Source organism: Zoogloea sp. (assembly GCF_023150065.1).
GTDB lineage: Bacteria > Pseudomonadota > Gammaproteobacteria > Burkholderiales > Rhodocyclaceae > Zoogloea.
In genome coordinates this window covers 1-57,671 of sequence record NZ_JAKLLN010000017.1, presented here as the reverse complement: position 1 = coordinate 57,671, position 57,671 = coordinate 1, and the positions used below count along the sequence as shown (strand labels likewise).

The window sequence follows — 57,671 nt, the reverse complement described above, 5'->3', positions numbered from 1 at the left end:
CCTGGGCCAGCTCCTGATCCTGCTCGGGGGCGTCGATGGTGGCGAGAAGTTCGCCCTTCTTCACCCGGTCACCGATGGTCTTGTGCCAGGCCTTCAGGTAGCCGGCGCTGCGGGCGTGGATGATGGTCTCGCTGCGTCCGCGCAGGGTGGCAGGCAGGGTGACGGTGCGCTGGGCATTGCCCTGGCGGACCTTCACGGTGGAGACGTGGCGAACCGTGGCGCTGGCGGTGCGGGCCTCCAGGGCCCGGGCCTCCTGGTGCTCGAAGGCCAGGCGCAGGCCGCCGCCGGCCAGCAGCAGGCCAAGTACGCCCAGGCCGAAGAAGCGGGTGCGACGCATGCTCGGGCTGCCAGGGCTGTGTCCCGGCGTGACGGCAGGAGGGTCCGGGGGGTAGGGAGTGTGGGGGTCGGACATGGTCGGGTTTCCGGTGGTCGATCAGGCGGGCGCCGGGTGCCGCGGCAGGCTCCGCCGCGCCAGCCGCTGGTGCACGCCGGCAAAGATCAGGGGGACGAAGAGCAGAGTCGAGGCGGTGGCGGCGATCAGGCCGCCGATCACGGCCCGGCCCAGGGGGGCGTTCTGTTCGGCGCCTTCACCCAGGCCAAGGGCCATGGGCAGCATGCCGGCGATCATCGCGAAGGCGGTCATCAGCACCGGGCGCAGGCGGGTGGTGGCGGCTTCCAGGGCGGCGCCGGGCGGCGGTACGCCTTCGGCCAGACGCGTCCGTGCAAAGGACACCAGCAGGATGGAGTTGGCGGTGGCCACGCCCATGCTCATGATGGTGCCGGTGAGGGCAGGTACCGACAGGGGTGTGCCCCACAGGAAGAGGATCCAGGCAATGCCAGCCAGGGCGGCGGGCAGGGCGCTGATGATGACCAGCGGATCCAGCCATGACTGGAAATTGACCACCAGCAGCAGGTACACCAGCGCGATGGCCACGGCGAGGCCCAGGGCCAGGCCGGTGAAGGAGGCATGCAGGGTCTCCACCTGACCGCGCAGGACCAGATCGACCCCGCGGGGCAGCTTCGGCCGGATCTCGTCAAGCAGGCGTTCGATGTCGCGGCTGACGCTGCCCAGGTCACGGCCCTCCACGTTGGCGAAGACGTTGAACAGGGTCTGGGTGTTGTAGCTGGTCAGCGCCGGGGCCTGGGCCACCCGGGACAGGGACACTACGCTGCCCAGCTGCCGGGGTGCCTCGACCCCACTGCCCACCGGGGTGCGCATCAGCGCGTCCAGGCTGTCGAGAGCGGTCTCCGGGCTGCGCACGCCGATGGTGTAGGTGTTGCCATTGGCCGGGTTGAGCCAGTAGGCCGGGGCCGCCTGCATGCTGCCGGACAGGGAGATCATCACGTTCTGGGCCACATCGCGGGCCGACAGGCCGAGCTGCTGCAGGCGCGTGCGGTCCATGTCGATGGCCAGGGTGGGCTTGCTCCAGCGCTGGAAGACGTGGGCGTCGACGATGCCCGGAATCTGGCGCAGGCGGTTGTTGGTCTCCACCGCCAGGGGAATCAGCTCGGCGGGCTTGCCGCCGATGAACTGGATGTCGATGGGGGCTGGGGTGCCGAAGTTGAGGGTCTGGCTGACCTGGTCGGCGGGCTGGAAATAGAACTCGACGCCCGGGAAACGTGCCGGAAGCACCTCCCGCAGCCGGGTCATGTAGGCCTGGCTGGGCGCGTGGCCGGGGCGCAGGGACACCATGATCTCCGTGTCGGCGGTTTCCGCGGTGCCGGAGTTGCCGAACACGGTGTTGCGGGTGCTGTAGGGGCCGCCGATGATGTCCAGGATGTCGCCGAGCTCTTGTGCCGGAATGAGCTCACGGAGGGTGCTTTCCACCTGGTCCACCAGTTTCGGCATCTCCTCCAGGCGGGTGCCCGAGGCGGCGCGCAGGTGCAGGCGGAGCTGGCCCGCATCCACCGCCGGGAAGAGGTCCTGCCCGAGCAGCGGCACCAACCCGAGGGACAGCAGACAGGCTGCCGCGAAGGCGGTGGCGACGCGGCGGCGCTGCGTGAGAAGGGCCGCCAGCAGCACGCTGTAATGGGCCTGCAGGGACGAAAAGGCGGCTTCGAAGCGCAGATGGACCCGCCGGAACACGTTGCCGCCCCCACTGCGTGCCGGGTGGGCGCCATGGGTCGAGGCCATCATGTACATCACCAGGGTCGGCACCAGGGTACGTGACAGGATGTAGGAGGCGAGCATCGCAAATACCACCGCCTCCGCCAGGGGGACGAACAGGGAGCGGGCCACCCCGGTGAGGAAGAACATGGGCACGAAGACGATGCAGATGCACAGGGTGGACACGAAGGCCGGCGCCGCAATCTCCCGGGCGCCGTCGAGGATGGCCTGGCGGGGGCCCTTGCCCAGGGCCATCTGGCGCTCGATGTTCTCGATCTCGACGGTGGCGTCATCCACCAGGATGCCCACCGCCAGGGCCAGACCCCCGAGGGTCATCAGGTTGAGGGTTTCGCCGAGCAGGTAGAGCACGATCAGCGAACACATGATCGACAGGGGAATGGATACGGCGATGATGCAGGTGCTGCGCCAGTTGCCCAGGAAGAGCAGGATCATCGCGGCGGTGAGGGCTGCGGCGATCAGGGCTTCGTGGAGCACGTTGCCGATGGCTGCCCGCACGAACAGGGACTGGTCGAACATCAGCTGCACGTCGATGTCCTCGGGCAGCTTCTGGAGGATGCCGGGGATGGCCGAGCGCACGTTGTCCACCACTTCGAGGGTGGACGCCCCGCCGACCTTGAAGATGGAGGTGAGGATGCCCCGGTCGCCGTTCTGACGGACGATGGTGGTGAGGGGGCCGGCGCCGTCGCGCACGCTGGCCACGTCGCGCACCTGGATGGTCTGGCCGTCGGAAGTACGGATAGGGATCTCGCCGATCTGCGCCAGGCTGGCCACCGAGCCGTTGAGCGCCACGTCGTATTCGGTCTCGCCGATCCTGATGCTGCCGGTGGGCAGGGTCAAGGTCTGGGCGCCAATCGCGTTGGTGACGTCAGCGGGGGTCAGGCCCCGGGCGTGCAGGGCGGCGGCGTCGATGTCCACCGAGATCTGCCGGTTGCGCGCCCCGTAGGGGGCCGTCATCTCGATGCCCTTCTTCATCCGCAGGGTGCTGCGGATCACGTCATTGGTCAGCTCCGCCACCTCGGTTTCGGGCAGCGTGGCGCTGGACACCCCCAGCTGCAGCAGGGGCAGGTCGGTGGCCGAGTATTCCACCACCTGGGGCGGGGCCACCCCCACTGGCATGGAGCGGTAGGCCGAGTTGGCGGCGGCCTGGACCTGGGCCAGGGCGGTGCCGATGTGGGTGCCGGGCTGGAAGAAGACCTTGATCACTGCCACGCCATTTACCGAGAAGGACTCGGTGTGCTCCACGTTGTCTACGGACTGGGTCATGGCGCGCTCGGCCGAGCGTGTGATGCGGCTGTAGATCTCGGGCGCGGACAGCCCACCGTAGCCATACATCATCGCCACGACCGGGATGTCGATGGCCGGCAGGATGTCGGTGGACATCTTGCGCAGCACATAGGGCATGGACAGCAGGATGAGGAGCGCCATCACCAGAAAGGTGTAGGGGCGCCGCAAGGCGATATTGACGATCCACATGGGGCGGGAAGCGAAGGGCCGGGGGCACGCAAACCCCGGTTACCCGCAAATTCCGTTCCATGCCCGCCAGCCCAATGCCGGCGTGGCATCCGCCTTTTTTTCTGCCAGGGGGTTGTTGCCCTGGCAGCAGATCTGTTGGGGCGGAGTTGTGCCGGTAGCAGGCCGGCAGGGGCTGTTGACTGCTCCGCAGTGGAGTTGGGAAATCAGCAGAGCAGGTGGGCGGTTGCGTCCAGGGCAACAGCTGAGTCGCCTACCCGGGCCGAAAGGCCATGGGCGCAACAGGGTCGGAGTCTGCCCGCAAGCACTGAATAGGCCTGATAAATCAAATGAATGCCGGCTGCTTCAGGGGGGCCGGCGGATGCTGTCACGGTTTCTGGCACGGTGAATGCGATGGAAAGGCCTGGCGGTACGCATCCCGCGTACCGGACATGGCCTCGCTTCCGCGGGCCTTCATCTGCGAACCCGATCCCCGCCATGAATCCCAATGTTTCTGTGAAAACCTCTGCCAAGACCGTTCTCGCCGCCGCGCTCACCTTGACCACGCTGAGTGCCCTCGCCCAGGAAGCCGTGACCCCCGCCATCCCCGGCGTCGTCAATGCCGGTACCCGGATCGAGCTGATCAAGGACGGCTTCAAGGGCACCGAAGGCCCCATCGCCGCGCCGGATGGCAGCGTGCTGTTCACCGAGAACCAGAACGCCCGGGTCATCCGCATCGCGCCGGATGGCAGCACCTCGGTCTTCCTCGACAACACCAACGGCGTGAACGCCCTGGCCTACGCCCCCAACGGCGACCTGGTGGCGGTGCAGACCCTCGACCCCAAGGTCGGCGTGATCCTGCCCCTCGGCAGCGCCCGCACCCTGGCCGCCAAGGTGGACGGCGGGCTGGGCTTTGGCCGGCCCAACGACCTGGTGGTGGACCGCAAGGGCTTTGTGTATTTCACCGACTCGGGTGTGAATGCCAACGCCAACCCCAAGCCCGACACCAGCAAGATCGCCAAGCCGGCGGTGTACCGGATCTCGCCCGAGTTCGCCATCGAGCGTCTGGCCGGCGACATCGAGCGCCCCAACGGCATCCAGCTGAGCCCCGACGAGAAGACCCTCTACGTGGCCAACACCGCCGGCGAGCATGTGCTGGCCTATGACATCGCTGCCAACGGCAAGCTCGGCGCCAAGCGCGAGTTTGCAAAGCTGGAGGGCTTCCGTCAGACCGATAACGGCCCCACCAGCGGTGCCGACGGCCTGGCCGTGGATGCCGAAGGGCGCCTCTACGTGGCCTCCAATGCCGGCGTCCAGGTCTTCAGCCCCAAGGGTGAGGCCCTGGGTGTGATCGCCCTGCCCAAGCGCCCGCAGAACCTGGCCTTTGCCGGTCCGGGCAAGAAGACCCTCTACGTCGTGGGCAGCGGTTCAGCCTGGCGCATTCCGGTGCTGACCGCCGGCTACGCCGGTCGCGTCAAGTAATTTTCCCGTTTTTCCGGAGCCCACCATGAGCCTCAAGACCGCCGCCGATTTCAAACCCGAAGTGCTCCAGCTCTTCGACAAGTACGTCCACGGCCTCATCCCGCGCCGGGAGTTCCTGACCCGGGCCGGCCAGTACGCCGTGGCCGGCGTCACCGCCGAAGGCCTGCTCAACGCCCTCAGCCCGCGCTTTGCCGAGGCCCAGGAGGTGCAGCACAGCGACCCGCGCATCCAGGCACGCTACGTGGAATACCCCTCGCCCAAGGGCTACGGCACCCTGCGCGGCTACCTGGTGCAGCCGGCCGGCGCCAAGGGCAAGCTGCCCACCGTACTGGTGGTGCACGAGAACCGCGGGCTCAACCCGCACATCGAGGACATCGCCCGCCGCCTGGCCCTCGACGGCTTCATCGCCTTTGCGCCGGACGCCCTGTTTCCCCTGGGCGGCTACCCGGGCGACGAGGACAAGGCCCGGGAGCTCTTCCCCAAGCTCGATCAGACCAAGAGCAGGGAGGATTTCATCGCCGCCGTGGGCATCCTCAAGGGCCTGCCCCAGGGCAACGGCAAGGTGGGCGTCACCGGCTTCTGCTACGGCGGGGGCATCTCCAACTTCCTGGCCACCCGCATCCCCGATCTGGCCGCGGCCGTGCCCTTCTATGGCGGTCAGCCGCCGGTGGAGGACGTGGCGAAGATCAAGGCGCCGCTGCTGGTCCACTACGCCTCCGACGACGAACGCATCAACGCCGGCTGGCCGAAGTTTGAGGCCGCCCTCACAGCCGCCGGGGTGAAGCATCAGATCTACTTCTATCCCGACACCCTGCACGGCTTCAACAACAACACCACCCCGCGCTATCAGCCCGCCGCCGCCAAGCTGGCCTGGCAGCGCACAGTGGAGTTCTTCAGGACGCACCTCAAGGCCTGAGTGCCGCTCACGGGGCAATTTCTTCATCCCACCTTCAACCCAAACCTCATCCATCCGGAGCTTCAATGAAACAACTCGTCAAACCCCTGCTCGCCGTCCTCGCCCTCACCGCCGCCTCGGCCACCTTCGCCCAGCAGGCTCCCAAGCCCGAGCAGATCATCAAGTGGCGTCAGTCGGTGTATCAGGTGCTGGCCTGGAACAACGGCCGCATCAAGGCCAGCGTCGATGGCACCTACAACAAGGATGAAGTGATCCGCGCCGCCAACGCCATCGCCGCGATTGCCAACTCCGGCCTCGGCGCCCTCTACCCGGCCGGCACCGAAACCGGCAAGGGCTGGCGTGAAACCACGGTCAAGCCCGAGCTGTTCACCGACACCGCCAAGGCCGGCGAAGCCGCCCGCAAGTTCGTGACCGAATCCAACGAACTCGCCAAGGTCGCCGCCACCGGCGACGCCGCCGCCGTCAAGGTGGCCTTCGGCAAGCTCGGCGCCACCTGCAAGGGCTGCCACGACGACTTCCGCAAGAAGGACTGAAGGCGGATCCGTCTGCCTGAGTATCGGCGGGGTGTCGGAGCGCCCCGCCAGCTGACCCATCCACTCCGGGGAGGCGCATTTCCTCGCGGCTCCACTCCCCTCATTTCTCCCTCACCGGCTGCATTCTCCGCCCGCCGTTCTTCCGATGCCGGCCCCGCTCTCATCCCGATTGCAGTCTGTATCACCTGCCCGTACCGCCCGCTGATGAATGCCACGCAGCTGAAAAGGCAGCGTGCCTTGCCTGCAGCAGCTTCCACGGCCCCGAGCCTCCGGACCATTACGGATCGTGGGCCTGGATGCCCTCGAAAAACTCATTCAAGTGATTGATTACAAATGAATAGTTGTTTCGCCTGAGCTGGCGGGGAAGCGGCTGTTCCGATTGGCACGTTTGATGCCCTGAGTAGTGCTTACATCATAGTCATAAGAGGTATCTGCTCATGGGAAGAAAGCCGAGAAGTGCTGGGCAACAGCAGGCCAGTAAGGGGCAAGGGCGGGCCGCGGCACGCCGATTCGATCAGGGGCTGGCGGTGGCGCTGGGGACTGTCGCGCTGATATCGGGAAGCGGCACGGTCCTCGCCGCCGACGATGCCGAGGTGTCGGCGCTGCGTCGGGAGATCGAGGCGCTCCGCAAGGAGAACGCGACGCTGAAGGGCCTTGGGACCAGCGCCGCCGCACCGGTGCCGCTGCAGGCGGCCCCTGCCGAACCGGCTACGGCCGCCCGAGCGCCCGAGAAGGACGCTGGGACCGACAGCCTCGCCCTGGAGCGCGTGGTGGTGAGTGGCAAACGCGGCCTGCAGGCGGTGAAGGACATTCCCCTGTCCATCTCCGTAATCAGCGGCGAGGAGCTGAAGCGCGAGGATGCGGTGAGCCTCGACGCCATCACCAAGCGTCTTGCCAACGTGAAGTGGAACTACGGCAACAGCCAGACCAGCAACTACTCGATCCGTGGTATCGGCAAGATCGCCAACAACCAGGCCGCCGACCCGAGCGTGGGCATCTACGCCGACGGGGTGCCCTTTGCCTACAATCCGCTGGCCAGCTTCAATTTTTATGATGTGGATAGCGTGGAGGTGGCGCGCGGGCCCCAGGGCACGCTGTTCGGCAAGAACACCACCATCGGCTCCATCGGAATCAAGTACAAGCGGCCGTCCTTCACCCCGTCCTCGGAGGTGACGCTGGGCTTCTCCAAGTACGACGCCCAGGACTACGGCCACGCCAACGGCAGCCTCAAGGCGACGGCGGTGAGTACCGGTCCGATCGTCGATGATGTGCTGGCCTATCGCCTGTCCGTCAATGCCGACCGGGGCGGTGGCTGGATCATCAACAAGTACAACCCGGACAACCAGTACATCAATGCGGATCGGGTCTCGGGCCGGGTACAGTTCCTCCTCACGCCCACGGCGGATTTCAACGCCCGCCTGAGTCTGGAAGTGACACCACGGATGAACGAGAACGCCAACATTGGCTCCACCAACTTCTTCTTCCGGCCCACTCCGGCCTTCTACACCAACGGCGACGCCAACCTGGCCCTCACGACCGAGGGCCGCCTGTCCCGTGGATGGTTCACCCGCAACGCCAGCTACACCGTGGGGCGTGACTACCTGAGCCAGCGTGCCATCAACAGTGACAGCCAGCAGGGTCTCGTCACCGGCACCAACACCGCGCTGCTGGAGCTCAACTGGAACCCCTCCGACAAATACCAGCTGTCGTCCATCACCGCTTTCAAGGACTACTACTTCAATGCTTTCCGGGATGACGAGGGCACCGTGTTCGACGTGCAGACTGCGGCGGGCAACCACATCAAGTACCAGCAGATCAGCCAGGAGTTCCGGCTCGGTTCGCGGGTCGAGGGTGTGGTGGATTACCAGTTCGGCCTGCTGCTCCTGAAGAACGCCAACAGTACCGGCAGCAACGCCGTGTATGGCAGCGACGGCGGCGCGTGGTTTGCCACCAATTCCCAGTACGGACGGCTGGACGTAAATTCGGCCGGGCGGTCGCTGCTCACCGATTCCATCACCGACCTGTGGAAGCGTACCCCCAGCGACTCCCGCGGCCAGAGCACGGCCATCTATGCCAATGCGGACTGGAAGGTGTCGGAGCCCCTGACGGTGAATACCGGCCTGCGTGTGAGCAGGGAGGAGCGCCGGCTCACGTCGGCGGCCTACCTGGTGGAGCAGGGCTACGGGAGCGACCTCGGCGGGGCCAACAACGGCGGTTTCGACTCGGATGCGTCGGGCAACCTGGCGGCAACGAACACCGCCGCCCAGCTGCTGATTGCCAACCGGGTGTCTCAGCGCTACTTCGGCAAGACTTATGGCAGCCTTTCCGCTGCCGAACGGCGTCAGGTCGCCGACGCCAAGTCGATCCGCCAAGGTCGGGTGGGCACTTTGTATGACAGCTTCGAGGCCGGTGTGGTGAACAGCACGCTGTACACCTGGGCCTTGTCGCCCAAGTACAAGTTCAACGAGAACGTTACCGGATACGTGTCCTATCGCCATGGCGAAAAGGCCGGCCTGCCGGGCGTGCTGTCCACCACGGGTACCCCGGTGTCCTATGAAATCAAACCCGAGAAGAACGATGCCTTCGAGATCGGGGCCAAGGCCAATCTGCTGGGCGGTGATCTGGTGGTGAATTCAGCCATCTATCTGAACAACATCCGGGATTACCAGCAGACGGTCTTCTTTGTGGACGAGACTGCCACGGCGCTGCTGCGGCAGACCGATCCCAATGCCACCATCCAATACACTTCGGGCGCGGGGAACGTGCCCAAGGTGCGGGCGCAGGGGGTGGAGCTGGACGCTGTCTATACCGGCTTCCGGAATATCCAGTTGCGGCTGGCAGGTGCATACAATGATGCGCACTACGTACGCTTCGAGAGGGCGGCCAACCCCGTGGAGCGGGCAAATGAGGGGGCGTTCCGGGATATCTCGGGCCACACCCTGCCCGGTGCGTCCTTGTGGAGTTTCGACCTGGGGGCCAACTACAATCGCCCGGTGTTGGGCGACAAGGTCTTCCACGCATCAATCAACACGGCTTACCTGAGTCGTTACAACTCCGACAACTCATTGTCGAACTATGCGTGGATCCCGGACCATTCGATAACCGATGTCTCGTTTGGCATAGGCCATGGGCGCGGCAAGTGGGATCTGAACGTCTTCATCAAGAACGTGCTTGACGACGATACCGTGCGCAATCGAACCTGGAATGCCTATGCGCCTGGCTTCCCGCGTTTGTTCGGCATCACCTTCAGCAGCCGGCTCTAGCCCCGCCCCCGGGCAGCCTGGCCTGCGGGGCTGCCCGAAACTCAACAACGGGTGTTGATTGGTCAGCAACCGGACAGCGTGGCGGCCCGGCTGCCGTTTCATCGGTCCGGCCAAGTCCTTGATGTGATGGACTTAGGCTGCCGTCAGCGGGTACGGAACGGAAATTGCCTTCGCTTTGTACTCTTCCCGGGCAGTCGTCCCGGAAATCATTCGAGACAAGGATGACATCGTGAAACCCGTCCACGCTCTTGCCGCATTCGTTCTGGCGAGCACCTTCGCCTCCGTCCGTGGCGAAACCATCCGGATTCCCGAGGGAATCGTCCTGGAGACCCCTGCCACCCTTGAACTGACTTACCAGAATGTGCCGGCCTACGATGCATACAAGAAGGTGATCGTAGGCTGGGACAATGGCAAGCTGCTCTATGTGATCGACGTAACGCGCCTGCCCGCTGGCGCAAACGACCCCGAGCATTACCTTGATCGGCTGCTCCTGGATATCGGTGGCAATAGCGTTGGCCGCGCAGTGAACGTGCGTAGCAAGGGCCAGTACCCGGCCATGGGCGGGCTCGCTGCCCACTACGTCGATTACCGCTTCGTTCCCGTCGGCAGTGAGCGCGCCCAGCATCAGGTCGTGCATTTCCTCACCGATTCACGGATCTCTTTCACGGTCTTCGTCTCTGTGGTGGATACCGCTGCCACGGGGCGTGCTCTGAAGGACTCCATGACGCTGCTGAAGACAGCCACGCTGACCGTACCGTCGTCACCGAGGCCGGTTTCTGCCATCAGTGAGGTGAACCCGCTCGTCGGGAGGTGGGTCGCGAGCCGCCGCAACGCCGCCGGGCTCAACGTGGAGATGGTTACCGAGATCAACGCGGATCGCAGCTTTAAGGGCCAGGGCTCACTCAACGGCGAGGTGGTGGTGGAGTATTCCGGTACATGGAGATCGGACGGCAAGACCATCGACTGGAACTACCAGCACAGCTCGCCGCCCTTGCAGGAGCGCTTCCGCCAGGACAGCGACACGATCCTGTCTCTGGATGGAAAGAGTCTCGTCGTGCGGTCCCGGGAGAGCGGTGTGACACGCAGCCTGGCGCGGGTGGAGTGAGCGGTGTTGTGACGTCCGCCGGATACCCGCTCCCGGCAAACCTCTCCTGGCCTTGCTCCCGATCAACGGCTTCGCACCTGATTGCCGGGGCCGGGCCCGGCAATCAGGTGCGAAGGGCTCAGTTGGCGGCGGCGCGGGGGGCTGGAGCGGTGATGCGGGCCACCTTGCCGCCCTGGTCCTCGTAGTCGAGGGAGCCGGCGGCGCCAGCCACCTTGTAGCCGAGGCCGGTCAGCTTGTCGCCGACGGCGCCAGCCCGGTGGGCGTGGTTCGACACCGTGACGATGACCCGGTCGCGGGGGATGTAGTCGAGATTCTTCTCCACGTCGGCCGCCTGGATGCTCAGGAAGGCCGGGAAGCTTCCCTTGCTGATGAGCTCGTCGGGGCGGCGCACGTCGAGTACCACCACCTTGCCCGGCTTGGCCAGCAGGGCGTCGATCTCGGCGCGGCTGAGCTGCTTGGTCTTGTAGGTCCAGGGCGGGGCAACGTAGGGCTTGGCGGCGGCACCCGGCTGGGCCGGCGCGGTCTGCTGGGCGAAGACGCTGGTGGTGCCGGCGGCAAGCAGGGCGGCGAGGAGGAGAGCGGTTTTCATGATGTCTTTCTTGGCTGGATATTTTTGAAGTGTCGGGAGGCGCCTGACGGCGTGTCCTCCAGTTGTTAATTGCAACATTCGCGCCGGCCTTGGGGTGGTGGGGAAGACGGGCAAGGCATTGATCTGTCGTGGGTTTTGTTTTTCAGCGCGGGGGTGGGTCGGGGCCGGCTGCTGCGTGCCCATCAGGCCTGCCCTGCGGGCTGCTGCGCTCCGTGCATCCGCGGGAGATGCGCTTGCGCTGACGATGAGGCCGGCTTGCGTCGCCCGCGGTGCGGTCGGCTGGGCAGCAGCGCTTCCATTAATGACTGCCAGAAGGCGGACCAGGGTGGCGTGCGGTGTGCGTCGGTGGGTTTCATGTTTCGTGGACTCCTCGCTTGACCGCCTCTCTTTTGCAAGTCCGGGGCCAGCTTGCCCCTGGCATCGGGAAAGGCGTGCCCGGGCCCGGGATGGCAGCGGTTTGCGTGGCTTGGCCAGGTGCCTGAACGGGGGGGCGAGAGGGTTGGGCTGTTGCGCGCCGAACAGCCGGGCAGCGGAATGTCTGCGATTGCAGCAGCCGGGTCGGCGGTTGGGGGCGGCAAGGCTCCATCCGGCAGGCTTGCGGAGATCGGCCCGATCCTTCCAGGCGGTCCGGCCTTTCCCCACTCCTTCAGGTAATCGTCCGATTCGCCGAACACTGGGATGCCGCGACTCTGCCCTGAGTAGCGTTCGCCCTCGTGGGGTCGAATGGCCTGGCCATTCGACCCCACGTAAAGGCCCGGCTGGATCTACCGGCGGGCCTGCTTTGCGGCCAGCAGACCCGCCGCGTCCCCGACGATGTTGACCGCTTCGTCGAGAGGGGTGTCCTTGCGGCCCTTCAGCGCCTTCTCGGAGTCGAGTTCGGCGCTGAGGCTGCGTTCGCCGGACTGCAGACCGTCGTCGCGGAGGGCGGCGGCGTCCTGGGTGTTGCGGGCGCGCAGACGGGCTTCGCGGGCGTCCTTCTCCTTGCGGCGCTCGGCCTCGACCAGGGACAGGCTGCGGGCGGCCTTGAGGCGGAGTGCCTCGGCGACGTCGTCCTGCAGTTCCTTGAAGGCCTTGTCGCTCTGGATGCGGGTGTCGTGGCGGCGCTGGAGTTCGGGCAGCACGCTGCCCAGGGTGCCGGCCGGGGTGTAGCGGGCGGCGGGGATCTCGCGCCAGGGCAGGGCGTTGTCGAAGGCGGTCTCGCCAAACTCCGCGTCGTCGAAGGCCGAGGGGAAGCGGATGTCGGGGGTCACGCCCTTGAGCTGGGTGGTACCGCCATTGACCCGGAAGAACTGGGCGATGGTCATCTTCAGCTCGCCGTAGCGGGGGGTGTCGCTGCGGGCGATCTGGTCGAGGTTGATGAGGGACTGGACGGTGCCCTTGCCGAAGCTGGTCTCGCCGATGATGACGGCGCGCCCGTAGTCCTGCAGGGCGGCGGCGAGGATCTCGGAGGCCGAGGCGGAGCCCCGGTTGATCATCACGGCCATGGGGCCGTCCCAGGCGGTGCCGGCTTTCTCGTCGCTTTCCACCTCGATCTTGCCGTCGGCCCGGCGCTGCTGCACGACGGGGCCCTGGTCGATGAACAGGCCGGTCAGCTCCACGGCTTCGCGCAGGGAGCCGCCGCCGTTGTTGCGCAGGTCGAGGATCAGGCCATCCACCTTGTCCCCTTTCAGCTCCTCGATCAGGCGGGCCACGTCGCGGCTGGCGCTGCGGTAGTCCTTGTCGCCGCTGCGGCGGCCCTGGAAGTCTTCGTAGAAGCCGGGCAGGGTGATCACGCCGATGCGCGGGCCGCTGTCACCGGGGCCGGCGTTGAGCACCTTCTTCTTTGCCGCCTGCTCTTCGAGGCGGATGGTGTCGCGGACCAGGGTGATCTGCCGGTGGGCGCCGTCGGGGCCGGCGTCGGCGGGCAGGATGTCGAGCACCACCGGGGTGTCCTTGGTGCCGCGGATCAGCTTGACCACTTCGTCCACCCGGTTGCCGACCACGTCGGTGAGGGGCGTGTCGGGCCCCTGGCCGACGCCGACGATGCGGTCGCCCACGGCCAGCTTGCCGGAGCGCGCCGCCGGGCCGCCGGGGGACAGCTCGCGAACGGTGATGTACTCGTCCCGCTCCTGCAGTACGGCACCGATGCCCACCAGGGACAGGCGCATGGTGATGTCGAAGGAGTCCGCCGAGCCCCGGCCCAGGTAGCTGGTGTGGGGCTCGATGGTGCCGGTGTAGGCGTTCATGAAGATCTGGAAGACGTCGTCGCCACGCACCCGGCGGCTGCGGGCGAGGGCATTGTCGTAGCGTTTGCCCAGGGTCTCGCGGATGGCCTTGTCGTCCTGGCCGGCGAGCTTGAGGCGCAGCCAGTCGTTCTTGACGCGCTTGCGCCACAGGTCACGGGCCTCGGCGTCGTCGGCCGGCCAGGGGGCCTTGCTGCGGTCGAGGGCGATGCTCTCCGGCGTGGTGAAGTCGAAGCTGGCTTCGAGGAGGCTGCGGGCGTAGGCGAGGCGCTCGGCGTTGCGGGCGGCGAGGCGCTCGTGGATGGCGAAGGGGGCCTCCAGGCGCCCCAGCAGGATGGCGTCGTCGAGGCTGCTGCGCCAGGGCTCGAAGGACGCGATGTCGGCCTGGGTGAAGTAGAGGTGCTCCGGGTCGAGGTTCTTGAGGTAGCGCTCGAAGATGCGCGCCGACAGCGCGTCATCGAGGGGCTGGATGGCGTAGTGGTAGCGGCTCAGGAACATCGACCCCAGGTAGGCGGCCTGGGCCTGCTCCGGGGTGGGCAGGAGGCGCGGGGGGGCGTCGTCGGCATGGAGCGGGGCGGCGAAGGCGAGGGCCAGCAGGGTGCCGAGCACGAGGCGTTTCATGGGGCGGATGTCCTGGACGGGGGGCGGAGGAGGGGCAGCTTACTACCAGGCGGGCGCGGCCGGGGCGGCCTGGGCCGGCGCCGGAGCGGGGGCGGGCAGCAGGGCACCGGCGGCGGACAGGCCCGCGGCACCGGCGATGACGGCTGCCACCAGGAAGGCCACCAGCCCGCCGCCCCGCCGCGTGGCGGCGGGGGCGCCGTGGCGCGGGGTCAGGTCGCTGGCGGTCCAGCCGGTGAGCATGGGTTTCACGAGGTTCTCTTTCTTGACGTGCAGGTAGAACACGATGGCCCCCACGTGCAGCGCGATCAGGGCCAGGAGGCCATTCTGCAGCCACGCGTGCCAGGTGTGGAAGCGGTCGGAGAGGTCCTTGCCCACCCAGTCGGCAAAGGGGCCCTGGTAGGCGATGTCGTCATTGGTGAACAGGCCGGTGGCGGCCTGGGCGGCGATCAGGCCGAGCAGGGCCAGCACCGACAGGGCGCCGACGGGGTTGTGGCCGATGCCGCGCCACTCGCCCCGCAGGTAGGCGCGGATGGCGCCGGGGCCGCGCACGAAGCTGGCAAAGCGGGCGGTGGCGGTGCCGATGAAACCCCACACGATGCGGAACACCACCAGCCCGACGATGAAGAAGCCGGCCCGGCCGTGCCAGTCGATGAGGTTGCCGCCGAGGGTGCCGGAGACGTAGGCAAAGGCGATGCTGGCGACGAGCAGCCAGTGGAAGAGGCGGATGGGCAGATCCCAGACACGTTGGCGATGCATGTGATGACTCCGGAAAGGGAAGGAGGGAAGGGTTCAGGGCTGGTCGCCGCCGGTGGCCTTGAACAGGGCCACGCTGCCGGTGAGGCGGCGCACCAGGATGTCCAGGCGGGCCCGCTCGGCGTTGAGGGCGACGGTCTGGGCGTTGGTGACGTTGAGGTAGCTCACGGTGCCGGCCAGATACTGGTTGTTGACCAGCGCCAGGGATTCGGTGGCAGCGGCCAGGGCTTCGGCCTGGGCCTGGGCTTCGGCTTCCAGGATGCGCAGGGCGGCGAGGTTGTCCTCGACCTCCTGGAAGGCGGTGAGCACGGTCTGGCGGTAGCTGGCCACGGTTTCGTCCCAGCTGGCGATGGCCTGGGCCTTGCGCGCCGAGCGGGCGCCGGCGTCGAAGACGCTGAGAGCCAGGTTGGGGCCGAGGGACCAGAACTGGTTGGGCAGGGACAGCACCCGGGCCAGGGCGCCGCTCTGGGTGCCGGCGGTGGCGCCCAGGGTGAGGGTCGGGAAGAAGGCGGCCTGGGCCACGCCGATCTGGGCGTTGGCGGCGGCCACCCGGCGTTCGGCGGCGGCGATGTCGGGGCGGCGCTCCAGCAGGGTGGAGGGCAGCAGGCCCGGCACCGCCGGCAGGGCGGGCAGGGTGCTGGCCGGGGCCAGGGCCAGGTCGGCGGGGGGCCGGCCGGTGAGTACGGCGATGGCGTGCTCCAGCTGGCGGCGCTGGATGCCCAGGTCGATGAGCTGGGCCTGGGCCGTCTTGAGCTGGGCCTGGGCCTGGGTGACGTCGGCCCGGGCGGCGACGCCGGCGTCGAAGCGGTTGCGGGTGATCTCGGCGGAGCGGGTGTAGGCGGCCACCGTGCGTTCGAGCAGGGCGTGCTGGGCGTCGTTGATGCGCAGCTGCAGGTAGGCCTGAGTGACGGCGGCCTGGGTGCTCAGGCGGGCGGCCTGCAGATCGGCGGCGCTGGCGGCGGCGCTGGCCTGGGCGGCCTCGCCGCTGCGGGCGATGCGGCCCCACAGGTCGGGCTCCCAGCTGGCGGCGAGGCTCAGGCGGCTGGTGTTGCGGATGGGGGCGCCGGCATTGGCCGTGGTGCCGCCGGTGGTGGTGGTGCTCACGCCCTGGCTGCGGGTCACCCCGGCGGTGGCGTTGAGGGTGGGAAACTGCGCCGCCTGGGCCGCGTCGAGCAGGGCGCTGGCCTGGCGGTAGCGGGCCTCGGCCACCCGGATGTTCTGGTTCGAGAGGTCGGCCTGTTCCACCAGCTGGTCGAGCTGGGGGTCGCCAAAGTGCTTCCACCAGGCGCCGGCGGCGGGGGCCTGGGCCTGGGGGGCGGTGGCGGCGGCGAGCTTCCAGCCGTCGGCTTCGCGGAACTGGGCGGACACGGGGGCGTCCGGGCGGCGGTAGTCGGGGCCGACGGCGCAGCCGGCCAGGAGCAGGGCGGCGGAGAGCAGGGCGAGGCGGGGTTTCATGCGGACAGGGGCGTGGTGGTTCATGGCTGCAGGGGAGGTGTCGCGGGCAGGCCCGGGGTGCGGCGGCGGCCCAGGGCCAGGCGCAGGCGGTCGAGCTGGAGGTAGACCACGGGCGTGGTGTAGAGGGTGAGGATCTGGCTGAGGACGAGGCCGCCGACGATGGTGATGCCCAGGGGCTGGCGCAGCTCGGCACCGTCGCCCACGCCGAGGGCCAGGGGCAGGGCGCCGAACAGGGCCGCCACGGTGGTCATCATGATCGGCCGGAAGCGCAGCTGGCAGGCCTCGAAGATGGCGTCCCGGGGCGACAGGTCGCGGGTCCGTTCGGCTTCGATGGCGAAGTCGATCATCATGATGGCGTTCTTCATGACGATGCCGATGAGCAGGATCACCCCGATCAGGGAGATCACGCCGAACTCGGTGTTCGACAGGATGAGGGCGAGGATGGCGCCGACGCCGGCCGAGGGCAGGGTGGACAGGATGGTGACCGGGTGCATCAGGTTCTCGTAGAGCATGCCGAGGATCAGATACACCGCCACGATGGCGGCGAGGATGAGCAGGGGCTGGCTCTTGAGGGAGGCCTGGAAGGCCTTGGCGTTGCCCTCGAAGCTGCCATGCACCGAGCTGGGTACGCCGATGCGGGCCATCTCCAGGCGCACCGCGTCGGTGGCTTCGGACAGGGACACGCCCAGGGGCAGGTTGAAGGAGATGGTGGTGGCCACGCTGCCGCCCTGGTGATGCACGGCCAGGGGCATGGTGCCGGCCTCCCAGCGGGCGAAGGCGGCCAGGGGCACGCGGTTGCCGGCGGGGCTCACCACGAACAGGTCGTTGAGGGCCTCGGGGCTCTGCAGGTGGCGCTGCTCGGCCTCCAGCACCACCCGGTACTGGTTGAGGGGGCCGTAGATGGTGGATACCAGGCGCTGGCCGAAGAGGTCGTTGAGGGTGGCGTTGACCAGGCGCTGGTTGAGGCCGAGGCGGGCCATGGCGTCCCGGTCCACGTGCAGGTAGGTCTGCTCGCCCTTGTCCTGGCGGTCGGAGCTTACGTCTTCCAACTGGGGCAGTTTGCGCATGGCCTCGCGGATGCGTGGCTCCCAGGTCTTGAGGGTCTGCAGGGAGTCGGACTGCAGGGTGAATTCGTACTGGGCGCCGGACATCCGCCCGCCGATGCGGATGTCCTGGGCGGCGACCAGGAACAGGCTGGCGCCGGGCTCGCGGGTGAGCCGGCCACGCAGGCGGGCGATCACCTGGTCGGCATTCACGTCGCGCTCCGCCAGGGGCTTGAGGGTCACGAACATCATGCCGCTGCCGCCCCGGGGGCCACCGCCTCCGCCCCCGCCGGCGTAGCCCACCACGTTGTCCACCGCCGGGTCACTCTGCACGATGGAGACGAAGCGGGCCAGCTTGCCCTGCATGGACTGGAAGGAAGTGCGCTGGTCGGCATCGATGAAGCCCATGATTCGGCCGGTGTCCTGCTGGGGAAAGAAGCCCTTGGGCACGACGCCGTACAGGTGGATGTTGAAGGCCACCGTGGCCAGCAGCACCGCCAGGGTCACCCAGGGGTGGCGCAGCACCAGGGCCAGGCTGCGGCCGTAGCCGGCGATCAGCGCGTCGAGGGCGCGGGTGGCGAGGGACGGGCGGCGGCGGGCGGCATCGGGCGGCGGGGTGCGCAGCAGGTGGGCGCACATCATCGGGGTGAGGGTCAGGGACACCACCAGGGACACCAGGATGGCCGCCGACAGGGTGATGGCGAACTCCCGGAACAGGCGCCCGACGATGCCGCCCATGAGGAGGATGGGGATGAACACGGCGACCAGGGACAGGCTCATGGCCAGCACCGTGAAGCCCACCTCCCGCGCCCCCTTGATGGCCGCGTCGAAGGGGCGCATGCCGGCCTCGAGGTGGCGGGAGATGTTCTCCAGCACCACCACGGCGTCATCCACCACGAAGCCGGTGACGATCACCAGGGCCATCAGGGAGAAGTTGTTGAGGGAGAAGCCGCACAGGTACATCACCGCGAAGGTGCCGAGCAGGGACACCGGCACGGCCACGCTGGGGATGAGGGCGGCCCGCGCGTTACGCAGGAACAGGAAGACCACCATGATCACCAGGGCTACCGACAGCAGCAGGGTGTGCTGCACCTCGCGCAGGGACGAGCGGATGGTGAGGGTGCGGTCGGCCACCACGTCGAGCTGGATCTCGGGGGGCAGCTCGGCGTGCAGCAGGGGCAGGATGGCCAGGGCCCGCTCGACGGTCTCGATCACGTTGGCGTCGGGCTGGCGGTTGACCAGCAGGATCACCGCCGGCTTGTCGTTGGCGAGGCCGATGTTGCGGGTGTCCTGCTCGCCGTCGAAGACCCGGGCCACGTCGCCCAGGCGCACGGCGGCGTTGTTCTTCCACGACACGATGGTGGGGACGTAGTCGGCGGCCCGGGTGGCCTGGTCGCTGGCGCCCAGCTGCCAGTGCTTCTCGCCGTTCTCGAGGCTGCCCTTGGGGCGGGTCACGTTGGCGGCGTCGATGGCCTGGCGCACGCTCTCCACGCCGATGCCGGCGGAGGCCAGGGTGGCCGGGTCGACTTCCACCCGCACCGCCGGCAGGGAGCCGCCCCCCAGGTTGACCTGGCCGACGCCCTTCACCTGGGCCAGGCGCTGGGCCAGCACGGTGGAGGCCAGGTCGTACATACGGGCCCGGGAGATGCTGTCGGAGGTCATGGACAGGATCAGTACCGGCGCGTCGGAGGGGTTGATCTTGCGGTAGCTGGGGTTGCCCGCCATGCCGCTGGGGAGCTGGGCGCGGGTGGCGTTGAGGGCGGCCTGCACGCTCTTGGCGGCGCTCTCGATGTTCTGGTCGAGGTCGAGCTGCAGGGTGATGCGGGTGTTGCCCAGGGAGCTGGTGGAGGTCAGCTCGGTGACCCCGGCGATGGTGCCAAGGGCGCGCTCCAGGGGCGTGGCGACGGTGGCCGCCATGGTCTCGGGGCTGGCGCCGGGCAGGCTGGCGGACACCGTGAGGGTGGGGAAGTCCACCTGGGGCAGGGCCGCCACCGGCAGCAGCCGGTAGGCCACCAGCCCCACCAGGGCGATCGCCAGGGCCAGCAGGGAGGTGGCCACCGGGCGGCGGATGAAGAGGGCCGACAGGCTCATGGCTGGCGCCCTTTCGACGGGGGGAGGGCGACTGAAGTCGCCCCTGCGGGGGAGGTGGGGTTGTGTAGGGGCGACTTCAGTCGCCCGCGGAGCGGGAGCAGCGGCGCGCGGATCATGCGAAGGCGGCCTTCCAGCGGCGGGCGGCCCGGTCGAAGGCCAGGTAGATCACCGGGGTGGTGAAGATGGTGAGCACCTGGCTGAGCAGCAGGCCGCCGACCATGGTGATGCCCAGGGGCTGGCGCAGCTCGGAGCCGACGCCGCTGCCCAGCATCAGGGGCAGGGCGCCCAGCAGGGCGGCCAGGGTGGTCATCAGGATGGGCCGGAAGCGCAGCAGGCAGGCTTCGCGGATGGCCTCGACGGGCGACTTGCCCTGCTCGCGTTCGGCCTCCAGGGCGAAGTCGATCATCATGATGGCGTTCTTCTTGACGATGCCGATGAGCAGGATGATCCCGATGATGCCGATCATGCCCAGCTCATGGCCCGACACCAGCAGCGCCAGCAGCGCGCCCACCCCGGCCGAGGGCAGGGTGGACAGGATGGTGACCGGGTGGACGGTGCTCTCGTAGAGCACGCCGAGCACGATATACATGGTCACCACGGCGGCCAGGATGAGCAGCAGGGTGTTGTCCAGGGAGGCCTGGAAGGCCAGGGCGGCGCCCTGGAAGCTGCTGCGCACGCCCCGAGGCAGGCCCAGCCCGGCCTCGGCGTCGCGGATGGCCTGGACCGCATCGCCCAGGGCCACGCCCGGGGCGAGGTTGAAGGACAGGGTCACCGCGGGAAACTGGCCCAGATGGTGGATGGCCAGCAGGGTGTGGCGTTCGCTGATGCGGGCCACCGACGACAGGGGCACGCTGCGGCCGCCGGCGGCGGGCACGTGGATGTGCTCCAGCGAGGCCGGGCTGGTCTGGAACTCGGGCGCCACCTCCAGCACCACCCGGTACAGGGCCGACTGGGTGAAGATGTTGGACACCTGGCGCTGGCCGAAGGCGCTGTAGAGGGCGTTGTCGATGGCGGCCGGGGTGACGCCCAGGCGGCCGGCGCTGTCCCGGTCGATGTCGATGTAGGCCAGGGCGCCCCGGTCCTGCAGGTCGGAGGCCACGTCGGCCAGCTCGGGCAGGGCCTGCAGGCGCGCCAGCAGGCGGTGTGTCCATTCGGCCAGCTGGGCCTCGTTGGCGCTCTCAAGGCTGAGCTGGTACTGGGTGCGGCTGGCCCGGTCCTCGATGGACAGGTCCTGCACCGGCTGCATGTACAGGCGGGTGTCCAGGCGCTTTTCGGCCAGGCTGGCCTGCAGGCGGCGGATCACCTCGGTGGCGCTGGCGTCCCGCTCGTCGTGGGGCTTGAGGCGGATGAGCATGCGCCCGCTGTTGAGGGTGGTGTTGGTGCCGTCCACGCCGATGAAGGACGACAGGTTGTCCACCGCCGGGTCGGCCAGCACCACGTCGGCCAAGGCGCGCTGGCGCTCGGCCATGGCGTTGAAGGAGGTGTCCTGGGGGGCGTCGGAGATGGCCTGGATGAGGCCGGTGTCCTGTACCGGGAAGAAGCCCTTGGGAATCAGCACATACAGCAGCGCGGTGAGGACCAGGGTGCCCACCGACACGAGCAGGGTCAGGCGCTGGCGGGCCAGCACCCAGTCGAGCATGCGCGCGTAGCGGTCGACGATGGCCTGGAAGAAGGCGCCGTTGTGTTCGTGGTGCCGGCCGGTGGGTTTGAGCAGGCGGGCCGACATCATGGGCGTGAGGGTCAGGGACACCAGCGCCGAGATCAGGATGGACACCGCCAGGGTGATGGCGAACTCCCGGAACAGCCGGCCCACCACGTCACCCATGAAAATCAGGGGGATCAGCACGGCGATCAGGGAGACGGTGAGGGAGATGATGGTGAAGCCGATCTGCTTCGCCCCCTTGAGGGCCGCCTCCAGGGGCGTTTCGCCGTCTTCCACGTGGCGGCTGATGTTCTCGATCATCACGATGGCGTCGTCCACCACGAAGCCGGTGGCGATGGTGAGGGCCATCAGGGTGAGGTTGTTGATGGAGAAGCCGGCGGCGTACATCACCGCGAAGGTGCCCACCAGGGACAGGGGCACGGCCACCGCCGGGATCAGGGTGGCGGTGAAGCTGCGCAGGAACAGGAAGATCACGCCCACCACCAGGGCCACGGCCAGCACCAGCTCGAACTGCACGTCGCGCACCGAGGCGCGGATGGAGGTGGTGCGGTCGGTGAGGAGGCGCAGATCCACCGAGGTGGGCAGGTCGTCGGCCAGGGCCGGCAGCAGGGCCTGCACCCGTTCTGCGGTCTCGATGACGTTGGCGCCGGGCTGGCGATGGATGTTGATGATGACCGCCGGGCTCTTGTCGGCCCAGGCGGCGAGGCGGGTGTTCTCCACGCCCTCCATCGTCTCGGCCACATCGCCCAGGCGGATGGGGGCACCGTTGCGCCAGGCCAGGGTGAGGCGGCGGTAATCCTCGGCGGACTGGAGCTGGTCGTTGGAATCCAGGGTGGTGGCCTTCACCGGGCCGTCGAAGCTGCCCTTGGCCATGTTCACGTTGGCGTTGGCGATGGCCGTGCGCACGTCCTCCAGGCTGAGCCCGGCGGAGGCCAGGGCCTGGGGGTTGACCTGCACCCGCACGGCCGGGCGCAGCCCGCCGCCGATGGTGACGAGGCCGATGCCCGGCAGCTGGGAGATCTTCATGGCGATGCGCGTATCCACCAGGTCGGCCAGGCGGGCCATGGGCAGGCTGCCGGAGCTGACGGCGAGGGTCAGGATGGGCGCGTCGGCCGGGTTGATCTTGCTGTACACCGGCGGCATGGGCAGGTCCTGGGGCAGGAAGCTGCCGGCGGTGCTGATGGCCGCCTGTACCTGCTGCTCGGCCACGTCCATGCGCAGGGCCAGGTCGAACTGCAGGGTGATGACGGAGATGCCCTCGCCGCTGGTGGACGACATGCGCTTGAGGCCGGGCATCTGGCCAAACTGGCGCTCCAGGGGCGCGGTGATGGCCGAGGTGGTGACTTCCGGGCTGGCGCCGGGGTAGCGGGTGGCGATTTGGATGGTGGGGTATTCGACCTCCGGCAGGGCCGACACGGGCAGGAGGCGCAGGGCGATCAGACCGACGAGGAGGATCGCCAGCATCAGCAGCGAGGTTGCCACCGGCCGGAGGATGAAGGGGCGCGAGGGGTTCATGCCGGTTTCTTGCGCTCGCGACGCTCACCGCCGGGGCCGCCGTTGCCGCGCTGGCGCGACTCTGGCGAGGCGAGCTCGACCTGGGCGCCGTCGCGCAGGCGGTCCACGCCTTCGATAACGATCTTCTCGCCGGCGGCCAGGCCGGATTCGATGCTCACCGTGTCGGCGGTGGCCGGGCCGAGGACCACCGGGCGCACGCTGGCGGTCTTGTCCTGCTCATTGACCACGTACACGAAGCTGCCCTGGGCGCCCTTGAGGATGGCGGCCGAGGGCACCAGCACCGCGTCGTGGCGGGTGTCCACGCGCAGCCGGGCGCTGACGAACTGGTTGGGAAAGAGCACGCCGTCGGTGTTGTCGAACTGGGCCTTGAGGCGCACGGTGCCGGTGCTGGTGTCGATGAGGTTGTCGGTGCTCACCAGGCGTCCGGTGGCCAGCTTGCGCCGACCGTCCCGGTCCCAGGCTTCGACGCTGAGGGCCTTGCCGGCGCGGCCCTGGATGGCCGGCAGGTGGGCGGCGGGCACGGAGAACAGCACGGAGATGGGGCGGGTCTGGGTGAGGATCACCAGGCCGGTGGCGTCGCTGGCACGCACCATGTTGCCGGCGTCCACCTGGCGCAGGCCCAGGGTGCCCTCGACCGGGGCGGTGACCCGGGTGAAGCTGAGGTTGAGGCGGGCGGTGTCCACCAGGGCCTTGCCGGTCTGCACCGTGCCTTCGAGCTGGCGCACCTGGGCTTCCTGGGCGTCCACCTGCTGGCGGGCGATGGAGTCCTTGGCCAGCAGGCCCCTGTAGCGTTCCAGGTCGAGCCGGGCATTGGCCAGCAGGGCCTCGTCGCGCTTGAGCTGGCCGCTGGCCTGCTCCAGGGCGGCGGCGTAGGGGCGCGGGTCGATCTCGGCCAGCAGCTCGCCGGCCTTCACGGTCTGCCCCTCGCGGAAGGCGATGCGCTGGATTTGTCCGTCCACCCGGGGCTTGAGGGTCACGGTGTTGAAGGCGGTGACGGTGCCGATGGCGTTGACGCTGATGTCCATGTCGCCGCTGCGGGTGGTGGCGGCCAGCACCGGCACCGGCCGGTTGCCGGCCTCCCGGTTGCGCCCGCCCTTGCCCCTGGGCGGGCCATCGGGGCGGCCGCCGGGTGCGGCTTCGGCGCTGGCGGCCTGGGCGGGGGCGGCGCCGCGGTAATAGAAGGCACCGGCGGCCGTCGTGGCGGCGACCAGGGCGAGGGTGCTCCAGAGGTACTTCTTTTTCATGACGAGGAATCTGCTTGGCAATAGGGCGCCTGCCGGAATGGGGTGCTCGGGCGCCAGTCCGCGGAATAGAGGCAGGTTTCGTGCCGGGGCTTTAGCCGAATCGAGGCGAAGCTATTTCCGGAGGGGAATAAGCGCTCAAATCCTTGAATTGAATTGATTCAGCCCCACGTCCGAGGAATTGAATCGGAAATAAGGATGAATTGGCCGGGCAATTACGTGGCGGATTTCTCCGCCGTCGGGTTGCCACCGCAGCATTGCTGCTGCCCGGCTGTTGCGCGATCAACAGCGGCGCATCAGGCGTCGGGGCGGAAGCTCCATTTGGGGCTCAGCAGCAGGGCCAGCAGCGACGCGGCGCTGCAGCCCAGCGCCAGCCACAGGATGAAGGGATTGGCGTCGAAGCGCTCCGGATAGATGCGCCAGCCTGCGGCCAGGCCGATGCCATTGCCCCCCGCCACCAGCACGGCGGCGGCAAAGTCGTGAAAGCGCCGCGCCTTGTTGGCGCCCGCCGCCCAGCCGGGGTCGGTGTTGTAGCTGGGCAGGCCGTGGCTGTCCCGCTCCAGGCGCTCGAGGGTGGACAGGAAGCGGCGCAGGTTGGTGATGGCCCGCTCGGCCTTGAAATTGAGGAAAGCCAGGCAGGTGGAGGCCACCGGAAAGCCCAGGATCAACCATTCCACGGGCATGGTGCCCTGGGTGGCCCCCGGTTTGAGGGCCACCAGGGCGGCCAGGATGCTCACCACCAGGGTGACGTAAAGGGCCAGGGCCTGCTGGCGCTGGGCGATTCGGGCGTTGACCTCCTGGTAGGCGGCAATGAAGCGGTAGTTGGCATCAACCCATGATTTGCCGGCCATGGTTCACTCGATCAGCTGCATGCGCTTGAGGTGGGTGCGCAGCACGTTGCGGGAGATGCCGAGGAGCCGGGCGGTGCGCACCTGGTTGAGGTGTTCCCACTGGTAGGCGGTGTGGATGGCGTGATCGACGATGTGGTCGAAGATGCCCTCGTGACCTTCCTCGAACAGGCCCTTGAGGTAGCGGGTGAAGCAATCCTCCAGCTCGGCCGGGGTTTCGGGGGTGTCCCGGGGGCTGCGCTCGATCTGCGGGCCCAGCAGGTGCAGGTCGTCCACCTCGATCTGCTTGCCGTGGAAGACCAGCAGGGCGCGGTGCAGCACGTTTTCCAGCTCGCGGATGTTGCCCGGCCACAGGTAGTCCAGCAGAGCCCGCTCGGCCTGGGGCGACAGGGTGGGTTCGACGATGTCGAGGCGGTGGGCGTATTTGTGGATGAAATGGCGGGCGAGGGGAATGATGTCCCGGGGGCGCTCGCGCAGGATGGGTAGTTCCAGGGACACCACCTTCAGGCGGTAATAGAGATCTTCCCGGAAGCGCCCCTCGGCCACGGCTTTTTCCAGATCAACGTTGGTGGCGGCAATCAGGCGCACGTCCACCCTGACCGGCTTGCGGGCGCCGATGCGCACCACCTCGCCCTCCTGCAGCACGCGCAGCAGCTTGACCTGCATGGGCAGGGGCAGGTCGCCGATCTCGTCGAGGAACAGGGTGCCGCCATTGGCCGCCTCGAACCAGCCGGCCTTGGAATTGATGGCGCCGGTGAAGGCGCCCTTCTCGAAGCCGAACAGTTCGCTCTCGAACAGGGTTTCGGAGAAGGCGCCGCAGTTGATGGCCAGGAAGGGCTGCGTCGCCCGCAGGCTAGAGAGGTGCACCTGGCGGGCCACCAGCTCCTTGCCGGTGCCGGTCTCGCCGATGATCAGGATGTTGGCGTTGCTGGGGGCCACCCGGTCGATAAGGGAGAGCAGCTGCAGGGATTTGGGGTCGGCGAAGACCACCGCACTGGCCCGGATGGATAGCGACACCGAGCGCGGGTCGGGGAAGGTGATGATGTGCGGGGAGTGGTTCATTTTCTGGATGCCGGGTTGTTATTGGTTCAAATTGTAAGTACGGGGTTCCCCGCTCAAGAACAAAGAATTTCTGATTTGTATATCTGCTGACTCACCATCACAACTGTTGAATTCCAAGCAGGAAAGGTGTGCGGTATTCACCATGTTTCAATTCCGGATTCTCGAAAAATAGCCCAGGCTCATGAATGAAAAGGGAAAGTTGAATCTGGCATGGGCCGTGCAATGGGGATTGCATTGGCGTCCGGTCCTCCCGTGGGGAGCGTCTTATTTCCGGCTGTGGCCCCCGCGGCGGCCCGGAAGGCGGGTTGAAAGCGGTTTTTTCAATTCGTCCGTCAGCAATTTTTATTCTTTCTTATCATTCCGGAGAATTAGCATGTTCAATAAAGAGATAACGGCGGGCCGTTCCCGCATTTCGGCACTGCTGGCATCGGCGCTGATCGCCACCGCAGGCCTCACCGCCACCGGCAGCGTCATGGCCCAGTCCAACCCGCCGGCGGTGACGGCGGCTGCCGAGGCGTCGGCCGCGGCGCCCGCTTCTGCCGCCGCAGCGCCGGTGAGCAAGGCCGGCGCCACCGAGTCCGTCGAGAACCCCTACGGCATCGAAGCCCTGTGGAAGGGCAGCGACGCGGTGGCCAAGACCGTGCTGCTGCTGCTGCTCATCATGAGCGTGGGCAGCTGGTACGTGATCATCGTGAAGCTGCTGGAGCAGACCAAGATCGGCCGTCAGGCCAAGAAGACCACCAGCGAGTTCTGGAACGCCGGTTCGGTGCAGCAGGGCGCCGAGAACCTGGAAAGCTCCAGCCCCTTCCGCTTCATCGCCGAGGCCGGCATCGAGGCCACCAAGAAGCATGATGGCCTGCTCCAGCACGTGGGCTTCAACGACTGGGTGACCCTGTCCATCCAGCGCGCCATCGAGCGCATCCAGAGCCGCCTGCAGGGTGGCCTGGCCTTCCTGGCCACGGTGGGTTCCACCGCCCCCTTCGTCGGGCTGTTCGGCACCGTGTGGGGCATCTACCACGCCCTCACCGCCATCGGCGTGGCGGGGCAGGCCTCCATCGACAAGGTGGCCGGCCCGGTGGGCGAGGCGCTGATCATGACCGCCATCGGCCTGGCCGTGGCCGTGCCGGCGGTGCTGGGCTACAACTGGCTGGTGCGCCGCAACAAGGGCGTGCTGGACGAAGTCCGCGCCTTCGGCAGCGACCTGCACTCGGTCATCCTGGCCTCGGCCACCAAGGCCTGAGCCCCGGAGCCGCACGTCATGGCCATCACTGCAGCGCCCGCGGAGGGCGACGATGAGGTGATCGCGGCCATCAACACCACGCCCCTGGTGGACGTGATGCTGGTGCTGCTGATCATCTTCCTGATCACCATCCCGGTGGTGAATACCTCGGTGCAGGTGGAACTGCCCAAGGAGACCATCGAGGTGCGGGAGTCCAAGCCCGAGAACCTGGTGATCTCGGTGGACAAGTCCAACGCCATCTATCTCCAGGACGCCAGGGTGTCGAGCACCCGGGCGCTGGTGGATCAGCTCAAGAAGGTGTCGGTGCAGCAGCCCCAGCCGGAAGTGCAGATCCGCGGTGACCTGACCGCCCAGTACGAAGGCGTGGGCAAGGTGCTGTATGCCTGCCAGCTGGCCGGCATCGCCAAGGTGGCCTTCATTACCGAGCCCCCGGCCCGGGGCAGCTGAAGGAGTCGAACATGGGAATGAATGTGGGAAGCAGCGGGGCAGGCAGCGAGCCCGAGGTGATGATGGACATCAACACCACCCCGCTCATCGACGTGATGCTGGTGCTGCTGGTGATGCTGATCATCACCATCCCCATCCAGCTGCACGCGGTGAACCTCAACCTGCCCGTCGGTACGCCGCCCCCCAGCGACGTGAAGCCGGAGGTGGTGAAGATCGATGTGGACGCGAAGAGCGTGGTCCATTGGCAGGGTGTGCCGGTGGCCAGCGGGGCGGATCTGGAGCAGAAGATGAACGAGGTCTCGGCCCTGGCGGTGCAGCCGGAGGTGCATCTGCGCCCTGACCGGCAGGCGCGTTACGAAGTGGTGGCGAGCATCCTGGCGGCAACCAAGCGCTCGGGGCTCACCAAGATTGGCGTCATTGGCAGCGAGCAATTCATAGAATGAGCACGATTACCGCAAACTACCATTTCCAGCCCAAGGACCCGTCCCGGAGCGCTACCGGTCTGGTCGTCGTCGTCGGGCTGCACATCGTCATCGGCTATGCGCTGGTCTCCGGCCTGGCCCGGGACATCGTCAAGGTCATCAAGAAGCCGCTGGAGGCGGCGGTGATCCAGGAGGTGAAGCTGCCTCCGCCGCCCCCGCCCCCCAAGGTGGTGAAGGTGGAGCAGGCGCCCAAGCTGAAGACCCCGCCACCCCCGGCCTACGTGCCGCCCCCCGAGGTGGCGCCGCCGGCTGCGGCCCCGGTGATCGCGGCCTCCACGCCGACGCCGCCGCCCGAGCCCGCCGTCATCGCCCCGCCGGCGCCCCCCGCACCGGCACCGGTGGCTCCGCCCAAGCCCCAGCGCATGGACATCGCCGCCAGCTGCCCGACCCAGGTGCGGCCCGAAGTGCCCCGGGGCGCCGAAGGGGTGAGCGGGGTGATCCGCGCCCAGGCCACCATCCGCGATGGCGTGGTCAAGGAAGTGGCGATCCTGTCCGGCCCCAAGGTGTTTCATTCGGCAGTGCGTTCGGCCATGCTGCAGTACAAATGCGTGTCCGGCGAAGCCGACATCGTGGCGGTCCAGCAGTTCGTGTTCGAGGCCGGCTGAGGCTCCTGGTGGGGGCGACTGAAGTTGCCCCCCTACAAGTCGCCCCGTTGTGTGCTGTCGGACGACGCGTCAAACGGATGAGATCAGGTTCAATTCAACCCCCACCGGGAGAGTCACCGCTCTCCCGGTTCCTTTGCAGGATTTCTGCGTTGCATATCATCAGCCGGTTGCAAGGCTTCTGAATTCTTCTTGGTTCGTGTGGCACGAGCCCCTCGCTATCGTTCTCCCATCGGCTGCGCACACAGGGGTGCCGGCCACACAATTTCGGGAGAACCCAAATGCTCGATTCCAGTCTTGCCGCCGTCTCTGGCAGCACCCCCGTTCCGCCGGCTTCCGGCAGCGCCGACATCGCCGAAACCGTTCTTGAGCAGGCCCGTGAGCACGCCCGCGCCGAAGGTCTGCCCTATGCCGGCGGTGTTTCTCCGGCCGATGCCTGGACCCTGATCAGCGACGGCCGGGCCGTGCTGGTGGATGTGCGCACCGCCGAAGAGCGCAAGTTCGTCGGTCAGGTGCCCGCCGGGCTGCATGTGGCCTGGGCCACCGGCACCGCCATGAATCGCAACCCGCGTTTCGTGAAGGAGCTGGAGGCCAAGGTCGGCAAGGATGAGCTGGTGGTCTTCCTCTGTCGCAGCGGCAAGCGCTCGGCGCTGGCGGCCGAGGCGGCGGCAAAGGCCGGCTTCACCCGGGCCTTCAACATCCTTGAGGGTTTCGAGGGTGAGATCGACGCCGGGCAGCGCCGCGGCGGCCTGGGCGGATGGCGTTTCCACGGCCTGCCGTGGATCCAGGACTGAGCCGCGGTGCCTCCCCCCATGACCGACATTTCCCCCTCCGCCGTGCCGGGCCCCCTGGCGCTCCGCTTCGGTGCCGTGGTGCGCCACCTGCGCGAGGAGCAGGGCTGGTCCCAGGAAGAGTTTGCCGAATATGCCGATCTCAACCGTGGCTATATCGGCGAGATCGAACGGGGCGGCTCGATGCCGTCCCTGGGCACCGTGGGCAAGCTCGCCCTGGCCCTCGGCCTGCGCCCCTCGCTTCTCATCTCCCGTTTCGAACATCTCTCGGTGGAGTGAGCTGCCGCTTTTCCGCCCCGTGATGGCTATAGCCGGTTGAACGGAGGCGGGGCAGGCACGACACTCGGTTATTCGATTTATTCATAACGTTTCCCGTTTTTTTGATAAGGAGTTTCCATGGCCGACCATCACGACGCCCCGACAGCCCTTGGCGATAACGCCGCCCGGCAGTTGGCGAATGCCACCAAGACCGTCCCCCAGCTGTCGACCATCTCCCCCCGCTGGCTGGTGCATCTGCTCCAGTGGCTGCCCGTCGAGGCCGGTATCTACCGCCTCAACAAGGTCAAGAACCCCCGCGATGTGCGCGTGGCCTGCTCCCAGCGCGACGAGTCCGAGCTGCCCCAGACCTTCGTTGACTACGACGAGGCGCCCCGCGAGTACTTCCTCAACGCGGTCACCACCATCCTCGACGTGCACACCCGCGTCTCCGACCTCTACAGCAGCCCCCATGACCAGATCAAGGAACAGCTGCGCCTGACCGTCGAGACCATCAAGGAGCGTCAGGAAAGCGAACTGATCAACAACCCCGACTACGGCCTGCTGGCCAACGTCCAGGACGATCAGCGCCTGTCCACCCTCACCGGCGCCCCGACCCCGGACGATCTGGACGACCTGCTGACCAAGGTGTGGAAGGAGCCCGGCTTCTTCCTGACCCACCCGCTGGCCATCGCCGCCTTCGGCCGCGAGTGCACCCGCCGCGGCGTGCCGCCCCCCACCGTGAGCCTCTTTGGCGCCCAGTTCCTGACCTGGCGCGGCATTCCGCTGATTCCGTCGGACAAGGTGCCGGTCGAGGACGGCAAGACCAAGATCATCCTGCTGCGCACCGGCGAGAAGCGCCAGGGCGTGGTTGGCCTGTTCCAGCCCGGCCTGGCCGGCGAACAGACCCCGGGCCTGTCGGTGCGCTTCATGGGCATCAACCGCAACGCCATCTCGTCCTACCTGATTTCCCTGTATTGCTCGCTGGCCGTGCTGACCGACGATGCCCTGGCTGTCCTCGAAGATGTGGAGATCGGCAAGTACCATGACTATCCCGACACCTACAAGTGAGGGGCTCGCCGGCCTGGCCGGCGCGGTGCCTGCCGGTGTGCCGGATGAGCTGAGCCTGGCGCGGCTGGCCGGCGAGTTCTTCGCCGCGCTGCCTACGGGCCTCGCCGGCCCGCTGGCATCCCGCCTGCCGGGTGGCGCCAGCGCCCCGGCGCCGGAGATCGTTCCCCCCGGCAATGTCGGCCCGACCCTGACCGCCGCGGCGCCGGTGGCGCCCGTGCGGGCCGAGTCGGTGCCCATCGACCACGGCGCCGCGGCCGGCCGGCCCGGTGCGCCGGCGCTCGGCGTGCCCGAGGCCTACGCTGCGGCCCTGCCCACCTTCAGCCCGCCGGCTTCAGCGCCGCCGCTGGCCCCGTCCACGCCCTATTACTTCCTGGGTGAGGCCGGCGCCGTGCAGTCGGCACCGCAGGCCGTGGGTGCGGCACCCACCGCCGAGAACCGCGTCGTGCCCCAGTCCTTCGGGCTGCCGGGCGAGGCCGAACTGCACCAGATCCTCGCCGAACTCGGCGGTGATCGTCGCAGCGCCGCCGCGGCCCAGCCGGGCAACGTGCCGGGGCAGTTCTACTTCCTCGATACGGCCGGGGTGTCCAACCGGGACGCGGCTGTGCCGGTCGTGCCGGCATCGGCCCATCCGGCCTTCGACGTGCACGCCGTGCGGCGGGATTTCCCGATCCTGCAGGAGCGCGTCAATGGCCGGCAGCTGATCTGGCTGGACAACGCCGCCACCACCCACAAGCCGCAATCGGTGATCGACCGGCTGGCGTATTTCTACCAGCACGAGAACTCCAACATCCACCGGGCCGCCCATGAACTCGCCGCCCGGGCGACGGATGCCTATGAGGGGGCGCGCAGCAAGGTGGCGCGCTTCATCGGGGCGGCGTCCACGGAGGAGATCATCTTCGTGCGCGGGGCCACCGAGGGCATCAACCTGGTCGCCAAGACCTGGGGCTGGCAGAACGTGGGCGAGGGCGACGAGATCATCGTCTCCAACCTCGAACACCACGCCAACATCGTGCCCTGGCAGCAGCTCGCCGCCGCCAAGGGGGCCAAGCTCAAGGTGATCCCGGTGGATGACACCGGCCAGGTGTTGCTCGACGAGTATCGCAAGCTGCTCACCAGCCGCACCAAGATCGTGTCGGTGACCCAGGTCTCCAACGCCCTCGGCACCGTGGTGCCGGTGAAGGAAATCGTCGCCATGGCCCACCAGGCCGGTGCGCTGGCGGTGGTGGACGGGGCCCAGTCGGTGTCGCACATGCGGGTCAATGTGCAGGACATCGACGCGGATTTCTTCATCTTCTCCGGCCACAAGGTGTTTGCTCCCACCGGCATCGGCGCGGTGTATGGCAAGCGGGCGATCCTGGAGGACATGCCGCCCTGGCAGGGCGGTGGCAACATGATTGCCGACGTGACCTTCGAGAAGACCATCTACCACGGCCCCCCGACCCGTTTCGAGGCCGGCACCGGCAACATCGCGGACGCGGTGGGCCTGGGCGCGGCGATCGACTACGTGGAACGGATCGGCATGGAGAACATCGCCCGCTACGAGCATGACCTGCTGGTGTACACCACCCGTGCGCTGCTCACCGTGCCCGGCCTCAAGCTGATCGGTACCGCGAAGGACAAGGCCAGCGTCAGCTCCTTCGTGCTCGATGGCTACCGTCCGGACGAGGTGGGCAAGGCCCTCAACGAGGAAGGCATCGCGGTGCGCTCCGGCCACCACTGCGCCCAGCCCATCCTGCGCCGTTTCGGGCAGGAAGCCACGGTGCGGCCGTCCCTGGCCTTCTACAACACCTGCGAGGAGATCGATACCCTCGTCGCGGTGCTGCACCGGCTGGCCCGGGGCAAGGGGCGGGTCGGGCGCTGATCCGGGTCTCGGGTGGCAAAAAAAGAGCTGGCGGCGCGGGAAGGCCGCCAGCTCCAACAGTGCGAGTTGAGGAAGCTCGCAGGCAGAGACAACAGGGCCGGCACGCGGGCGCGTGTCCGGAATTTCAATCTATTTGATGCACCGTCCCGGATCAGCGCAGGCGCCGGGCGACCGGGCGTTCATCGCAGGGCGGCTCTCCGGGCTGCATGTCGGCCCGGGCCAGGCGCTGCACCAGCACGACGAACTGGGGGCGCCATTCGGGCCGGCTTTCGGCAAAGCGCTCCAGCTGCATCAGGGGCTGGTGGGCGTGGTTGAGGCAATGAACCCGCCAGTGCCAGGGCAGCTGGCGGTCGAGGGCGGTGGCGAGCAGGGTCTGGAAGCTCTGTTCGCTCATCCGCCAGGGGTGCAGCCGATCGGCCAGGCAGGCTTGCCGGCCGATCTCCAGGTAGGCCGCGATCAGGCGTGGTTCGTCGGGCGTGAGGCCCAGCCGGATCCGCGTGCCCAGCCAGCGCCAGTGTTCGGGCAGACGCCGGATGCTGCTGTGTTCCAGAGTGTGCATTGGAGGCTCCTGTGGCAAGCGCCCGTGCTTCAGGGGCGCCCGACCATCTGCCGTGGATCGATCCAGCGATCGAAGTCTTCGGCGCTCACGTGGCCCAGGGCCAGGGCGGCGTCGCGCAGGCTGCTGCCGTCCTTGTGGGCCTTCTTGGCAATGGCCGCGGCCTTGTCGTAGCCGATGTGGGGGTTGAGGGCGGTGACCAGCATCAGCGAGTTGCTGACCAGGTGGGCGATGCGCTCACGGTTCGGTTCGATGCCCACGGCGCAGTGATCGTTGAAGCTGCGGGCACCATCGGCGAGCAGGCGCACACTCTGCAGGAAGTTGTGGGCCACCATGGGGCGGAACACGTTGAGCTCGAAGTTGCCCGAGGCGCCGCCAAAGTTGATGGCCACGTCATTGCCGAAGACCTGGGCGGCGAGCATGGTCAGTGCCTCGCTCTGGGTCGGGTTGACCTTGCCCGGCATGATGGACGAGCCCGGCTCGTTCTCGGGGATGCTCAGTTCGCCGATGCCGCTGCGGGGGCCGCTGGCCAGCCAGCGCACGTCGTTGGCGATCTTCATCAGGCTGGCGGCGAGGGTCTTGAGGGCGCCGTGGGCGTGCACCAGGGCGTCGCAGCTGGCCAGGCTCTCGAATTTGTTGGGCGAGGTGACGAAAGGCAGGCCGGTGAGGGCGGCCAGCTCATTCGCCACGGCCTCGGCGTAACCGGCGGGGGCGTTGAGCCCGGTGCCTACGGCGGTGCCGCCCAGGGCCAGTTCGCTCAGGTGGGGCAGGGCCGCGCGCAGGTGGCGCTCGCCGTGCTGGAGCTGGGCCACCCAGCCGGAGATCTCTTGCCCCAGGGTGAGGGGCGTGGCGTCCTGCAGGTGGGTGCGGCCGATCTTGACGATGTCGTCGAAGGCCCGGGATTTTTCCTCCAGGGTGGTCTGCAGCAGGCGCAGGGACGGCAGCAGGCGGTGCTCAATGGCTTCCACCGCGGCCAGGTGCATGGCGGTGGGGAACACGTCGTTGCTCGACTGGCTGCGGTTTACGTCGTCGTTGGGGTGGACCTTGCGCCCTTCACCGCGGCTGCCGCCCATGAGCTCGCTGGCCCTGTTGGCGATGACCTCGTTGAGGTTCATGTTGGTCTGGGTGCCGGAGCCGGTCTGCCACACCACCAGCGGAAACTCCTGGGGGTGGTGGCCGGCGATGACTTCGTCGGCCGCCTGGATGATGGCGGCGGCGCGGGAGTCGTCGAGCAGCCCCAGGCGCTGGTTGACCCGGGCCGAGGCGCGCTTGATGCGGGCCAGGGCGCGGATGATCTCCACCGGCTGGCGCTCGCCGGAGATGTCGAAATTCTGCAGGGAGCGCTGGGTCTGGGCGCCCCACAGGCGGTCGGACGGGACGGCGACGGGGCCGAAGGTGTCGTGTTCGATGCGGGTGTTCATGGCGCTCTCCGTGGTGGGTGTTCTTCTTTATAGGGCGCCCGGGGGCGTCTCCTGTGTGCCACGGAGATAGAATATCAAATAATAATCATTCTCGTTTAAGTTTTTGTCACGGCTTCGTCGCACCCCTGTCGACCGTCCGGGCGGGGCAATGCCAGCACCGGGAAGGAGCGGGCCAGGTAGAGGCCCCAGGCCAGCAGCCACAGGCTCCCGGCGATCAGGATGAGCCGCGGGTAATGTGCGCTGCCGGCCGGGAGCCCGGCGAGGCTGCGTGCCAGGGCGGCCAGCAGGATCAGCAGCCCGGCGGCAGGCACCCAGGGGCGCGGGTCGAGGCCCCAGCCGCTGTGCATCCGCCCGGCCGCCACCATCACGATCTGGATGGCCAGGCCGAGTGCGCCGACGAGCAGCAGATGCCGTCCGGCGCTGCCCCAGGGCTGCCCGGCGAGCAGGCCGATGCCGATGAGGGCGTAGCCCAGCCCCATGCACCAGTACACCAGGTAGGCAATGAAGACCCAGCGCTGGAACAGGGCACGGCCCACGTGCCAGTCGTTGAGCAGGTTGAACACGGCCGCCGCGGTGGCGAGGGCCAGCCAGCCGGTGGTGCTGCCCGGCGGCAGCACGAACTCGGCGGCGCTGAACAGGGCGATGGTGAAGATCGCCAGGCTGCGCCGGGGTGGGCGGGCCAGGTAGGGGGCGGCGATGCCACCCTGATCCGTGAGCACGTCATTGACCAGGCGCATGGAGATGCGACTCAGGGCCACCACGATCAGGATCATCAGCAGCCCGGTGGCCAGGTGCAGCCAGGGCAGCGCGTCTGCGCCCCGCAGCAGGGTGAGGTGAAAGCCCGCGTGGCACAGGCCGAGGGCCAGCAGGGTATGGAAGAAGGCCAGGTGCCGGCGCTGGGGTGAGCGCCACAGGGGGCCGGCCACGTGGAACAGCAGCAGCCCCATGAAACCCAGGTCGGCCACGGCCGCGGGCAGAGGGCCCAGCACGCCCGACAGGGCCCAGCCCAGCCGGCCGGCCAGCCATAGCAGGGTCAGGCGGACGAGGGCGCCCCGGCCAATGGGCGCGCAGCCGGTGAACTCGACCACCGCGGTGAGCAGGAAGCCGGCAATGGAGGCGGTGGCGAAGCCGAAGATCATCTCGTGGGCGTGCAGCACGATCGGCCCGCCGGGGGTGTCGGGTGCCGGCAGCCACCCCGACAGCACGGCCAGCCACAGGGCCATGCCCAGGAAGGCGGAGACGGCGGTGGCCAGGAAGAAGGGCCGGAAGGGGCAGATCCACAGATCCGGCAGGAGGCGGAGCGGGCGCCGGGGGTGGTTCAGCATGGGGGCAGGCCGAAGGCGGCGCGGATGCCGGGTTCGCGGATGAAGCGGGCGGTGTGGGCAAACACCCAGTCCTCGCTGCGCCGGGCGGCGGGCTCGTCGATGGCGTGGCTGGCGACGATGCGTCCCGGGCTGCCGGCCATCACCAGGATGCGGTCGGCCAGGCGCAGGGCTTCCATCAGGTCGTGGGTGATCATCAGCACGGCACAGCCGTGGGCTGCCCGCTGGCGGGCGAGCAGGCCGTAGAGCTCGCTCTTGAGGCCGATGTCCAGGGCGGCGAAGGCTTCATCGAGGAGCAGCAGGTCGGGCTCCACCGCAAACACCCGGGCCAGGGCCGCCCGGCTCTGCATGCCGCCGGAGAGGGCGCTGGGGTATTTGTCCAGGTCCTCGTCGGCAAGCCCCATCTCCAGTGCCAGGCGCCGGGCCGTGGCGTGGCGCCGGGGGGCGTTCTCGCCCCGCGCCTTGAGCCCCAGCGCGATGTTGTCGAGGGTGCGCTTCCAGGGCAGCAGGCGCGGCTGCTGGAACATCATGGTGCTGCGCGTGAAACTGTTGTGGACCTTGCCCTCCCAGGGGTCGAGCAGGCCGGCGGCCAGGTTGAGCAGGGTGCTCTTGCCGCAGCCCGAGGGGCCGACCAGGGCCACGGCCTCGCCGGGGGCCACGCTCAGGTGGATGTCCTCGAGCACCCGCTGGTAGCCGAAGCGGTGGCTGAGGGCGTCGATTCTCAGCTGCTTGATGATGCGAACTCCCGCCAGGACTCCACCCGCCGCTTGACCGGTTCGAGGAGCAGGTATTCGATGGCCAGCAGGCTGCCCACCAGGGCGACGATCCAGGCCATCGAGGCGGCGGTATCCAGGTGGCTGCGGGACACGGCCAGGGCGGCGCCGATGCCGTCCTCGGTGGACAGCAACTCGGCCATGACGACGATCTTCCAGGACATGCCGAGGGCCGAGATCCAGGCCGGAAACAGGTAGGACACCACGTGGGGCAGGATCACGTCGGTGAGGCGCATCCAGGGGGGCAGGCGAAAGGCGCGGGCGAGTTCCCGAAGCTGGCCGTCCAGGCTGCGGGTGCCCTGCATGGCGCCCACGAAGATGATCGGAAAGCAGGCGATGAAGACGGTGAACACCGGGGTGCCGTCCCCCGCGCCGAACCACAGCAGGGCCAGGATCAGCCACGCGATGGGGGGCATGCCGACGAGCAGCGTGACCAGGGGCCGGGCGGTCATGGAGGCGGTGACGGACAGCCCGGCGAGCAGCCCGAGCAGGCTGCCGATGCCCACCGACAGGGCAAAGCCGGCCAGGGCCCGGCGTGCGGTGACGGCGATCTCGGGCCAGGCCTGGCCATCGGCGAGCAGCTGTTGCAGGCGGGCCAGCGCCTCCAGGGGGCGGGGGAGGATCAGTTCCCCCAGGTGCCCGGCGGTCATGTCCCACGCGGCGAGGAAGAGGCCGATGCTGGCGATGGAGCCCCAGCCGCTCCACAGGTAGTTCCCCGTGGCGCCGAGGGCCCCGGTGGCGTGGCGAAGCAGGCGTTGGGCCGGGCGCGCCGGCCTCATTGGCCGCTGCCGTAGAAGCTGTCGTCGGGGAGCTTGCCGCCGACCAGGGCCGGATTGCGGGCGTGCAGCTGGCCGAGGAAGAACACCAGCTCGGGCCGGGCCGCGGCGGCGGACACGGCGCGCATCTGCCCGGCGGCGATGCCGTCGGCCACCGCTTCGGGGCTGAGCAGGTCGATGCGCCGTGCCACCATCTCGCCGCACTTCAGGGCGTTCTGGGTGCACCAGGCCAGGGAGGCCGCGTAGGCCGCGGTGATGCGTGCCTGCAGGGCATCGTCGGTGGCGGCCCGGCCCACGGCGGCCACCCCGGCCTGGGGGATGCGTGCCTCGCGCTTGAGCAGCCGGCCCCATTCCTGTTGCAGGTCTACGCTGCGGTGCAGCTCCGGCGCCACCATGCTGACCGGGAAGGAGCGCGTCTTGCGCAGGGCCATGGACACGGCGGGCTCGGCCAGCAGGGCGTGGTCCACCCGGCGGGTCACCAGCAGCTGCATGGCATCCAGGGGCGAGGCCACGTAGCGCAGCTTGAAGTCCTTGCGCGGGTCGAGGCCCTGCTTCTCGGCGAGCAGGCCGAAGACGATGTCGGGCATGTCGGCGCGGAAGGGCATGGCGATCTCCTTGCCCTTGAAGTCGGCCAGGCTGCGGGCATTGGCGTCGCGGGAGACCATCCACAGCACGCCCCAGGTGGATACGTTGAGGAGGCGCAGGCCGACGCCGCGGGCGTGGAGGTTGGCGGCCACGTTGGTGGGCATGGCGACGAAATCGGCCTTCTTGCCCAGCACCATCAGCCGCAGCTGGTCCGGGTCCTTCCAGGGCTGAAACTCCACGCTGTCGGCCACGTCCTTGAGGGCGCCGGTCTCGACCATGTGGATCAGCGGCACCGACACGGAGGCGGCCGGGCCGGACAGGACCAGGCGTGGCAGGCGCTCTGCTGCGGCGGGCAGGCTGGCGGTGCCGAGCAGGGTGGTGGCGAGGGCGAGGAGCAGGCGGCGGCGGGTTTTCACGGGCGGGGCCTTTCGGGGGTCAGAAGCGGCCGCGCCAGGACAGCTGCACGCTGCGGCCGGCGGACAGGATCTCCTGGCCGGAGATGCCCTCGGTCAGGTGTTCGTGGTAGCGCCGGTCGGCCAGGTTGCGCACCGCCAGGCGCACGGTGTTGCGCGGGTCCGGCTGCCAGCTGGCGCCCATGTCGGCGGTGACGAAGCCGGCGGTGGGGTTTTCGCTGCCCTTGGTGAAAACGGTGGCAACCCGGTCCTGGTGATCCACCAGGCGCAGGGTGAAGTCGGCCTGCACGGCGGGCAGCAGGCGCCCCAGCCAGCCCAGGCTGAGGGTGTCGGCGGGCATCTGGAAGAGGGGTTCGTCCAGGTCGTTGTTGGTGCCGCGCACGCGGCTGTAGCCGACGCTGAGCCATTGCTCGCGCAGGAACTGCCAGCGCCCCCGGGCCTCGGCGCCGTGGAGGGTGGCGCTGCCGAGGTTCATCGTCTTCTTGCAGTTGGCCGCGTTGGCGGCGCCGCAGGCCTGGGTGGCGGCGGTGCCCGTGAGGATCTGCCCGGTGATGTAGTTGGCGATGCGGTTGTGGAAGGCCGACAGGGTGTAGTCGAAGTCGCCGTCACGGCCCTTCAGGCCGATCTCGAACTGGTCGGCGGTCTCGGCTTCGATCTCCGGGCTGCCGGCGTAGTAGTAGCCGTCGCCGCGCAGGCCGGATTCGTAGCGCTCGCGCATGCCGGGCGCGCGGAAGGCCCGGGCGTAGCTGGCGTAGGGGCGCAGCAGCGGGGCCACTTCGTACACTGCACCCAGGCTGCCGGAGACGGCGCTCTCGCTGCGGTCGAGGCCGGTGCTGCGGGCGCCGTTGTTCATGCTGTCGGCGCTGCCCCGGACCACGTCGTAGCGCAGGCCGGCGAGCAGCTTGAGGGCGCCGAAGCGCATGTCGTCCTGCACGTAGGCGCCCAGGGCCTGGATGCGGGCGTCGCGGAAGGGGCTGTTGGGGGTGAAGGTGCTGAAGCCGGAGGCCGGTGTGGCCATCTGCCGGTTTGGGTCGCCGCTCATCTCCCAGGCGTTCAGGCCCGCCGACAGCAGGTGGTCGGGGTGGGCCAGCCAGTCGGTCTTGAGGTCAAGACCCGTGGTGGCAAAGGTGACCTTGGTGGTGACGATGTCGCGGCCCAGGCCATTCGCCCAGGCGTAGATGCTGCGCTCCATCTCCTGGCGGTAGAGGCGCACGTCCAGGTTGACCGGTGCCTCGCCGCCGCCCTTGCGACTGTAGCCGATCTCGGCCAGGCGGCGCTCCTGGTCCGGCGAGTGGATGGTGGTGCTGCCGACGCTGGGGGCCGAGTGGGGGCGGGTCGAGCCGGGGTACCACACGTCCTTGTCCTGGTGCAGTTGCAGGGAGACGCGCAATTGTTGCTGGGCGTCCACGCGGAAACGGTACTGGCCGATGTAGGCGTCGGAGTCGTAGCCGGTACGGGCCACCCGGCCCTCGGGGGAGCGGTAGTCGTCGAAGCGGGCGATGGATGCACCGAGCATGATGGCGTGATCCCCCTCGCTGGCATTGACCACGGCGGTGCCGCGCAGGCCCTGGCTGCTGCTGTCGTAGCTGGCTGCCGCGGTGCCGCCGATGCCCGGGCTGAAGCGGGCCTGGGGCAGGATCACGTTGATGGCGCCGCCCAGGGCGCCGGTGCCATACAGCACCGAGGCGCCGCCGCGCACCACGTCCACCTGTTCGGCAAACCCCAGGCTCATGAAGGAGGCGATGGCGCCGGCCGGCTGGGCCGAGTTGAAGCGCATGCCGTCCACCAGCAGCACGATGCTGTCCCGGCCCAGGCCGCGGATGATGGGGTTCTGGCCCTGGGCGCTGTCGCTGGCGATGGCCAGGCCGGGTTCGTTCCGCAGGGCGTCGCCCAGGTTGCCGGCGCCGCGCCGGTCGAGTTCGCTGCGGTTCAGGGTGGTGGTGGATGCGGGGGTGTCCACATCGTCGGCGGCGTAGCCCTTGGCTGTCACCTGGACGGCCGGCAGGGTGGGGTCAGCGGCGTGGGCCAGCGGATGGGTCAGGGACAGGAGCAGCGCAAGGGGCGTGAGGCGGAGGCGAGCCATGGTCGGGATTCCGGTGCGAGTGAGGCTGGCTGGCGTTGGCTGGCTTGCCGGAGTGGGGAGATGCCATGGCGGAATGGTATTTGATTGAGAATCATTCTTGATTGATTCTGGTCAAGATGCGCATGCGCACGACCGATGGCGGTGACCGGTGTGCGTGCGGGGATGCGGGATGCGGGGGGCGGTTGCCGACGGGCGCCGGCGCCCCTTCAAGCCGCCTTGCGCCTGGACGACGCGGCGGCCAGGAGGTGGATGGCGAAGGCCAGGGGCAGTCCGCCGCCTGCCACCACGTGGAGCGCACTGACGGCGGAGCGGAAGCCTTCGTCGGCCACGTAGTACAGGCCGTACCCGCTCAGTGCCAGCCCGAGCCACAGGCCGAGCAGGCTTACACCCGACAGGCGATGCCGGGCGCCGGCCCAGGCGCGGAGCACGTGGGGGCCCCACAGCCCGCCGAGCACGGCCATGCCGAACAGGGTGGCGGCGCCATGCACGCGCATGGCCCAGGTTTCGAGGGGGTGGCGGGCGGCATCCTCGGGCAGGGGCAGGGCGTAGTGGGCGAGCAGCCACAGCAGGCCGCTGAGCAGCAGCAGGCCGGTGCCGGCGTAGACGGCCTGGCGTTGACGGCGCCCCGGGCGGACGGCCTTGCGGGGGCGGTGATGGGGGTCATGCATGGTGGGTGGTTCCTGGCGGCCGGGGATGCCCGAGGGCGTCCCGGAAGCCGGCGGTGGTGTGGAGCTGGTCCGGCGCCTCGAGGATGGCGGCATGGGCGTGCAGGGATTCCAGCAGGGGCAGGGAGGCGGTGCCGAGCAGGGCGACGATCTTGGTCAGCCCGTCCGCCAGCATGCACCGGTCGGCAATCACCGTCACGCTGCACGGGCGGGCCGGGCGTGGGCCGTGGCGGGGATCCACCAGGGGAGAGATGGCTGCGGCGCCGGGCGGGCGGCCCAGCAGGAATTCGCCGGAGGTGGCGACGGCGCCCACGCCCAGTGTCCCCAGGGGGAGGTGGCGGGTCGGGTCGGCCGGGTCGCGGAGAACCAGGGGCTGACCATGGGCGTCCGGGCCGGCGACGCGCAGGTCGCCACCGGCGTTGACCGCCGCGTGCCGGGCGCCATGCTGGAGCAGGGTGTCGATGGCGCGATCCACGGCGTATCCCTTGGCAATGCCGCCCAGGTCGATCCACAGGGGGCGGTGGAAGCGCACCCGGCGGTCGTCGAGGAGTTCGATGTCGCGCCAGCTGGCGCGGGCGTCGGCGTCGGGCCCGTGGGGGCGGGGCAGGGCGCCGTGACGCACGAGCTGCGGGGCCACGCTTGGGTCGAAGACCCCGTCCGACGCGGCTGCCAGCTGCACGGCCGCGGTGAGCACCGACCAGCTGTGCGGGCCGACCGGGGTGGGTCGGCGATGGGCTTCCCGGTGGAGGCGGGAGAGCTCGCTGTCGGCCGCATGAAAGCTCAGGGCGGCATGGATGGCGGCCACTTCGGCGTAGGCGGCCTCAATGGCCGGAGGGGTTGCCGCCGCGTCGTCCAGGCGGGCCTCGACGGCGACATAGGTGCCGAGCCAGGGGCGCAGGCGCCGCAGGGTGCCGGGTGTCATCGGGTCGCCGCTCAGCGTGATGGGGTGCCCTTGCCCGACCGGGCATGGAACGCCAGCAGGCGCTGGGCCCCGGCGGTGAGGTGGGCGCAGGACAGGGTGGCGCCGCTGATGTTCTTGATGTCCTCGCCGAAGCGGAAGGGCGGATCGGCCCGCCGCCCGGCAAACTGCTTGCGCCAGCTCGGGGTGCGCACTTCGTAGCCGTGGGTTTCCCGGTATTCGAGGATGTCGAGGCTGCGCACGCTGCCATCCATGCCGATGGCCAGGGCGTAGGTGACCCACTCGACCTTGCCGATCACGTCATCCACGTACAGGGTGCCGAGCTGCGTGGTGCCGGCCCAGGCTTCGATGCGCCGGATCTCGCCGCGCTGGCGCACGCTGGCCACAGCATCCAGCGCCTTCAGCTGTTCGGGAGTGAGGCGCAGGGTCTGGGCTTCGAAGCGGTCGGCGTCGGGGAAGGCAGCTTTCTGGGCCTGTTCGATGCTCATGTACTGGGCGGCCTCGGCCAGTGGCGGAGTCAGGGCGGCGGTGACGCCGGCCACGGCCAGCAGGGAGACGGTCGTCCAGCCGTTGCAGGCTTGGCTCATCGGGGGCTCTCCATCAAGCGAAAATGCCCGGGCGGCCTGGAAGGGCCGGCGGGCGGAAGGGGGCGGGGCGGCGGCAGGATCAGAACTGGTAACCGATGCCCAGATTCAGGCGGTCGCGCGCGCGGGCCACCTGGAAGCGCTGTACGTCGGCCTTCAGCACCACGTTGCTGCCGATGCGCAGGTTGGCGCCGGTGGTCACGACCTTCTCGTCCCGGTCGGCATCCACGCCCAGGCCGGCGGGCAGGGCGGCAAAGCTGGCCGCGGTGTTGAAGACTTCGTAGCGGGCGAAGGGGCTGAGGGCGTATTCGCCGTTCTCCCAGAGCTTGTAGGCGGCCTGGGTGTACCAGCCGAAGAAGGACTTGGGCACGAGGTTGGTGCCGGCCAGGCGCTCGTTGAAGCCGGCGGTGTCGGTGATGGTGCCGCGGGCATACAGGGCGGACAGATCCCATTTGCCGGGCGTCCAGCGGGCGTGGGCGTCCCATAGGGTCAGGCGGGCGTCGGGTGCGTAGAGGCCGGCGGCGTTGGCTTCCATGTCCGAGGGCGTCTTGACCTTGTGGGCCAGCTTGCCGCTGAACAGGCCGGCGCCCACGTCGAGGCCCGGCGTGCCGCGCCAGCTGAGGGCACCGTAAGCCGACAGGTTGTTGGCCCGGGCCAGCTGGCCTTCCTGGTGGATGGCGGCGAGGGGCGATTCTTTGCCCTCGCTGGAAGCGCCATCCCATTTGTTGAGGTTGAAGCCGCTGGTCAGGCCCACATCCCAGCGCAGGCCGGCGTCGCTGACGCCGAAGGCCGACAGACCCACTTCACGCCAGGTGGAGGGGATGATCGCCGTTTCGACAAAGTTTCGTTCGACGCCGTAGTAGGCGGTGGGCTCGTGGTTCAGGTTGAGAAAGCCGAGGGGGATCAGGAACAGGCCGCCCTTGGCGTTCACGTTGTCGGTCAGGCGATGTTCCACGTAGAGCTGCTCGACCGCCACTTCGCCGGCGTCGCTGGCGGAGGTGACCGAGTGTTCGAACTCGAACTCGCCGACGATGCGGGTGCGCTCGCTGGCCTGGTGGGCGATGCCGATCACGGCCCGGCGCACGTCCAGCTGGGTCTGGCTCTGGTCCCGGAAGGGGCGGTTGTAGTTGATCTCGCCGTAGCCGAAGAAGGTGGTCTGGCTGCCGGAGGGGCTCAGGGGCGACTGGTAGGGGGCCGGGGCCGCTGCCTGGGCCATCTCGATCGGCGCGGCGGCGTGCGGGGCCGGTGCGGGCGCCGCCGCGGGCGTTGCCGCGACGGCAGTGGCCGGGGCGCTGACGGCAGCTGGTGCCGCCTGCCGTGCGGCGGCTTCGGCCTTGACGGTCTTCAGCTCGGCCTTGACGGCCTCCAGTTCGGCGGCCATGCGTTCGATGCGGGCCAGCAGTTTGGCGTCGGTGGCGGCATGGCTGGTGCCGGCGCTGAAGAGCATGGCCAGGGCCAGGCAGATCGGGGTGGTTTTCATCGGGGCAGACTCCGGGGCAAGGCGGGGGAGGGGAAGGCAGCGAGCGTGGGGCTCAGGGCGTGTAGCCGTCGGTCAGGGTGTTGAGGAAGCTGACCAGGTCGGCGATCTCGCTTTCGTTGAGCGCGGGGGCGTCGCCGGGCTTGCGGTTGTAGGGGGCCTCGGTGACGTTGACGTTGGCGTGGTAGGCCAGGGGCAGGTCATTGAACTTGAGCACCACACCGTTGGCGTCGGTGGGGTACCACTCCTCGGGGTTGGTGTCCCGGCGCACGTAGAAGCGCACCGCGTCGGTGAGGGTCTTGATGGCGCCGTTGTGGAAGTAGGGTGCGGTTTTGGCCACGTTGCGCAGGCTCGGCACCCGGAAGGCGCCGCACAGGTCGGTGCGGCCGCTCAGGTCGGTACGGGTGGGGCCGCACAGGCCCAGGTCGTAGTGGTTGCTGTCGGCGTTGGCCTTGATTTCCGGGTTGCGGGGTACGCCCAGGTTGTCGAAGGTGTTGTCGGTGAACAGGGGCCGGTTGCCGCCGACGGGCGTGCTCACGTGGCAGGCGGCACAGTTGCCCTTGTTCGGGTCGTTGAACAGCGACCAGCCCTTCAGCTCGGCGCTGCTGAGTTGTGCCTTGCCGGCCTGCCAGAGATCGAACTTGCTGCTGAAGGGGGCGAAGTCGGGGTCTTCGATCTGGTACTGCTGCAGGGCGAACTGCAGGCGCGCGAAGGCGTCGGCCGGCCGCTCCAGGATGTCGTCGCCGAAGACCTTGCGGAAGGCCGCCGCGTGGGTCGAGCGCTTGAGCTTGGCCACCACGTCGTCGATGCTGGTGTTGGCCATCTCGTCGGGGTTGAGCAGGGGGCCACTGGCCTGGTCGGCCAGGGAGGTGGCGCGGCCGTCCCAGGTGAATCCGCCGGTGGGTGTGCCGTCACCCGCAAAGGCGAAGGCGGTGTTGAACTTGAGGTATTGCAGGGAGGGCGCCTGGCGCCCGGCCTCGTGGCCGCTGTTGGCGCCGGCCGGCACGGAGCGGGTGTCCGGGGCCGCGTGGTGGTTGGCCTTGTCGTGGCAGGAGGCGCAGGACATGGCGCCGGTGCTCGACAGGATGGGGTCGTTGAAGAGGCTCTCGCCCACCTGGGCGGCGGCAGACATGCCGGACGACGGGGCGCTGCCGCCACCTCCGCCACCGCAGGCGGCAAGGCTGAGGAGCAGGAGCGTACAGGCGGCATGGGCAAGTCGGCGCATTGACGGCTTTCAGTCAGTCTGCTCCCTCCTCGGGCACGGGGTGAGGGAGCGGGGTGAGCTGGCTGGCTGGGCTGCGATGGCGGCTTGGCTGGCTGGCAATCTGCGAATGTAAATCTACTGAAAATTCAGCAATCGCAAATGAGAATGTTTCTTATTGTAAGTAGGGGTGCAAGGAGAGGTCAATACCCATGAAGAGATTGTGGTGAATCTTGCACGGATCTTGCATTGATCTGTCGCCAGGCTTGCGTTCGTGCCCTAAGCCCGTGGTGGCGCCGGGCTCGCCTTCTTGAACTCCTCGACGGTTTCGAGGAAGGCGCCGAGCAGGGGCGACTGGTCGTCCTTGCGGTAGATGCAGCTCAGGTCCACGAAGAAGTTGGGCGGGGTGTCGGCGAGGGTCCGGTACACCACGCCGGGAAACTGCAGGGTGGTGGCCGAGTCGGGCACCAGGCACACGCCGAAGCCGCTGGCCACCAGGGCCACCCCTGTCACGGCGTCGCCCACCTCCTGGGAGATCGTCGGCTGGAAGCCGGCGGTGCTGCACAGGCCGATCACCTTGTCGATGAAGCTGGGGCGGGCGCCGGTGGGGAACAGGATCAGCGGGTGCTGCTGCAGTTCGGCAAAGCGGATCACCGGCTGGCGGGCCAGGGGGTCGTCGGCCTGAATGGCCACCAGCAGGCCTTCGGTGGTCACCTGGCATACGCCGATGTCTTCCAGCGGGGCAAGCATGCGGTTGAAGCCGACACTGATGCGGCGCTGACGCAGGGCCTCGATCTGCTCGCCCTTGCTCATGGTGTGCAGCACCACCTTCACGTCCGGATGGCGGTTGCGGAAGGCCAGCAGCAGCTTGGGGATCGCATCCAGGATGGCTGACCCGAAAATGCCCACGTCAAGCCGCCCGAGCTTGCCCTGACCGGCCCGCTGGGTGCGCTCGGTGGCCTGCTCCACCAGGGCGCGGATGTTGCGCGCCTCCTCCAGAAAGAGCTCTCCGGCCTGGGTCAGGGTCATGCCCCGGGGGGTGCGGAGGAACAGGGTGACGCCGAGTTCCTCTTCCAGCTGCTGGATCTGGCGGGTCAGGGGCGGCTGGGAGATGTGCAGGCGCGCGGCGGCGCGGCCGATGTTCTCTTCCTCCGCCACGGCAACGAAATAGCGCAGGTGACGCAAGTCCATTGGAATCTCCGGGGGCATGCGCCGGCTGGCGCTCGTCCAGATCATACCCTGGAGGTATTGAGTGGGGGGAATAATGGTATTGGACGGTAATCCTCCGAGTCGATAACTTGCGCTCCAACCCGCTGCGTCTCAGGCGCGAGGCTTCAGCCAGACGGGTAACAAGACGCGAGACACACACGAAAGAGGAGGAAGACATGAACAAGCGTTTCTGCGGAGAAGCTGCGTCCTGGCATGCCGGCCAGCGCCGCGCGCCGGTTGCGGTGACCGCCATTGCCGCCGCGGTGGCGATGCTGGCGAGCGGCGCAGCCGCCGCATTCCAGATCGATTCTGGCAACCCGGATGTGAACATGTCCTGGGACAACACCGTCAAGTACAGCAATGCCTTCCGTGTGCGCAGCGTCGATGCGAAGGTGGCCGACAACTCCCTCGGCCCCCAGGCCAACACCAACGACGGCGACCAGAATTTCGGCAAGGGCCTGATCTCCAACCGCCTCGATCTGCTCTCCGAGTTCGAATTCCGCTATCGCAAGGACTTCGGCTTCCGCGTCAGCGGCGCGGCCTGGTACGACGACGTCTACAACCGCGGCAACGACAACCAGGGTGCCCTGGGCGGCGCGCTGGTCAATACCCGCTCGGTGCAGGCCGGTGAGTTCACCAAGGCCACCGAGCAGCTGCATGGCCGCAAGGCCGAGCTGATGGATGTGTTTGCCTACGCCAACCTCACCCCGGGCGATCTCAACGTCAACGTCAAGGGCGGCCGCTTCACCCAGCTCTATGGCGAAAGCCTGTTCTTCGGCAACAACGGGATTGCCGGCGCCCAGACCCCCCTGGACCTGGTCAAGGCCCTGTCGGTGCCCAATTCCCAGTTCAAGGAAATCGCCCGCCCGGTGGGGCAGCTGTCCACCCAGGTGCAGATCAGCCCGACCCTGTCGGTGGGCGCCTACTACCAGCTGGAATGGCGCAAGTCGCGCCTTCCGGCGGCGGGCAGTTACTTCAGCTTTGCCGACTTTGTGGACGCGGGGGGCGAATCCCTGATCCTCGGCCCCGGCGCCGTGCTCTACCGCGGCCAGGACATCGAGGCACGCAACTCGGGCCAGGGCGGCTTCCAGGTCAAGCTCAAGTCCGGCGACACCGAATACGGCTTCTACGCCGCCCAGTTCCACGACAAGATGCCCCAGTTCTATGCCCGCCCCGGCGTTAACGTGCAGGCCGGCAGCGTGGGCGACTACGTGATGGTGTACGCCGAGAACATCCGCACCGTGGGCGCCAGCATCAGCACCCTGGTGGGCGAGACCAACGTGGCGGCGGAGCTGTCCTTCCGCGACAACATGCCCCTGGTGGCCTCCGGCAACGCGGTGATCACCGGCGTGGATTCCAACGGCAAGAGCCGCGCGGCCTTCCCGGTGGGCAAGACCCTGCACCTCAACGTGTCGGCCATCAGCGTGCTGGGCGCCAGCGCCCTGTGGGAGGGCGCGTCCTTCATCGGCGAGTTTGCCTACAACCGCCGCCTGTCCATCAGCGACAACGCCAATCAGCTCGACCCCCTGGCCACCAAGGACGCCAGTGCCCTGCAGTTCATCTTCCAGCCCGAGTACTTCCAGGTGGTGCCCGGCGTCGATCTGCAGGTGCCCATCGGCCTCTCCTACGGCATCAGCGGGCGCTCCTCGGTGAATGGCGTGCTGTTTCCGGCGGAGCAGGGCGGCAACTTCAGCCTGGGCGTGAAGGCGGACTACCAGAAGACCTGGCAGGCCGGCCTCAACTACACCCACTACTTCGGTTCGGCAGGTTCGGTGGTGCGCTACGGCACGGCCGTGCCCGAGCTGTCCTACCAGAACTTCCACGGCGACCGGGACTTCGTGTCCCTGTCGATCCAGCGCACCTTCTGACTCGAACAAGAACATTCCGGAGACTCTCATGACCAAGACCACGATCATCGCTGCCGCCCTCATGGGCGTGCTGGCCGGCGCCGCCCACGCCGCCGTGACGGCCGACGAGGCCGCCAAGCTCAAGACCACCCTCACGCCCCTGGGCGGCGAGAAGGCCGCCAACAAGGACGGCAGCATCCCCGCCTGGAACGGCGGCATCACCAAGGCCCTGCCCGGCAAGAAGCTGGGCGTGATCCCCACCCAGATCTTCGCCGACGAGAAGCCCCTCTACCAGGTCACCGCCAAGAACGCCGCCCAGTACGCCGACCTGCTGTCGGACGGCAGCAAGGCCCTGCTGGCCAAGTACCCGGACAGCTTCCGCCTCGATGTGTACCCCAGCCACCGCACCGCCGCGGCGCCCCAGGAGGTCTACGACAACGTCTTCAAGAACGCCACCCGCTGCAAGACCAAGGATGGCGGCTACTCTCTGGAAGGCTGCATCGGCGGCACTCCCTTCCCCATCCCCAAGGAAGGCGTCGAAGTGATGTGGAACTACCTGATGCGCCTCGAAGCCGAGTCCATCGAGTACCGCTTCAAGAACATCGTCGGCAACGCCGACGGCAGCAAGACCCTGGCCACCCGCAACGAGATCGCCTTCCAGTACCCCCAGTACTACAAGGACGCCACCCCCGAGAGCTGGTCGGGCGAATACGCCATGTTCCGCTTCAACACCCTGGAGCCCCCGTTCAAGGCCGGTGAGTCCCTGGTGATCCGCGACAGCATCGACATGAAGCAGTCGCGCCAGGCCTGGCAGTACCTGGTGGGTCAGCGCCGCGTGCGCCGCGCCCCCACCGTGTCCTACGACACCCCCGATTTCGTGGCCTCCGGCGCCAACTACTTCGACGAGGTGCAGGGCTTCTTCGGTGCCCTCGACCGCTTCCAGTGGAAGCTGGTGGGCAAGAAGGAAATGCTCATCCCCTACAACAACAATGGCTTCATCGGCGCCAAGCTGGACGACGCCATCGGCAAGCACCACCTCAACCCCGAGCACGTGCGCTGGGAGAAGCACCGCGTGTGGGTGGTCGAGGCTACCGTGGCCTCGGGCAAGCGCCACGCCGTGCCCAAGCGCCGCTACTACCTGGACGAAGACACCTGGCTGATCAGCCTGGTGGACGGCTTCGACACCGAAGGCAAGCTGTGGCGCACCACCCAGGTCACGCCCTTCGTGGTCCCGGCGCTGCCCGGCACCATGATGAAGACCGCCACCGTCTTCAACCTCCAGGCCGGCACCATGAGCGTCATCCAGGCCCTCAACGACGAAGACTTCAAGATCGTGCCGCGCAAGAAGGAAACCTACTTCACGGGTGATGCCGTGGCCGCCGAAGCCGCCCGCTGACGCGCGTCGAGTTCTTATCTTCGGTAGCCCGCATTCAGGTATTCGACGATGCAAGCCTTTCTCTCCGGTCGCCGCCTGGCCGCGACCCTCTCCTGTGCCGCCCTGGCGGTGGCCACGGCCCTTGCCGCGGGTGGCGATGCCGCCCGGGCGGTGCCCGACCTGCTGGCCCAGCCGGCCCAGGCCAATGTACGTGCCGCCACCTCCCTGCAGCTCTCGGTGGCCCGGGCCGGCAAGCGCCTGGTGTCGGTGGGCGAGCGCGGCCTGGTGCTGCTCTCCGATGACGATGGCCGCAGTTGGCGGCAGGCCAGGCAGGTGCCCGTCAGCGTGGCCCTGACCCAGGTGCGCTTTGTGTCCGACACCCTGGGCTGGGCCGTGGGCCACAGCGGCGTGGTGCTGCACAGCGCCGACGCCGGTGACACCTGGCAGGTGCAGCTGGACGGGGCGAAGGCCGCTGCCCTGATCGCCGAGGCCGCCCGGGCCGCCGCCGCCAGCGGCGACCCTGCCGCGCTCAAGCACCAGCGCGAGGCCGAGGGCCTGGTGCAGGACGGGCCCGACAAGCCCTTCCTGGGCCTGCACTTTGCCGACGCCAGCCGGGGCTGGGTGGTGGGCGCCTACGGGCTGGCCCTGGCCACTAACGATGGCGGCAAGACCTGGCAGTCGCTGATGGGGCGCATCCCCAACCCCGGCGGCAAGCACCTCTACGCCGTGGGTGAGGCAAACGGCCGCCTGCTGCTGGCCGGCGAGCAGGGCACCCTGATCCGCTCGACGGACGGCGGCGCCAGCTTCCAGCGCCTCACCACGCCCTACGCCGGTACCTATTTTGGCGCCCTCGAAGTGGCCGACGGCGCGCTGCTGGCCTATGGCCTGCGCGGCAATGCCTGGCGCAGCGCCGACCAGGGCGCCAGCTGGACGCGCATCGAGCTGGCCCAGCCGGTGACCTTGAGCGCCGGCCTGCGTCTGGCCGACGGCAGCCTGCTGCTGGCCGACGAGAGCGGCCGCCTGCTGCGCGGTGACGCCGCCGCCACCCGCTTCGCGCCCCTCGCCACGCCCCTGCCCACCGGCCTGACCGGCATGGTGCAGGCCGCCGATGGTGCCCTGATCGTCTCCGGAGCCCGCGGCACGAGCCGCGTCGAGCCCGCAACCCTCACCGCGGAAGCCAGCAAATGAGCCACGCCCATGACATCCCCGACGGCCTGGTGATCCGCAACCTGGCCGATTTCGACGCCCGCTCCGGCACCCTGCCCGAGCGCATCCTCTTCAACAACCGGCTGGTGATCGTCGTGCTGTGCGCGCTGATCAGCGTGGTGCTGGGCTACAAGGCCATGGGCCTGTCGCTCAACGCCGCCTTCGAGAAGATGATCCCGACGAAGCACCCCTACATCGTCAACTTCCTCGAGAACCGGGGCCAGCTGGCGGGTATGGGCAACAGCCTGCGCATCGCCGTCGAGGCGAAGCAGGGCGACATCTTCGACCCCGAGTACCTGGACACGGTGAAGAAGATCTCCGACGAGGTCTTCCTCTACCCCGGCGTGGACCGCCCCTACATGAAGTCCCTGTGGGCGCCCTCGGTGCGCTGGACCGGCGTGACCGAGGACGGCCTGGACGGTGGCCCGGTGGTGCCCGACGACTACGACGGTGCCCCGGAGAGCCTGGCCCAGGTGCGCCTCAACGTGGAGCGCTCCGGCGAGATCGGCCAGCTGGTGGCCGCCAACTACAAGTCGAGCATCGTGCTGGTGCCCCTGCAGGACAAGGTGGCCGAGACCGGCGAGCGCATCGACTACCACGCCCTGTCCCAGCGTATCGAAGACCTGCGTGCCAAGTACGAATCGGACAAGGTGGCCATCCATGTCACCGGCTTTGCCAAGGTGGTGGGCGACCTGATTGAAGGCCTGCAGCAGGTGCTGATCTTCTTTGCCATGGCCATCGCCATCTGCACGGCGGTGCTCTACTGGTACACCCGCTGCATCCGCAGCACCCTGCTGGTGGTGCTGTGCTCGATGATCGCCGTGGTGTGGCTGCTCGGCCTGCTGCCCACCCTGGGCTACGAGCTCGACCCCTACTCGGTGCTGGTGCCCTTCCTGGTGTTTGCCATCGGCATGAGCCACGGCGCCCAGAAGATGAACGGCATCATGCAGGACATCGGCCGTGGCACCCACAAGCTGGTGGCCGCCCGCTACACCTTCCGCCGCCTCTTCCTGGCCGGCATGACGGCGCTGCTGGCCGACGCGGTGGGCTTTGCGGTGCTGATGGTGATCGACATCCAGGTGATCCAGGATCTGGCCATCACCGCCAGCATCGGCGTGGCGGTGCTGATCTTCACCAACCTGGTGCTGCTGCCCATCCTGCTGTCCTACACCGGGGTCAGCCCGGTGGCGGCCCAGCGCAGCCTGCGCGACGAGATCGCCGAGGCGGGCGACAGCCAGCACGCCAAGCACCCCTTCTGGGCCTTCCTGGATCTCTTCACCCAGCGCAAGTGGGCCAGTGTGGCCGTGCTGGTGGGCACCGCCATGGGCATCGCCGGCCTGGTGGTGAGCTTCCAGCTCAAGATCGGTGACACCGACCCCGGTGCCCCCGAGCTGCGCCCCGACTCCCGCTACAACCGCGACAACGCCTTCATGGTGGCCAACTACGCCGCCAGCAGCGACGTGTATGTGGTGATGGTTAAGACGCCCCAGTACGCCTGCGCCCACTACACCACCCTTACCACCGTGGATGCCCTGGAGCGCGAGCTGCAGCAGCTGCCCGGTGTCGAGGCCACCAGCTCCCTGGCGGGCCTGGCCAAGGTGGCCAACGCCGGCATGAACGAGGGCAGCCTCAAGTGGTACGAGATCCCCCGTTCCCAGGACAACCTCAACGCCATCATCACCCGCGCCCCGCGGGAGATGTTCAACCAGAACTGCGACCTGCTCACGGTGTACGCCTACCTCAAGGACCACAAGGCCGACACCCTGGACAGCGTGGTGAAGGTGGTGGAAGGCTTTGCCGCCCGCCATGGCAGCGACGAGCTGCGCATCCTCAACGCCGCCGGCAACGCCGGCATCGAGGCCGCCACCAACATCGTGGTGAAGAAGGCCAACGTGGAGATGCTGGGCCTGGTGTACCTGGCGGTGATCGTGCTGGCCTTCATCACCTTCCGCTCCTGGCAGGCGGTGATCTGCGCCGTGCTGCCGCTGATGCTCACCTCGGTGCTGTGCGAGGCCCTGATGGTGTGGCTCAACATCGGCGTCAAGGTCGCCACCCTGCCGGTGATCGCCCTCGGCGTGGGTATCGGCGTGGATTACGCGCTGTACATCATGACCGTCACCCTGGCCCGGCTGAAGGGCGGCATGAGCCTGTCGGAGGCCTACTACAAGGCCCTCACCTTCACCGGCAAGGTGGTGGTGCTGACCGGCGTCACCCTGGGCATCGCCGTCGCCACCTGGGCCTGGTCGCCCATCAAGTTCCAGGCCGACATGGGCATCCTGCTGGCCTTCATGTTCATCTGGAACATGCTCGGCGCCCTGATCCTGCTGCCGGCCCTGGGGCACTTCCTGCTCAAGCCCAAGGCCCGGGCCTGAAACCGACCCCACGCGAAACCGAATCCGAGGAGACCCGCTCCATGTACCGTCACCTGCTCGTGCCCCTGGACGGCTCCGCGCTGTCCATCGGCCTGGTCACCCAGGCCGTCGACTTTGCCCGCAGCCTGGGCGCCCGCATCACCTTCTTCAGCGCCCGGGGTGACCTGGGGGCCAGCGGCGACGGCGCCCTGCTGCGCAGCCTCGAACCGCAGGACTTTGCCGAAGCCGCCGCCGGCGAGGCCAGCGCCATCCTGGCCAAGGCCGTGGCGGCGGCGGGGGCCTTCGCCATCCCCTGCGCGGCCGTGGCCCGCACCGGCCCGCGCCCCTACGAGCTGATCCTCGACGTGGCGGCGGAGCAGGGCTGCGACCTGATCTTCATGGCCTCCCACGGGCACAAGGGGCTCAAGGCCCTGATGCTCGGCTCCCAGACCCAGAAGGTGCTGGCCCACAGCACCCTGCCGGTGCTGGTGGCCAGCGTGGAGTCCAACGCCACCGGCAGCGCCGCCGATGTGGCCATTGCGGTGATCAAGGACGAGCACCGGGCCATCGCCGCGGTGATCCGCGGCCTGCGCGACGCCGCCACCCGGCTGCGCACCAGCGGCCCGCTGCCCGACCTGGACTTCGTGGGCCAGCTGGTGCGCTACATCCAGGCCTTCCCCGAGGTGCTGCACCACCCCAAGGAGGAGCAGTTCCTGTTTGCCCGCCTGGCCGCGCGCCATCCCGAATCCGCCCCCCTCATCGCCCAGCTGCGCGCCGAGCACAGCGAGGGCAGCGCCCAGATCCAGGCCGTGGAGCAGGCCCTGGTGGCGACCCGCCACAACGACGGCCAGCGCCACGCCCTGGCCGCCGCCCTGGAAGCCTTCGCCGAAGCCCAGTGGCGCCACCTGAGCACCGAAGAAAAGCTCATCCTCCCCGCTGCCCGCCAGCATCTGGACGCCGCCGACTGGCAGGCCATCGCCGACGCCTTTGGTCGCAACGCCCAAGTGCGGGTGGGCGGCGAGCAGGACGAAGCCTTCAAGCGGATGTTCGTGAAGCTGATGAATGCCACCCCCGTGTGAGCACGGCAGGGGCAATGTAGGGGCGGCTTCAGCCGCCCGCGGATGGCTGTGCAGGGTTAAAGTACGCATCCACCCCGGCCCGCAGAGGCCGAGGGTCACATAAAACAACGGGGACACGATGGCCGAGCAGAAGCTCATAGAGCAGTTCAACCTGCGCTCACGCCTGCGCTTCAACGTGGACGAAGGGCAGATCTGGCTGGACGAGAACCGCATGCTGCTGCTCCACGCCCGGGCCATGGGGGCCCTGCGCCGCGAGCTGTTCGACTCCCTCGGCGCCGAGCGGGCCAAGGGCCTGCTCATCCGCATGGGCTTTGCCTCCGGCCAGCAGGACGCCGAGCTTGCCAAAAAGCTGCTGGGCGCCGGCGACCCCTACGACGTATTCCGCATCGGCCCCGAGCTGCATTCCTTCGAGGGTCTGGTCAAGGCCACCATCGTCCAGGCCGACCTGGACTGGGAGCGGGGCAGCTTTGCCGGCGAAGTGGACTGGCACAATTCCTGGGAGGCCGACTCCCACCTCCAGCTCTTCGGCATCAGCGACGACCCGGCCTGCTGGACCATCGTGGGTTACGCCTCGGGTTACGTCACCCAGTTCTTCAACCGCCCGGTGATCTTCAAGGAGACCGCCTGCGTGGCCTGTGGCGAGGCCCACTGCCACATCGTCGGCAAGCCCGTGGAGGCCTGGGGCGACGACCCCTATCTCAACTACTTCAAGCCCGACGACCTGCAGGGCCAGCTCGACGAGATGCGCGCCGAGATCAGCCGCCTGCGCCGCAGCCTGGGCACCGAATGCACCAGCGGCAAGCTCATCGGCGCCTCGCCGGGTTTCAAGGCCGCCTTCGACCTGATCGCCCGGGCGGCAGCCAGCCCCATCACCGTGCTCCTGCTCGGCGAGACCGGCGTGGGCAAGGAGATGTTTGCGCGCTGGATCCATGACCACGGCGACCGCTCCGACCAGCCCTTCATCGCCGTCAACTGCGCCGCCATTCCCCACGACCTGCTCGAATCCGAGCTGTTCGGCGTGCAGAAGGGCGCCTACACCGGCGCCCAGCAGTCCCGCGCCGGCCGCTTCGAGCGGGCCCACGGCGGCACCCTGTTCCTGGACGAAGTGGGCGACCTGCCTCTGGCCGCCCAGGTCAAGCTGCTGCGCGTGCTGCAGACCGGCGAGGTGGAGCGCCTGGGCGACGACCAGACCCGCAAGGTGGACGTGCGCCTGGTGGCCGCCACCAACGTGGACTTGCAGGAAGCCATCCGCGCCGGCCGCTTCCGTGCCGATCTGTACTATCGCCTCGCCACCTACCCGGTACTCATCCCGCCCCTGCGCGACCGGCGCAGCGACATCCCGCTCCTCGCCGCCGCTCTGGTCAAGAAGTATGAAGCCCCCTACCACAAGCAGGTCCAGGGCTTCAGCGACCGGGCCATGCAGGCCCTGATGGCCTACCCCTGGCCGGGCAACGTGCGCGAGCTGCAGAACCTTGTCGAGCGTGGCGTGCTGCTGGCCCCCAGCGGCGGCCTCGTCGAAATCGACCACCTCTTCGCCGGCGGCGCCCCCGCCCACAGCCTGGGTGCCGAAGTGGACCGTGCCGGCCTGGTCGGCCACGCCGGCGACGCCACCCGCCAACGCCTCTACGAAGCCATCCTCCAGGACGGCTTCGACCTGGAGCAGCATGAAGCGAAGCTGCTGGAGCTCGCCGTGCAACGCGCCGGCGGCAACCTCACCCACGCCGCGAAACTGCTCGGCATCACCCGGCGCCAGCTGGCCTATCGGCTGAAGCAGGGGGTGGAGGGGTAGGGGGGCGACTTCAGTCGCCCGCGGACTGCGATTGAGGGTATGCCGGTGATTGACGTGCACTGGGGCGACTGAAGTCACCCCTACGCAAGAGGCCACGTCCACCGTCAGACGGCGTGTCGGTGTGCCACCTGTGCGCTGGGGTTCAGCCCCGCCGCCGCAGGGTGTCGCTGGGGGATTCGCCGTAGCGCCGGCGGTACTCGGCGGCGAAGCGGCCCAGTTCGAAGAAGCCCCATTGGGTGGCCACGGTGGTGACGTTGTGAATCCCGTCGGCGTCCAGCAGCGCCTCGCGGACTTTGTCCATGCGCAGGTCCCTGAGGTAGCGCATGGGGCTGACGCCGCGGAACTTCCTGAAGCTGTTGTAGAGGGTGCGCAGGCTGATGCCCGTCAGCGCGGCGAGTTCTTCATTGGTGATCGGCGCATCCAGGTGGGCGCGCATGTAGTCCTCGGCCAGCTTGAGGTGGCGGGGCTGAACGTTTGCGGTGGGCTGGCCGAGACAGTTGCTCAGCGTATTGCACTGCCAGATCAGCAGGCCCGACATGACCAGCTGCTCGAACTGGGCCTGCATGAGGGGGTGGCCCACCAGCTCCGGGGTCTGCTGGACGCTGCGCAGGAGTTGCCGGATCGTCCGCTCCCAGGCCAGGCCACTGCCCTTGCGGGTGTCCATCTCCGCCGCGAAATGGAGACGCTGCGGCAGGGGGCGGCCGAGCAGGGCGGCGGCGTGCCGTTCCATGGCATCACGCTCGATGCGCACCGCGAGCTTCGCGCAGTCGGCACTCCAGTTCATGGAAAAGGACTCGCCCGGGCAATGGATCGTGCCCCGGCCGGGCTGGCTCAGCAGGGATTCCTTTGCCGACTCGATGCGGTCGCCGCCCTTGAGGGGCAGCTGGATCAGGAAGAAGGACTCCAGCGCCTGGGGGGCGACACGGACCCCGGCGCCGTAGCGGATCACGCTGAAGCTCATGGCCGGGGTGCGGAAGTAGCGGTGCCGATAGTCGAGCTGGGACGTCCGGTCCGTCAGGGACAGGCGATGGTCGCAGAAGACGCCCGCGACGAGCGCGCGGGTTTCATCCACATCCTGCGATTGCAGTACTTCAAGACCCGTCAGGTGATTTCGTTGCATTTCGCCCCCCGACACAAAGTACATCGAAACCGTCGTCTCCAGGCGCCTGCGTCAGGCCGTCAGCCCCCGTGCCCGCGCCATGGTGATGGCCGTATCCTCGATCATGTCCTCCTGCCCGCCCACCATGCCGCGGCGGCCCAGCTCCACCAGGATGTCCCGGGCCGGCACGCCGTACTTGGCGCTGGCGCGCTT

The 57,671-nt window shown here is 68.4% G+C and carries 44 protein-coding genes and 1 pseudogene (1 of these 45 running past the window's edge); 19 read left to right on the top strand and 26 right to left on the bottom strand.

Going from position 1 to position 57,671, the window contains the following annotated elements; translation table 11 throughout:
* Positions 1-412, bottom strand: the 5' portion of a protein-coding gene (locus tag L6Q67_RS17330) for an efflux RND transporter periplasmic adaptor subunit (protein ID WP_296572270.1). The gene continues 869 nt to the left of window position 1, outside the view; 412 of the gene's 1,281 nt are visible here — the first part of the coding sequence; it begins with the start codon at positions 410-412; its stop codon lies off the left edge, out of view.
* A gap of 21 nt (positions 413-433) precedes the next feature.
* Positions 434-3,601, bottom strand: coding sequence for an efflux RND transporter permease subunit (locus tag L6Q67_RS17325; RefSeq protein WP_296572268.1), 3,168 nt, complete (start codon positions 3,599-3,601; stop codon positions 434-436).
* A gap of 492 nt (positions 3,602-4,093) precedes the next feature.
* Here L6Q67_RS17325 and L6Q67_RS17320 point away from each other — a divergent pair, with 492 nt between their 5' ends.
* The 5 genes from L6Q67_RS17320 (at position 4,094) to L6Q67_RS17300 (ending at position 10,876) form a co-directional block, all read left to right on the top strand.
* Positions 4,094-5,059 carry an SMP-30/gluconolactonase/LRE family protein gene (locus tag L6Q67_RS17320; protein WP_296572265.1) on the top strand — a complete coding sequence of 322 codons (966 nt, stop codon included), beginning with the start codon at positions 4,094-4,096 and terminating at the stop codon, positions 5,057-5,059.
* Between the two features lie 25 nt (positions 5,060-5,084).
* Positions 5,085-5,975, top strand: coding sequence for a dienelactone hydrolase family protein (locus L6Q67_RS17315; RefSeq protein ID WP_296572264.1), 891 nt, complete (start codon positions 5,085-5,087; stop codon positions 5,973-5,975).
* Between the two features lie 65 nt (positions 5,976-6,040).
* The gene (locus L6Q67_RS17310; protein ID WP_296572261.1) at positions 6,041-6,508 is read left to right on the top strand and encodes a cytochrome c; all 468 of its coding nucleotides are present in this window, start codon (positions 6,041-6,043) and stop codon (positions 6,506-6,508) included.
* A 527-nt stretch (positions 6,509-7,035) separates the two neighbouring features.
* A complete protein-coding gene (locus L6Q67_RS17305) occupies positions 7,036-9,771 on the top strand; it encodes a TonB-dependent receptor (protein ID WP_296572259.1) in 2,736 nt (911 codons plus the stop codon).
* Positions 9,772-10,000: 229 nt separating this feature from the next.
* Positions 10,001-10,876 (top strand): hypothetical protein, encoded by an 876-nt coding sequence (locus L6Q67_RS17300; RefSeq protein ID WP_296572254.1) that lies wholly within the window; start codon positions 10,001-10,003, stop codon positions 10,874-10,876.
* A 118-nt stretch (positions 10,877-10,994) separates the two neighbouring features.
* Here L6Q67_RS17300 and L6Q67_RS17295 read toward each other — a convergent pair whose 3' ends face one another.
* The 9 genes from L6Q67_RS17295 to L6Q67_RS17255 all read right to left on the bottom strand — a co-directional run bounded on the left by L6Q67_RS17295 (position 10,995) and on the right by L6Q67_RS17255 (position 25,979).
* Positions 10,995-11,465, bottom strand: coding sequence for a rhodanese-like domain-containing protein (locus L6Q67_RS17295; RefSeq protein WP_296572251.1), 471 nt, complete (start codon positions 11,463-11,465; stop codon positions 10,995-10,997).
* A gap of 764 nt (positions 11,466-12,229) precedes the next feature.
* The gene (locus tag L6Q67_RS17290; RefSeq protein ID WP_296572248.1) at positions 12,230-14,308 is read right to left on the bottom strand and encodes a carboxy terminal-processing peptidase; all 2,079 of its coding nucleotides are present in this window, start codon (positions 14,306-14,308) and stop codon (positions 12,230-12,232) included.
* A gap of 42 nt (positions 14,309-14,350) precedes the next feature.
* On the bottom strand, positions 14,351-15,064 hold the full coding sequence (locus L6Q67_RS17285) for a cytochrome b/b6 domain-containing protein (RefSeq protein WP_296572245.1): 714 nt from the start codon (positions 15,062-15,064) through the stop codon (positions 14,351-14,353).
* 33 nt (positions 15,065-15,097) lie between these two features.
* Complete coding sequence (locus L6Q67_RS17280; protein WP_296572242.1) at positions 15,098-16,516, bottom strand: efflux transporter outer membrane subunit; 1,419 nt, start codon at positions 16,514-16,516, stop codon at positions 15,098-15,100.
* 20 nt (positions 16,517-16,536) lie between these two features.
* On the bottom strand, positions 16,537-19,650 hold the full coding sequence (locus tag L6Q67_RS17275; protein ID WP_296572239.1) for a multidrug efflux RND transporter permease subunit: 3,114 nt from the start codon (positions 19,648-19,650) through the stop codon (positions 16,537-16,539).
* A gap of 112 nt (positions 19,651-19,762) precedes the next feature.
* Entirely contained in the window at positions 19,763-22,828 is a 3,066-nt protein-coding gene (locus L6Q67_RS17270; RefSeq protein ID WP_296572236.1) for an MdtB/MuxB family multidrug efflux RND transporter permease subunit, read from the bottom strand.
* Positions 22,825-24,072 (bottom strand): MdtA/MuxA family multidrug efflux RND transporter periplasmic adaptor subunit, encoded by a 1,248-nt coding sequence (locus tag L6Q67_RS17265; protein WP_296572234.1) that lies wholly within the window; start codon positions 24,070-24,072, stop codon positions 22,825-22,827. Before L6Q67_RS17265 ends, L6Q67_RS17270 begins: the two co-directional genes overlap by 4 nt.
* Before the next feature lie 293 nt (positions 24,073-24,365).
* Positions 24,366-24,920, bottom strand: coding sequence for a hypothetical protein (locus L6Q67_RS17260; RefSeq protein ID WP_296572231.1), 555 nt, complete (start codon positions 24,918-24,920; stop codon positions 24,366-24,368).
* A gap of 3 nt (positions 24,921-24,923) precedes the next feature.
* Positions 24,924-25,979, bottom strand: a complete 1,056-nt coding sequence (locus tag L6Q67_RS17255; RefSeq protein WP_296572228.1) for a sigma-54-dependent Fis family transcriptional regulator — start codon at positions 25,977-25,979, stop codon at positions 24,924-24,926.
* A 373-nt stretch (positions 25,980-26,352) separates the two neighbouring features.
* Here L6Q67_RS17255 and L6Q67_RS17250 point away from each other — a divergent pair, with 373 nt between their 5' ends.
* The 8 genes from L6Q67_RS17250 (at position 26,353) to L6Q67_RS17215 (ending at position 32,728) form a co-directional block, all read left to right on the top strand.
* The gene (locus tag L6Q67_RS17250; RefSeq protein WP_296572225.1) at positions 26,353-27,219 is read left to right on the top strand and encodes a MotA/TolQ/ExbB proton channel family protein; all 867 of its coding nucleotides are present in this window, start codon (positions 26,353-26,355) and stop codon (positions 27,217-27,219) included.
* An 18-nt stretch (positions 27,220-27,237) separates the two neighbouring features.
* A complete protein-coding gene (locus L6Q67_RS17245; RefSeq protein ID WP_296572222.1) occupies positions 27,238-27,666 on the top strand; it encodes a biopolymer transporter ExbD in 429 nt (142 codons plus the stop codon).
* Positions 27,667-27,677: 11 nt separating this feature from the next.
* Positions 27,678-28,109 carry a biopolymer transporter ExbD gene (locus L6Q67_RS17240; RefSeq protein ID WP_296572219.1) on the top strand — a complete coding sequence of 144 codons (432 nt, stop codon included), beginning with the start codon at positions 27,678-27,680 and terminating at the stop codon, positions 28,107-28,109.
* Complete coding sequence (locus L6Q67_RS17235) at positions 28,106-28,753, top strand: energy transducer TonB (protein WP_296572216.1); 648 nt, start codon at positions 28,106-28,108, stop codon at positions 28,751-28,753. Before L6Q67_RS17240 ends, L6Q67_RS17235 begins: the two co-directional genes overlap by 4 nt.
* Before the next feature lie 278 nt (positions 28,754-29,031).
* Positions 29,032-29,544, top strand: a complete 513-nt coding sequence (locus tag L6Q67_RS17230) for a rhodanese-like domain-containing protein (protein ID WP_296572213.1) — start codon at positions 29,032-29,034, stop codon at positions 29,542-29,544.
* A gap of 18 nt (positions 29,545-29,562) precedes the next feature.
* The gene (locus tag L6Q67_RS17225; RefSeq protein ID WP_296572212.1) at positions 29,563-29,820 is read left to right on the top strand and encodes a helix-turn-helix transcriptional regulator; all 258 of its coding nucleotides are present in this window, start codon (positions 29,563-29,565) and stop codon (positions 29,818-29,820) included.
* Positions 29,821-29,937: 117 nt separating this feature from the next.
* Complete coding sequence (locus L6Q67_RS17220; protein ID WP_296572210.1) at positions 29,938-30,867, top strand: family 2A encapsulin nanocompartment shell protein; 930 nt, start codon at positions 29,938-29,940, stop codon at positions 30,865-30,867.
* A complete protein-coding gene (locus tag L6Q67_RS17215) occupies positions 30,842-32,728 on the top strand; it encodes a family 2A encapsulin nanocompartment cargo protein cysteine desulfurase (RefSeq protein ID WP_296572207.1) in 1,887 nt (628 codons plus the stop codon). The genes L6Q67_RS17220 and L6Q67_RS17215 overlap by 26 nt, the downstream gene beginning before the upstream one ends.
* A 151-nt stretch (positions 32,729-32,879) precedes the next feature.
* On the opposite strand, the gene L6Q67_RS17210 is transcribed toward L6Q67_RS17215, so the two are convergent.
* From L6Q67_RS17210 to L6Q67_RS17150, 13 genes are all read right to left on the bottom strand, one after another.
* Positions 32,880-33,287 (bottom strand): hypothetical protein, encoded by a 408-nt coding sequence (locus L6Q67_RS17210; RefSeq protein ID WP_296572205.1) that lies wholly within the window; start codon positions 33,285-33,287, stop codon positions 32,880-32,882.
* Between the two features lie 29 nt (positions 33,288-33,316).
* Positions 33,317-34,705 carry a class II fumarate hydratase gene (fumC, locus tag L6Q67_RS17205; RefSeq protein ID WP_296572202.1) on the bottom strand — a complete coding sequence of 463 codons (1,389 nt, stop codon included), beginning with the start codon at positions 34,703-34,705 and terminating at the stop codon, positions 33,317-33,319.
* A gap of 95 nt (positions 34,706-34,800) precedes the next feature.
* The gene (locus L6Q67_RS17200) at positions 34,801-36,030 is read right to left on the bottom strand and encodes an NnrS family protein (protein WP_296572197.1); all 1,230 of its coding nucleotides are present in this window, start codon (positions 36,028-36,030) and stop codon (positions 34,801-34,803) included.
* Positions 36,024-36,710 (bottom strand): ABC transporter ATP-binding protein, encoded by a 687-nt coding sequence (locus tag L6Q67_RS17195; RefSeq protein WP_296572194.1) that lies wholly within the window; start codon positions 36,708-36,710, stop codon positions 36,024-36,026. The genes L6Q67_RS17200 and L6Q67_RS17195 overlap by 7 nt, the downstream gene beginning before the upstream one ends.
* Before the next feature lie 38 nt (positions 36,711-36,748).
* The gene (locus L6Q67_RS17190; RefSeq protein WP_296572191.1) at positions 36,749-37,579 is read right to left on the bottom strand and encodes an ABC transporter permease; all 831 of its coding nucleotides are present in this window, start codon (positions 37,577-37,579) and stop codon (positions 36,749-36,751) included.
* A complete protein-coding gene (locus L6Q67_RS17185) occupies positions 37,576-38,559 on the bottom strand; it encodes a PhnD/SsuA/transferrin family substrate-binding protein (protein ID WP_296572425.1) in 984 nt (327 codons plus the stop codon). Before L6Q67_RS17185 ends, L6Q67_RS17190 begins: the two co-directional genes overlap by 4 nt.
* Before the next feature lie 37 nt (positions 38,560-38,596).
* Positions 38,597-40,657 (bottom strand): TonB-dependent receptor, encoded by a 2,061-nt coding sequence (locus L6Q67_RS17180; protein ID WP_296572188.1) that lies wholly within the window; start codon positions 40,655-40,657, stop codon positions 38,597-38,599.
* A gap of 206 nt (positions 40,658-40,863) precedes the next feature.
* A complete protein-coding gene (locus L6Q67_RS17175; RefSeq protein ID WP_296572185.1) occupies positions 40,864-41,325 on the bottom strand; it encodes a hypothetical protein in 462 nt (153 codons plus the stop codon).
* The gene (locus L6Q67_RS17170) at positions 41,318-42,244 is read right to left on the bottom strand and encodes an FAD:protein FMN transferase (protein WP_296572182.1); all 927 of its coding nucleotides are present in this window, start codon (positions 42,242-42,244) and stop codon (positions 41,318-41,320) included. Before L6Q67_RS17170 ends, L6Q67_RS17175 begins: the two co-directional genes overlap by 8 nt.
* A gap of 11 nt (positions 42,245-42,255) precedes the next feature.
* Positions 42,256-42,828, bottom strand: coding sequence for an FMN-binding protein (locus L6Q67_RS17165; RefSeq protein WP_296572179.1), 573 nt, complete (start codon positions 42,826-42,828; stop codon positions 42,256-42,258).
* Between the two features lie 79 nt (positions 42,829-42,907).
* On the bottom strand, positions 42,908-44,305 hold the full coding sequence (locus L6Q67_RS17160; RefSeq protein WP_296572176.1) for a porin: 1,398 nt from the start codon (positions 44,303-44,305) through the stop codon (positions 42,908-42,910).
* Between the two features lie 52 nt (positions 44,306-44,357).
* Positions 44,358-45,527: a cytochrome c peroxidase gene (locus L6Q67_RS17155; protein WP_296572173.1), complete on the bottom strand. Its 1,170-nt coding sequence runs from the start codon at positions 45,525-45,527 to the stop codon at positions 44,358-44,360.
* A 255-nt stretch (positions 45,528-45,782) separates the two neighbouring features.
* Positions 45,783-46,694 carry a LysR substrate-binding domain-containing protein gene (locus L6Q67_RS17150; RefSeq protein WP_296572170.1) on the bottom strand — a complete coding sequence of 304 codons (912 nt, stop codon included), beginning with the start codon at positions 46,692-46,694 and terminating at the stop codon, positions 45,783-45,785.
* 194 nt (positions 46,695-46,888) lie between these two features.
* Here L6Q67_RS17150 and L6Q67_RS17145 point away from each other — a divergent pair, with 194 nt between their 5' ends.
* The 6 genes from L6Q67_RS17145 (at position 46,889) to L6Q67_RS17120 (ending at position 56,359) form a co-directional block, all read left to right on the top strand.
* Positions 46,889-48,580 carry a DUF1302 domain-containing protein gene (locus L6Q67_RS17145; protein WP_367171651.1) on the top strand — a complete coding sequence of 564 codons (1,692 nt, stop codon included), beginning with the start codon at positions 46,889-46,891 and terminating at the stop codon, positions 48,578-48,580.
* A gap of 28 nt (positions 48,581-48,608) precedes the next feature.
* Positions 48,609-49,955, top strand: a complete 1,347-nt coding sequence (locus L6Q67_RS17140; protein WP_296572162.1) for a DUF1329 domain-containing protein — start codon at positions 48,609-48,611, stop codon at positions 49,953-49,955.
* A gap of 48 nt (positions 49,956-50,003) precedes the next feature.
* On the top strand, positions 50,004-51,122 hold the full coding sequence (locus L6Q67_RS17135; protein WP_296572159.1) for a YCF48-related protein: 1,119 nt from the start codon (positions 50,004-50,006) through the stop codon (positions 51,120-51,122).
* Positions 51,119-53,512: an MMPL family transporter gene (locus L6Q67_RS17130; protein WP_296572156.1), complete on the top strand. Its 2,394-nt coding sequence runs from the start codon at positions 51,119-51,121 to the stop codon at positions 53,510-53,512. The genes L6Q67_RS17135 and L6Q67_RS17130 overlap by 4 nt, the downstream gene beginning before the upstream one ends.
* 41 nt (positions 53,513-53,553) lie before the next feature.
* Positions 53,554-54,570, top strand: coding sequence for a universal stress protein (locus L6Q67_RS17125; RefSeq protein WP_296572153.1), 1,017 nt, complete (start codon positions 53,554-53,556; stop codon positions 54,568-54,570).
* A gap of 118 nt (positions 54,571-54,688) precedes the next feature.
* The gene (locus L6Q67_RS17120; protein WP_296572150.1) at positions 54,689-56,359 is read left to right on the top strand and encodes a sigma-54-dependent Fis family transcriptional regulator; all 1,671 of its coding nucleotides are present in this window, start codon (positions 54,689-54,691) and stop codon (positions 56,357-56,359) included.
* 142 nt (positions 56,360-56,501) lie between these two features.
* Here L6Q67_RS17120 and L6Q67_RS17115 read toward each other — a convergent pair whose 3' ends face one another.
* Positions 56,502-57,479, bottom strand: coding sequence for an AraC family transcriptional regulator (locus L6Q67_RS17115; RefSeq protein WP_296572148.1), 978 nt, complete (start codon positions 57,477-57,479; stop codon positions 56,502-56,504).
* A 51-nt stretch (positions 57,480-57,530) separates the two neighbouring features.
* Positions 57,531-57,671: pseudogene (locus L6Q67_RS17110) on the bottom strand (4-hydroxy-2-oxovalerate aldolase); the annotation flags it as partial.

Bases quoted from the DNA above. Each gene is read 5' to 3' on its own strand.
- L6Q67_RS17325 (WP_296572268.1), bottom strand. From the start codon at position 3,601: ATGTGGATCGTCAATATCGCCTTGCGGCGCCCCTACACCTTTCTGGTG.
- L6Q67_RS17315 (WP_296572264.1), top strand. From the start codon at position 5,085: ATGAGCCTCAAGACCGCCGCCGATTTCAAACCCGAAGTGCTCCAGCTC.
- L6Q67_RS17310 (WP_296572261.1), top strand. From the start codon at position 6,041: ATGAAACAACTCGTCAAACCCCTGCTCGCCGTCCTCGCCCTCACCGCC.
- L6Q67_RS17295 (WP_296572251.1), bottom strand. From the start codon at position 11,465: ATGAAAACCGCTCTCCTCCTCGCCGCCCTGCTTGCCGCCGGCACCACC.
- L6Q67_RS17290 (WP_296572248.1), bottom strand. From the start codon at position 14,308: ATGAAACGCCTCGTGCTCGGCACCCTGCTGGCCCTCGCCTTCGCCGCC.
- L6Q67_RS17285 (WP_296572245.1), bottom strand. From the start codon at position 15,064: ATGCATCGCCAACGTGTCTGGGATCTGCCCATCCGCCTCTTCCACTGG.
- L6Q67_RS17280 (WP_296572242.1), bottom strand. From the start codon at position 16,516: ATGAAACCCCGCCTCGCCCTGCTCTCCGCCGCCCTGCTCCTGGCCGGC.
- L6Q67_RS17275 (WP_296572239.1), bottom strand. From the start codon at position 19,650: ATGAGCCTGTCGGCCCTCTTCATCCGCCGCCCGGTGGCCACCTCCCTG.
- L6Q67_RS17270 (WP_296572236.1), bottom strand. From the start codon at position 22,828: ATGAACCCCTCGCGCCCCTTCATCCTCCGGCCGGTGGCAACCTCGCTG.
- L6Q67_RS17265 (WP_296572234.1), bottom strand. From the start codon at position 24,072: ATGAAAAAGAAGTACCTCTGGAGCACCCTCGCCCTGGTCGCCGCCACG.
- L6Q67_RS17260 (WP_296572231.1), bottom strand. From the start codon at position 24,920: ATGGCCGGCAAATCATGGGTTGATGCCAACTACCGCTTCATTGCCGCC.
- L6Q67_RS17255 (WP_296572228.1), bottom strand. From the start codon at position 25,979: ATGAACCACTCCCCGCACATCATCACCTTCCCCGACCCGCGCTCGGTG.
- L6Q67_RS17250 (WP_296572225.1), top strand. From the start codon at position 26,353: ATGTTCAATAAAGAGATAACGGCGGGCCGTTCCCGCATTTCGGCACTG.
- L6Q67_RS17245 (WP_296572222.1), top strand. From the start codon at position 27,238: ATGGCCATCACTGCAGCGCCCGCGGAGGGCGACGATGAGGTGATCGCG.
- L6Q67_RS17240 (WP_296572219.1), top strand. From the start codon at position 27,678: ATGGGAATGAATGTGGGAAGCAGCGGGGCAGGCAGCGAGCCCGAGGTG.
- L6Q67_RS17235 (WP_296572216.1), top strand. From the start codon at position 28,106: ATGAGCACGATTACCGCAAACTACCATTTCCAGCCCAAGGACCCGTCC.
- L6Q67_RS17230 (WP_296572213.1), top strand. From the start codon at position 29,032: ATGCTCGATTCCAGTCTTGCCGCCGTCTCTGGCAGCACCCCCGTTCCG.
- L6Q67_RS17225 (WP_296572212.1), top strand. From the start codon at position 29,563: ATGACCGACATTTCCCCCTCCGCCGTGCCGGGCCCCCTGGCGCTCCGC.
- L6Q67_RS17220 (WP_296572210.1), top strand. From the start codon at position 29,938: ATGGCCGACCATCACGACGCCCCGACAGCCCTTGGCGATAACGCCGCC.
- L6Q67_RS17215 (WP_296572207.1), top strand. From the start codon at position 30,842: ATGACTATCCCGACACCTACAAGTGAGGGGCTCGCCGGCCTGGCCGGC.
- L6Q67_RS17210 (WP_296572205.1), bottom strand. From the start codon at position 33,287: ATGCACACTCTGGAACACAGCAGCATCCGGCGTCTGCCCGAACACTGG.
- fumC (WP_296572202.1), bottom strand. From the start codon at position 34,705: ATGAACACCCGCATCGAACACGACACCTTCGGCCCCGTCGCCGTCCCG.
- L6Q67_RS17200 (WP_296572197.1), bottom strand. From the start codon at position 36,030: ATGCTGAACCACCCCCGGCGCCCGCTCCGCCTCCTGCCGGATCTGTGG.
- L6Q67_RS17190 (WP_296572191.1), bottom strand. From the start codon at position 37,579: ATGAGGCCGGCGCGCCCGGCCCAACGCCTGCTTCGCCACGCCACCGGG.
- L6Q67_RS17180 (WP_296572188.1), bottom strand. From the start codon at position 40,657: ATGGCTCGCCTCCGCCTCACGCCCCTTGCGCTGCTCCTGTCCCTGACC.
- L6Q67_RS17175 (WP_296572185.1), bottom strand. From the start codon at position 41,325: ATGCATGACCCCCATCACCGCCCCCGCAAGGCCGTCCGCCCGGGGCGC.
- L6Q67_RS17170 (WP_296572182.1), bottom strand. From the start codon at position 42,244: ATGACACCCGGCACCCTGCGGCGCCTGCGCCCCTGGCTCGGCACCTAT.
- L6Q67_RS17165 (WP_296572179.1), bottom strand. From the start codon at position 42,828: ATGAGCCAAGCCTGCAACGGCTGGACGACCGTCTCCCTGCTGGCCGTG.
- L6Q67_RS17160 (WP_296572176.1), bottom strand. From the start codon at position 44,305: ATGAAAACCACCCCGATCTGCCTGGCCCTGGCCATGCTCTTCAGCGCC.
- L6Q67_RS17155 (WP_296572173.1), bottom strand. From the start codon at position 45,527: ATGCGCCGACTTGCCCATGCCGCCTGTACGCTCCTGCTCCTCAGCCTT.
- L6Q67_RS17150 (WP_296572170.1), bottom strand. From the start codon at position 46,694: ATGGACTTGCGTCACCTGCGCTATTTCGTTGCCGTGGCGGAGGAAGAG.
- L6Q67_RS17145 (WP_367171651.1), top strand. From the start codon at position 46,889: ATGAACAAGCGTTTCTGCGGAGAAGCTGCGTCCTGGCATGCCGGCCAG.
- L6Q67_RS17140 (WP_296572162.1), top strand. From the start codon at position 48,609: ATGACCAAGACCACGATCATCGCTGCCGCCCTCATGGGCGTGCTGGCC.
- L6Q67_RS17135 (WP_296572159.1), top strand. From the start codon at position 50,004: ATGCAAGCCTTTCTCTCCGGTCGCCGCCTGGCCGCGACCCTCTCCTGT.
- L6Q67_RS17130 (WP_296572156.1), top strand. From the start codon at position 51,119: ATGAGCCACGCCCATGACATCCCCGACGGCCTGGTGATCCGCAACCTG.
- L6Q67_RS17125 (WP_296572153.1), top strand. From the start codon at position 53,554: ATGTACCGTCACCTGCTCGTGCCCCTGGACGGCTCCGCGCTGTCCATC.
- L6Q67_RS17120 (WP_296572150.1), top strand. From the start codon at position 54,689: ATGGCCGAGCAGAAGCTCATAGAGCAGTTCAACCTGCGCTCACGCCTG.
- L6Q67_RS17115 (WP_296572148.1), bottom strand. From the start codon at position 57,479: ATGCAACGAAATCACCTGACGGGTCTTGAAGTACTGCAATCGCAGGAT.